The organism is Psychromonas hadalis ATCC BAA-638 (assembly GCF_000420245.1).
Classification (GTDB): domain Bacteria; phylum Pseudomonadota; class Gammaproteobacteria; order Enterobacterales; family Psychromonadaceae; genus Psychromonas; species Psychromonas hadalis.
On record NZ_ATUO01000011.1, the window covers coordinates 1 to 42,303 of the forward strand.

The window sequence follows — 42,303 nt, forward strand, 5'->3', positions numbered from 1 at the left end:
TGAGTGTTTATTCGGTATTGAATTAGTCAAGCAGAATGCCCTTGAAGCGCAAAAGTTAGAGGTAAATAGCTGCACTATTCTCTCTGAGCACTTATTTCCTTTAATCGCTGAGTATCAGCGCTTGTGGCGTATTGAGCATCGTGAGGGAAGTCTTCGTGATAGTGTTGAGCGACTGCAATATTTGCAGGGTTTATATGATAATATCTTCTGAATCACAACCATTAAGGAATCGTTACACAATAACTTGCGCTAAATTTTTTTCAAAAAGCCTGAAGGAATCGTTACAAAATAACTTGCGATAAATTGTTTCCAAAAAGCCTTAAGTGACTGGCTATTTTAAAAACAAAATCGTAAGTAATGTTGAAGCCAATTCTAAATGACGGGTTCTTTTAAAAACAAAAGCGCAAGTAATTTTGAAGCCGATCCTAAGCAGAGATAAAATAAAATGAGTAACTCTTTATTAGATGAATTAACCCAAGCTTTACAATGTCTGCCGAGTGTTGGCCCCAAGTCGGCACAACGCATGGTCTATCATCTGCTTGATAAAAACCGCCAAGGTGCATTAAAATTAAGTCATGTATTGGAAAGAGCCGTGCATGAAATTGGTCACTGTAAACAGTGTCGCACTTTTACTGAGTCTGAACTTTGTTATCTCTGTGTGAATGAAAAGCGTAATCACAATGGAAGTATCTGTGTGGTTGAAATGCCGGTAGATGTGCTGGCTATTGAGCAAACTGCGCTATTTTCAGGAACTTATTTTGTGTTGATGGGACATCTTTCACCCCTTGATGGTATCGGCCCTGATCAATTAGGGTTAAATCTATTAGAGTCACAATTATCAACGAGCAATATTAGTGAGGTTATTTTAGCGACCAACCCAACGGTAGAGGGCGAGGCAACAGCGTATTATATTGCTGAAATGGCTAAGAAATTCAACATTAAAGTGAGCCGCATTGCACATGGTGTACCTGTGGGAGGTGAGCTTGAATTTGTGGATAGCACCACATTATCACACTCATTTGCAGGCCGTTCTGAGATTTAACTTGTTGTTTTGGCGAAGCGATGCACCACTTCCGCAGTTGGGAAGTGGAACGTTAGTGCTGCCTTGGTAAAAGCTACTTACCCAGTTTTATTTTCCGTGTTGAACCCACTCTGTTTTTTTGATTAGGGCGTTTTTTAACGCTCTTCTTCCCCGTTCCTTGCGTTTTAAACTGATCCAACCCTGTGTGTCGACTTAATGCGGGTTGTGCAGGTTTTCCCCCTTTCTTAATGATTGCTTTCATCTCATCGCGTGACTCCGCGGGTACTAAACAGCTGGCGCTACGGCCAATCAATTTACGTGCAAGACCCAGTGACTTTAATACTTCACGAATTTGTGGCCAGTTTTCTGGTACATGATAACGTAAAATGGCTTTATGCAGTTTACGTTGGCGTGTGCCTTTGGTGATCAGAACATCTTCACTTTCATTATTTACTTTATGCAGTGGATTTTTCCCTGTGTGATACATAGTCGTGGCATTTGCCATCGGAGAGGGATAAAAATTTTGCACTTGATCTAACTTGAAGTTATTACTTTTTAGCCATAACGCGAGATTAACCATATCTTCATCTGTCGTGCCCGGATGCGCTGAGATAAAGTAGGGGATCAAATACTGTTTTTTATTGGCCGCTTTAGAATACTTTTCAAACATCTGTTTGAACGCTTCGTAGCTAGTCATGGTGGGTTTCATCATCTTATCAAGCGGGCCTTTTTCAGTATGCTCAGGCGCGATTTTAAGGTAACCACCTACATGATGCTCAACCAGCTCTTTCACATAACGCGGATCTTCCACTGCAATGTCATAGCGAACGCCTGATGCGATCAACACTTTTTTAATACCCGGTAGTTTACGAGCGCGACGATAAAGGTTAATGGTATGTTCATGGTCGGTATTCATATGATGACAAATATCAGGGAATACACAGCTTAAACGGCGACAGGTTTGTTCCGCTTTGGGGCTTTTACATTTAAGGCGATACATATTGGCCGTTGGCCCACCTAAATCAGAGATAACGCCTGTAAAACCGGGCACTTTATCACGAATGGTTTCTATCTCTTTGATGATAGAGTCTTCTGAGCGGCTCTGAATAACACGTCCTTCATGCTCGGTGATGGAACAGAAAGTACAGCCCCCAAAACAGCCTCGCATAATATTAATTGAAAAACGGATCATATCGTATGCGGGAATTTTAGCATCACCATAAACAGGGTGAGGTACACGTTGATATTGCAGACCAAATACTGCATCTATTTCAGGCGTGGTTAATGGATAAGCGGGGGGGTTAACCCATAATAATCGTTTTCCATGAAACTGCGCTAATGCACGCGCACAACCCGGATTGGTTTCTTGGTGTAAAACACGTGATGTGTGTGCATACAATACTTTATCTGTTTTCACTTTTTCGTAACTTGGCAGTTGAATGTAGACGTTTTCCCACGGTTTTTTCTTGTGAGATTTTGCCAAAGGAGGCAATACCATAATCGGTTGGGTGACGTCTTGCTCTGCACTGCTTTCATCGGATAATTTTTGTGTGGCGCAGGCAACATTAATATCAGCATAAGGGTTAATAATCGGGTCTATTTTACCCAGTTGATCCACTTGCTGAGAGTCTATTCCCTCCCAGTTAGGCAGTGCTTGTTTGGTTAAAATGGCGGTGCCACGGATATCGAGCATCTCTTTGACTGATTCACCTAACGAGATACGATGCGCAACTTCAAGCAACGGGCGCTCTGCATTACCAAACAGTAAAATATCTGCTTTAGAGTCTAATAATACCGAGTGGCGGACTTTGTCTGACCAGTAATCGTAATGGGCAATACGGCGCAAGCTTGCTTCAATACCACCAATAATAACGGGAACATCTTTATAAGCCTCTTTACAGCGTTGTGTATAACCAAGCACCGCTCTGTCAGGACGTTTTCCGCCCTCATTATTGGGTGTATAAGCATCATCGTGGCGCATGCGACGCTCAGCAGTATAGCGGTTGATCATGGAGTCCATGTTACCTGCAGAAACGCCAAAAAAGAGATTGGGTTTACCCAGTTGCATAAAGGCATCTTTGCTGTGCCAATCGGGTTGTGAGATAATCCCCACACGGTAACCTTGTGCTTCAAGAGTACGGCCGATGACAGCCATACCAAAGCTTGGGTGATCTACATACGCATCACCCACAACAATAATAATATCGCAACTATCCCAACCTAGTTTTCTCATCTCTTTGCGTGACATTGGTAAAAATGGCGCAGGCTTTTCGTTACGCCCTTTAAAAGAGGGGTAAGAGAAAAGAGGGCGGTCAGCTTGCAGTAGATCAAGACTCATTGTTGTTGCCTGTCAGTAGAAAATAATCGCGCAGTTTAACATAACCACACGAATTTCTTAACCGCGAAATTTTTGGGGGAATTTTAAGTAAATAGAACAGTGAATTACAAACTTTCATTGTGAAGTTTTGTTGTTTTGAAAGTTCAAAAAAAAAGTTAACCACGAAGGCACGAAGGAAAAGGAAGGGCAATATTCACCCTTTTTTATTTGCTTTTCTTCGTGAACGCTGTGCAAAGCAGTGGCTTCGTGGTTATGTATTGGGGTTTTAGCGTAGGGTCCCTTATTCAGGAATAACCAACGGATCGGCTAATCGCCCGATCAGTTGGTTGGTTTCAAGCTTCACGTTGTTCAGCATGACATCGATCACATCACCCAGTTGTAACTCTGTTTGCCCTGCAATAATTACCTTGCCCAGTTCTCGACTACAATCTATCTGCTTGGCATCTTTTGTATTTGCACATAACAAGCTACAGGGAATAAAGAAGGTCGCGCCATTCTCTTGAATACGTACACGTACACCTGCTTTGATAATATCAAAAATTTCCGCTTTATAGCGCCATTTTGATTGCACCTGATCTTTTAGGTACTGGCTATATAACAGGTTATTTACATCACGCTCAGCAAGACGTTGTGACTTACGGGCATCATTGAGTAGCGCACCAATATCATCGCTGATAGTAATATTATCTTTTTCTAACAAGATAGACTTAATTAAACGGTGATTAAGCAGATCGCCATATTTTCGGATGGGAGAGGTCCACGTAGCGTAACTTTCAACACCCATTGTGAAGTGCGGTGCAGGACTATTCTTGGTATCGGCATAAGCGAGTAGTTTACGCAGACGATGATCTAAATAACAGTTATGTAATAGGGCCGTTTGCTGACGCATTTTGGTATAACCGCTGAGCGTATTAAGTGTTTCAACATCAGATTCAATATTATATTCGGCTAATAACGTCACCGCTTTGGCGAGACGATCACTGGCAAAACCAGAATGAGTATTAAAAACACCTTGCTGTTTATGTTTACTTAAAAATTGCCCTGCGCAGATGTTGGCTGCAATCATTGACTCTTCTACAAGGCGGTTTGCGGTGCGTCGAGGCTCACATAAAATTTCATAGACTTCACCTTTGTTGTTGAGCTTTAAGGTGTAGTCGGGATTACTTTTAAACACCACGTTGTTTTCTGTACGCCATTGTAAGCGTTTTAAGCTTGCTTCACTGAGTGTTTGTAGTTGCTCCGCCAATTGGCGATTAGGTTTCCATGTATCGCTGTTTTCATCACTATTTTCAAGGTAGTTGGAAACAGCGCAATAGTTAAGACGATAATGAGATTTTATCCATGCCGCAAAAAAGGGTGTTTCTCCAATGATCTCTCCCGCTTTATTAATCTCTATTTGACAGCAAATTGTGGCGCGTTTTTCACCCTCTTTGAGTGAACAAAGACTATCGCTGAGATCGCGTGGTAGCATCGGTACATTAAAGTTAGGCAGATACAGTGTGAATGCGCGACGTTTGGCTTCTGCATCCATTTCACTCTCTTCGGGAACATAAGCACTAGGGTCGGAGATAGCAACGGTCAGCAACCAGCCATTTTCACGAGGCGCAATATGCAGTGCATCATCCATGTCTTGGGTATTGATACCATCAATAGTGAAGAACGGCAGTTTAGTGAGATCTTGACGTTCAAGTTCAGGATCGATCACTTGCCAAGGGTGGTCAAACTCAGGCGCTTTGTTAGGCAGTTTATGGGTGGCAACGGTAATTAGACGGTAAGCAAAAGGGTCGTTGGCCTCTGCCACTTTTTCAATCACTTCAACAAGAAAGCCTTTACCCTCATTCAATGCATGTTTTAGTAGTTTAACACTGACCCAATCGCCGTCTTGATAACCTTGCTCAGCGAGCTTTTGCCCTCCTTGAATTTTAAAGAAACCTTTTATCAGCGGGTTATTCGCTTTAATGGATATTTTATTGTTTTGCATGATTAACCGTGCAACAAAAATATCTGTTTCACTGTTTTTCAGTTGATGGGGCTCAACTGTGGTTTTGTCACCATTTTCGCGGATAAAAGCGCTGATACGATCGCCATGTAATACTTTTTTCATCTCATTAGGGGGGATAAAAAAACGTTTACCTTTGTCCGTTTCTAAAAAGCCGTAACCTTTGTCTGTTGCTTTTACGATACCTTGTCGTTTTGGAATATCTTGTTGGATTGTCTTTTTTAATTGGCTAAGCAACGGATTGTTCTGAAACATAAAATAAAAACCTTAAAGATGAATGCAGGTTATAAAGTGAGTCGCTAAATATAAAGACTTATTAGGCGCAATAAAAGAGGCAAATGTCTAAAAGCGCTAATTTTTCAAATAATTGTAAAAATAGCTTGGCTTTTTAGGCAAACCTGTTTAATATTCGCCTCGTTCTGCGGAGGGGTGGCAGAGCGGCCGAATGCACTGGTCTTGAAAACCAGCGAGGGTTTATAGCTCTCCGAGAGTTCAAATCTCTCCTCCTCCGCCATATTAGAAAAGGCACTAACTGTTTACAGTTAGTGCCTTTTTGCTTTTTAGGTTTAGCTATTATTTCAATGTTCAATCTTTCCTGCTCATACGGTTTTTTCAAATAAAACAACAACCACGAAACCACTGCGTTATTTTACTTTAATACAAACAAAAAAAATCCTGCAACAAAGCAGGATTTTTTAAAAGTCGGTAGTATCAATTAATAAAGCAGATAAAAGAGTGTGGATATTAAACCTGTATTAAAACTTAAATGTAAAAAAAGAGCTTGTTTTACGCTGTGATTTTTTTTGCTTTTTGCGAATTGGTTAATGTTTTTCGCTATTTTGCTCTTTTTTTTATAGAGAACTTCGTAAAGACCACTTAACTTATTCTCCAGTTGGGTGGTAGTTTGGAATAAAACAGAGTGCATAATATTGTCCTTTTATATCGTCCATACACATAACTGCCCTGTCATGTGAACCCACTTATTACTATCCGTACTTTAGTTGCTCTACTCGGCATGTACTTTGGATAACTGATAAAACAATATCATTAGTAACATTTAATTATGTTGAGTTGACGCATGCTGTGGGGGTTATTGCGTGCGTAAGTTAACGTTGCTGTGAATAAAAATGCATAAAAAAACAAATAATTACCCTTAAAAACATAATCAATTAATCTTTGAAGCTGCGCAACTTAGACAACACATCAATTAACAGGGTGATATCAAATTCATCTTCATTAATTGTTATGCCTTGCCAATTAATACTGGATATTTCTCCATTATTATCAAATTGGGTTATTTTGTTTTTCTCATAAATAACATATTTTTTAAGATCGCCTGATAAAAGATAGGGCCGACTGTTGTTATCAAATAGACTTTGTCCGCTGCTGTATTGTGATGCATCTTGCTGTACGCCTAACATTTCCTCCATCAAGGTGGGGACAATATCTACATGGCTGGTCATGCGTGATATGGTACGCGCATTTTGGCCTGGCCATAGCACTAACAAAGGCACGTGCGCATTATTAATCGCAGCTTGTGCGGAAGAAGCTTTTTCAAAAGAGGCTCCATTGCTACCTGTGATGATAACAATGCTATTTTCAAGCTGTTTGCTGGCTTTTAACGCTTCGATAAGTTGTTTTATTTTATTATCAATTGCAAGCACTTGTTGTTGGTATAAGGCCATCTTTTCACTGCGCTGTGCAAGGCTGAAGTTATTGTCATTAAGTGCTAATGCTTTTCCTGCTTGCTGAAAATATAAAAAACCAAGCCAGTTTTTCTGTGGATCTGTTTGTTTAAACCATTGCAACCAATCTTGGGTAATGGATTTATTGCTATGACTGTCAGAGTATTCACGTAAAGCGGGGATATTGAGATGACTGAAGCTACTTTGTAAATACTCAGGGTGTAAAAATCCGATGCTTGAAAATAGCCCAAACTGATAATTCTGCTCTTTTAAACGAGTGATGAAAACAGGCGGAATATAGTTAAGTGTTATCTCTGACCAATAGCGGTTTGGCAGTGCATAAAAGAGGCTGAATATTCCCTGTTTGTGGTTACTTGCGCCACTGAAATGTTGTTTGTAATTCAATCCCTGCTGAGTTAACGAATAAGTAAAAGGCATGTTTTTTTCGTTCAGTACGTCTGCGCGCAGTGCTTCTATGGTGATCAGTAATATGTTTTTGTTGGCGGTTTTTAAATCATCGCTTAAATACGTTAAGGGTTGTTTTGGATAATTTAATGTATCGCTACTTTTGCCTTGTTGTCTACTAATACGGGTTTGTAATTTGTCGTCACTTAACCAACCCTGCTTGGTTAAAAAGGTACGTGCAGTCATCGGATATGAAAGTGGGTAAAGAGATTTTTGCTGGGTAATAGGGCGGTATTGTTTGGCATCTGCCCAGATATAGGTGAGGTGAGTGATAACAAAAATGGAAAATAGAAAGATAGCGATGGGTTTGCCGATCGCTTTTGCTTGCAGTTGACGACACTTACGCCATACAAAAAAGGAGATAATAAACTCAATCACTAGAATAATCGGGATAGAGATATAGTGCAAATTGATAGAATAGATCTGCTCAACCTGCTCAGGGCGTTGCAAGAACTGCCAAATTAGTGGGTTAAGGTGGAACTCATAGAGCTTGAATATCTGTGTATCAACAATTAAGAATGTAACGGCTGTGGTGCTGATAATAATGGCTAACGCACGGTATAAACGTTGAAAGGGGATAATAAAGGCAAGTGGAAAAAGTAAAACGCCAAACACCATTGCAGAAACAAAACTAAAGTGGCCAATCAGGCTGGTAAATTGATAAGCGATGCCAAGGCCAGAGTCTGATAAACCGGCGTATTTTATATAACGCAGGCTTATTAAAGAGACCAATATTAGGTTGAAAAAAGTAAACCAGTGCGCCCAGTTAATTAAGCGGGAGACGTTATCGTGGAATTTATGACCAGTTTCAACCATAGGAGTTATTTATCTTTATTGTTAATTGAAGCGGTAAATGCTTTTACGAACTTTTCAGTAATTTTTTCACGTTGATGTAATGGCACTTGGCTATTGATAATATGCGTTAGGCTATTACCGAGTACCATGAGACTTAAATCAACAGATACGTCATTTTTATGCAGTACTTCCATCACTTCATCGAGGATTTTTTCGATTTTTTCGTTTGAATATTTAGAGATAATTGGCATGTATGTCAGTCTATATTAATGAATAAAAAACATATAATACCTCACTCCCCTCATTATACCAATCTGTTCGCCAATGAGTTTTTTGATAAAACTGATTTTATGCACCGAACTTTGGTGGCATAATCATTTTTATCTTTAAAATATGGGCGCTATTTATGAACATCTCCGCAAAAAACATTATTTTACACGCTTTGAAGTATAGCCCTGAGGGGGTATTAGAGTGTACAAAACGTGAAGGTGAATTGCCTATCTCACCCTCTATTGAGCAGTTCTTAACAAAAATTCACCGCACTTATCAAAGTAAAACCAATAAAGCGTTTGCCTCTTTCCTTAAAGAATCTGAAAAGCCTCAGGTTTTTCAACGCGCCTTAGAAAAAGAGATGTCGGGCGAATTAGATTTTGTGCGCTTCTCGCATACTGCGGTGGATTGTTTGTTAGCAGAATTACAAAAACAAGATTTTGCAGAGCAGGGTATTTTATTAGTCAGTAAATACAGTTGGACAGCCAGTGACTACCTTTTAATTGCGTTATTACAAAATAATGAATCAGTGAGCGTCAATGAAAACCTTGAGTTAACCACTAGCCAATATCTTGAAACCAGTAAAATTCAGTTAGTGACACGCATCGATTTAACGTTACTAGCACGTTCGCCAGACTCTAACCGTTACCTTTCTTTTATTAAAGGGCGTGTTGGGCGTCAAGTGTCTGATTTCTTTTTGGATTTTATGGGGGCACAGGAAGGTTTTGATGCAAAAATACAAAACCAAGTATTAATGAAAGCCGTTGAAGAGTTCTGTGAAAAAGAGGCATTACCGATTGAAAAAAAGCAAGAGGTACGTGCAGTTACGTTTGATTACTGTAAAGAGCAGTTAAAACAGGGCGAAGATATCGACCTATCAACATTGTCAGAACAACTACAAGAAACCCCCAAATTGGAAGGGAGCTTTTATGACTTTGTTAGTGAAGATTACCAACTAGAGAAAAACTTTCCCGCTGATCGTAGTGTGATGCGCAAGTTAACCAAATATGTCGGACAGGGCGGTGGCGTGAGCATTAGTTTTGACCAAAAACATTTAGGTGAGCGTATCCAATATGATGCTGACAGTGATACCTTAACCATTAAAGGCATTCCGCCTAATCTACGTGAACAACTAAAACGTGATGCAGTAGCACAAACCAGTCAGACTGAAGACGATAATAGTATTGCGCCGTTTTAACAATACCTCGTCGCCAAAATGGAAAGTAATCCATTTTGGCTGATTTTTTTGCTTGTAAGTATTTGATTTATATTGGTGTGAAATGCCATTTTAAACTTAAATTAAAATTGGCGAAAGTATTGTTTAAATAGGCTGTTTTTAATAGGAAAAATAGATGAAATTATTTGTACGTGACCTAACCGTCATTGATGCTACATATTTAGATGCCCAACGAGGTTTTGTGGGTGAGAGTTATATTGTTGATGTGACGTTAACGGGCGCATTAAATGAGCAATCAATGATCTTAGATTTTTCATTGGTTAAAAAGCAGATTAAAGCGATTATTGATGCGGAAGTGGATCATAAACTGATTGTGCCACATGCATCAGAAAGATGCGCTGTGACACTGGAGCCACAGCGTACACAGGTCAATTTTAAGCTCAATGATAATAGCTATATTCAATTAAAGTGTCCGAATGAGGCTTATTGTTTAGTGGAAAGTGAAACGGTGACGATTGAGGTCATTGAAACTTACCTTGAACATCTTATTTTATTGCAACTCCCAGACAATATCGGTGGACTTGAGATAACGTTGCGTAGTGAAAAAATTGAAACCCCTTTTTATCATTATACGCATGGCCTTAAAAAGCATGATGGTAACTGTCAGCGCATCGCTCATGGACATCGTTCTAAATTAGATATTTTTATTAATGGTGAGTTTAATCATGCGTTAGTGCAAGATTGGGCAAATCGTTGGAAAGATATCTACCTAGTGAGCCGTGATGATATTATTGATAAAGCGGATCTCTCTTTTATTATTAAAAGTAATAATGTTGAAAAATTATGCACGGCTTATCATGCGCCACAAGGATATTTTGAACTGCTTATTCCTGCACACCGTGCTGAAGTTTTACCCAAAGATACCACGGTTGAAGAGTTGGCTGAGTTTATCTGTGTGCAAACTAAAAAACGGGTTGGTACTGACAATGTTACTGTCTATGCTTACGAGGGTGTAGGTAAAGGCGCAATCGCTGAATTATAAGTGATTACGATGCAGACAAAACAAGGCAGGACTAAAGTCCTACTTCCAAGTATAAAAGAGAAATATATGCCAGAAGAGACCATCTTTAGAAAGATCATTAATAAAGAGATCCCCTCAGAGATGCTTTATCAAGATGATTATGTAACCGCTTTTCGCGATATTTCACCGCAGGCGAAAACACATATTTTAATTATTCCCAATAAATTGATTGCGACAACCAATGATATTGAGATAAAGGACGAAATATTAATAGGGAAATTGTATACGGTGGCTAAAAATCTCGCTAAGCAAGAGGGCATTGCGCAGTCGGGTTACCGTTTAATTATGAATTGTAATGATGATGGTGGCCAAGAGGTTTACCATATTCACCTGCACCTATTAGGCGGACAACCGCTTGGTAAATTAGTTACTCTATAATCTTTGGAGATTTAAATGAAAATCAAAAATAACGTTCTCTTTATCGCAATCGCAACACTGTTCCTTAGTGCCTGTTCAACTTCTGTGCAGCGTTTAGATGCACAACAAGAAGTTGACCTAAGCGGTGCTTGGAACGATACCGACTCACAATTAGTTGCGAAAGAGATGGTTGAAGACGCACTGTCTCGCGCTTGGATCTCAAATTTTGTTAAAGCAGAAGGTAAAGACCCAGCCGTGATCGTGGGTAAAATTCGTAACTTAAGCCATGAGCATATTAATACCAATACTTTCATTGCAGATATGGAGCGTGAATTAATTAATTCTGGTGAAGTACAATTTGTGGCTGCTGCTGGTGCACGTGATGAAATCCGCGAAGAGCGTGGTGATCAAGACCTCAACGCAACAGAGGAAACACGCAAAGAGATGGGCCAAGAGTATGGTGCTGATTTTATGATGCAAGGACAGATTAATACTATTATTGATGCTGATGGCACCACACAAGTGCGTTTCTATCAAGTTAATCTGGAGCTGATCAGTATTAAAGATAACCGTAAAGTTTGGGTTGGTCAGAAGAAGATTAAAAAACTGGTTAAAAACAGTAAATTACGCGAGTAATAGCTTCATCAGGACGTGTTACTTGGTCCACTGAAGTCACACATCCTATTTTTAATGACAGGCGTTTATTAGCGCCTTTTTTAATTTATTAAAATGGTCATCAATCTCGCTATGCAAAAGATAATTCCCCTCTTTTTTATCATGTTGTTAACTGCTTGTGCAGGACAACAACGAGCAACTAATAAGCTGGCTAATCAGCTTTATCAGCAAAACCCGCAACATATTCTTAAGCAGTTACAAGAAACCGATCCCCCAGAGCGAGACTATGCACAGTTCCACCTTAATGTGGGATTGTTACAACTGTTAGCAAGTGATTTTCCCGCCTCTATTGAAACCTTAACACAAGCCAAAAAAGAGATGGCAGTATTGGCTGCTACCTCAATCAGTGAAAATGCAGCCGCGGGCACGATCAATGAAACGCTACGTAGTTACAGCGGTTATCCAACGGACAGAGTGATGGTGCACAATATACTTGCGCTGAGTTATCTGTTTAATGATGATATTGATGGCGCGCGTGTTGAGATGTTACAAGCGGATGTTGCCATGAAAAAACTGGCCAATCGAAAATCATTGAATGGCCAGTTAGCGAGTACCCATCTGCTTGCGGGGATTATTTATGAGATGTTAGATGAACAATCTAATGCGTTGATCAGCTATAGACATGCCGCAAACATCATTACAGACAGAAAATTAGCCGTCCCTGTAGGGCTTCAACAGAGCCTGTTACGCATGAGTTATATGGTTGATAAAAATGGTCAATACCTTACTTATAAAAAGACTTACAGTGGTTTTCCTACGCCTGTAAAAAACAGCAATAGCCAAATCTTTGCACTCTATTTTGATGGTATTGTTAGCAATAAAAAACAGAACTCGATTATGGTGCCCAGTGGCAATAATGAGCAACTCATTCGCATCTCCATGCCTGCTTATCCAAAAATAGATTATCGACTAACCCGTGCTAAATTGAGTGATGCTAATCAGCAATTAACCACTGAACTGATTGAAAATTTAGATGTATTAGTCCGTGAAGATCTCAGTAAAGAGTATCCCTCTATTTTATTACTGACCACCACACGTGCCATTGCTAAATATGAGCTGGTGGATCAAGCAGGCAAAAAGGATTCTTTGTTTGGTATTTTAGTTAATATTGTCACCGCACTTACTGAGATAGCAGATCTACGTAGTTGGAACATGTTGCCATCAACGATTCAATTTGCCTATTTAGAAACAACATCAAATGAGATAAAAGTAGAGAGTGCAAACAATGCGCCGCAAGTTATCTCTTTGACTAAAAATTCAAAAAATTTAATATTAATATCTAGTTTAGATACGCCCGTGTTTCATTATCAACAATAGAGGTTTGTATGAATTTAAAACGTAATATCATCACTTTATTTAGCTGTTTTTTAATGGTAGCTTGTGCCAGTACAACGGACACAGAAAAACGCCCTGTATGGATAGACAATGCAAATAGTGTCTATGCTGATACTGATTATTTAACCGCAGTGGGTCAAGCCTCTAAACGCAATCGCGCCAGCAAAAATGCCACCGCTAATCTCGCTGAAATCTTTTATGTTAATGTGCAAGCAGAAACGAAAATATTAACCGAAGCCACTAAGCAAGAGAGTGCGTTAGGGGTGAGCATGGAGAGTTCTACTTCACTGCAACGTAGTATTCAAACAGATACCGAGCAAGCGATTAGCGGGGTCAAAATCAAGGAGAGCTGGCTTAGTCCATCGGGTGAATATTATACCTTAGCAGTGCTTGAAAAACGCCAAGCCGCGATGAGTCTTAATGAGATTATTATGGATCTTGATAATTCAACTGCAGAGTTGATTGATTACAGTATCAATACTGCGCCCAACAGTATCGCGTCACTGAATGCACTACGTGCTGCACGTGATGAACAGATGGCGCGTCACATGGCTAATTTACAACTTAAACAGGTCAGTGTTTCTGGTGTGCCGATAGAGATCTCCAGTAAAAAAATTGAACGCTTAATTGCTAAAAAACTGGCATCGATGGAGGTGTCTGTTGATATTGAACATAAAAAACACACTAAAACAGTGCAATCAGGATTAGCACAATTAGGGGTGAAAGTGGTTGCTAATGCGAATATTGTCGTGTCAGCAGAGATTGATATTACTGAACCAACGCTTATTAAAGGTTGGTATTGGTTACGTGGCAGTTATGAGCTTTCACTCTCTGAAAATGGCCAAGTGATCAGCCGTAAGCGTTGGCCATTAAAAGTTTCCGCGAAGCAAGAAGAGATGTTAATGCTACGTTTACAAGACCGCGTTAATGCTAATATTACCCAATATTTAACCGAGTTGGTGAGCGACTCGCCAACACTTTAACTTGTATATAACGTGATGTTATCACATCTTTTTTAATCGGTAAGTGTTGAGTTAGGAGTGAGTGTTGTTGAGTGTCAGCTCGTGCAGTATGATAGGAAGCCTAAACCAAGGGGGTAATATGTCCGCAGTAATGAAATTAAAATTAACCATGAGTGAATACCTGAAAGGCGAGTTATTAGCAGAAGATAAACATGAGTTTATTGAGGGTGAAGCTTATGCGATGGCAGGCGCAAGTGCTGATCATAATCGAATCTCAGGCGCTTTTTATACTGCATTTTTATCTCAACTTAAAGGGCGAACTTGTGAGCCTTTTATGGCAGATATGAAAGTAAAAACAGCGGATTGTTGTTTCTATCCTGATGTGATGATTGTTTGTGATGATCATCAAGATGACACTGAATATGTTAAGAACGCACCCAAATTGATTGTTGAGGTCTTATCTAAATCTACACGTTTTTATGATCACTCCACCAAACAGAAAAAATACCTTGCTATCGACTCCCTTGAATATTACATATTGGTCGAGCAGGAGTATTGTGAAGTGTGTGTATTAAGCCGTAGCGCTGGGTTCATCCCACAATATTACACTTTAGGTGATGAGATTGAGTTTCCATTAATTCCTGTTTCAATCGCTGTTAATGATATTTATGATCGTATAAATAATGATGATAAGAAAAAATATCTCGCTACTTTACTTGATGAGAGATCTCTTTAATCTGCTCATAAAGTGATCTAATCAAAGGCGTTTCAATATTGTATTGAAGCGCCTTTTTTAATAGATAACCACTAATATATTCATTTTCAGTGGGACGTTTAAAATAGATATCACGATTCATTGAGCTGTAATTTGCCGCCGTAGCTTGAATTACATTATTAATTGTTATGAGTAACATATGAGACTCAAACAGTAAGCCCTCTTTTTCCAAAACAGGCATTACCTCGTTTATCATCTGCGCTATCTGTCTCTGAAAGTGCTTTTTTGCAAGTGTACCGTTGTTAACTTTAAAAATTGCAGTGAGTGGATTTATTGCAATATTAATGAGTAGTTTTAACCACAGTTTTTGTTTGATATCTTCACACCAAAGCGTGTCATCCAAGGCGCTATTAAGTTTATTTGCCAAGATTGAAAATGATTTTCCTTGTTCATTAAAAGCGCCTAAATAGGTCGCACCTTTTCCTGTTTGGATAATATTCAATTCAGCGTTAAGCAAGCTTGCATTAGTGGTTGTTGCGCAAATAATCGGGTTATGAGGGAATATTTTAGTTACCTGCTCAGCGGTTCCCATGCCATTATGCATTAAGATAATGGCTTGTTGCTCACTAATATTGTGTCGATGTTGAAGCAGTGCTTGTTTGACCTGTGGGGCTTTCACGCAGACTAAAATAGGGTCGTCACGGTTGCTGAGTTGTGTTGAAAGTCTACAATTAAAAGATGTTCTTTTACCTTGTAAGTCTTGATAATTTAGCGTTTGAGTCTGACTGTTTTTTCGCGTAATAAGTGTTACCTGTTGACCATCACGCAGTAGGTTGGTCGCCCATAAACAGCCAATTGCACCCGCACCGATTATCTGCCACATAGCTCCCCCTAAATATCCCCTTAAAAAAAGTATCATAACATAGCGAGTACAGGCAAATTCTGGTAACTTAGCGCTTATTTCAATTTTTCATTAAGGATCATAATAATGCCTTCATTTGATGTTGTTTCAGAAGTTGATGTATCGGAACTAAAAAATGCGGTGGATAATGCCAACCGTGAACTCAAAACACGCTTTGATTTTCGTGGTGTCAAAGCCAGTTTTTCTTTTGATAAAGGGGTCGCTAAGCTCTCTGCAGAGTTTGAACCTCAGTTACGTCAACTATTAGATATTCTGCGTACTAATGTGATAAAACGTAGCATTGATGCAAGTTCAATGGATACTGAGACCGCAACACACAGTGGTCAATCGTGGTCACAAACGATTAAATTTAAAGAGGGCATTGACCAACCTACGGCAAAGAAAATCATTAAACTTATCAAAGATAAAAAGATGAAAGTACAAACCGCAATTCAAGGTGAGGAATTACGCGTTACAGCTAAAAAGCGTGATGACTTACAAGCGGTGATGACACTGATCCGTGGTGCAGAATTAGGTCAACCTTTTCAGTTTAATAACTTCCGTGATTAATAGATAACTTTCGAGATTAATAAAACATGTCAAAACGAGATTATTATGAGGTATTAGGTGTTACTAAAGATGCCTCAGAAAAAGAGATAAAAAAAGCCTATAAAAAATTGGCGATGAAATACCACCCCGATCGTAACCCTGATAACCCGGTTGCAGAGAATAACTTCCGTGAAGTGAAATCTGCTTATGAAATTGTCAATGATGCTGAAAAACGTCAACAGTATGATGATTTTGGTCACAGTGCATTTGATGAAAGTGGACAAAGTCGCCGCGGTGGGTTTGGTCAGCAAGGTGGTGGTTTTGATGATATGTTTGGTGGCATGTTTGGAGAGCGTCAGCAACAACAGCCGCGTTATCAGCCACAGCCAGAAAAAGGATCGGATATTATTGCCACCATTGAAATTAGCTTAGAAGAGGCGGTTGAAGGTTGTGTGCAAGAGATAAAACTGCCTAATAATCCACAGCTGTTAAAAGTAACGATTCCTGCTGGCATCGATACCGGCCAACGTGTACGTATTAACGGTAAAGGTAACCCAGGAACATTAGGGGGAGGTCATGGCGATCTTTTAGTGGAAGTGAGTTTGCTTGAACACGATGTTTTTCGCCGAGAAGGGCGCGACCTGTACTGCTTGATTGAAACACCGTTTACCACCGCAGCCCTTGGTGGCAGTTTAAAAGTGCCAACATTTGCGGGTTTTATTAATATTAAAATTCCACAAGGCACACAAGCGGGACGTAAATTCCGTATCAAGGGCAAAGGCATTAAATCGATGAACAACGGCTTGATAGGGGATCTTATCTACGAAGTGGTTATTACAACACCCACAGAGCTCACTGAAAAACAGCGCGGATTATTAGAACAGTTGGCTGAACTGTTTTAATGCGTTTAGATCTCATCATAATGATTGGTGGGATCTTTTTCTTTTGAACTGTCTTCCATAAACTGATCCAATTTTTCATTTCCCTGTTGCCATAATTCACTGCTTTTTTCTTTGGTCGATTGCCAAACTTCCTTTGAACTCTCTTTTCCCTCTTCCCATAATACCTTTGAGCCCTCTTTGCTATCGTGCCAAACCTCATTACTTAATGTTTTCGTCTCATCCCAAAAATCGAGTAGCGCTTGTTTCGTTGATTCTTGAGTCTCTTGCCAATCCTGATCGGTTGCATGCACAGACATTGAAAAAACCGCTAAAACAATGATCAATAATTTCATGTTATCTCCTTAGACATATTTAATAGTGATATATATTACTTGAATTATAGCGCAATTTTAACTACTGTGTATAAAAACAGTCAAAGAGTTATTGCCGATGAAATTATACATTGCTGAAAAACCTAGCCTTGCCCGTGCGATTGCCGAAGCACTGCCGAAGCCTCATCGTAAAGCAGATGGCTGTATTCATGTAGGTAATGGTGATGTGGTGAGCTGGTGTATTGGTCATCTGCTGACACAAGTTGATCCCGAAGCTTACGATCCCATCTATAAAAAATGGCAATTTGAACATCTGCCGATTATTCCTGATAAATGGAAACTAAAATCTACGCCACGTACCAGTAAACAGCTGGCGATCTTAAAAAAATTAATCAAACAGGCAGACCAATTGGTGCATGTTGGTGACCCAGATCGTGAAGGGCAGTTACTGGTAGATGAAGTGATTCACTTCAGTGGTGTGAAAGGTAAAAAGTTGCAACAAACAGAGCGTTGCCTGGTGAGCGACCTGACCACCAATGCGGTGAAACGATCATTAAAACAGCTACGCTCAAATCAAGAGTTTGTGGCGCTTTCAACCTCAGCACTCGCCAGAACCCGCGCTGATTGGTTATACGGTTTAAATCTTACCCGTGTTTATACACTGCAAGCACAAAAATCAGGCTATAAAGGGGTTATCTCCGTGGGCCGTGTGCAAACACCGCTATTAGGATTAGTCACACGCCGTGATGAGCAGATAGAAGCCTTTGTTAGTAAACCCTTTTATGAGGTGTTAGCACACCTTAAAACAGATAAAAATGAGCAATTCAGTGCAAAATGGAAACCCAGTGAAAGCTGTGTGAAATACCAAGATGAAGAGGGTAGAGTGGTTGTTAAAGGGTTAGCTGAAAATGTTGCCTCGCGTATTACAAATCAAGATGCAGTAGTTAGTGCGTTTAGTGCTAAAAATAAAAATCAGATTGCGCCTCTTCCCTATAATTTATCATCATTGCAAATTGATGCAGCCAAACGTTTTCACTATAGTGCTCAACAGGTGCTAGATTGCTGTCAGGCACTGTATGAGCGCCATAAACTGATCACCTATCCTCGTTCAGATTCCCGTTATTTGCCACGTAACCATCATTCACAAGCAAGTGCGGTAACTAACGCAATTGCGAACAATGAAAGTAGCTTAAAACCGCATGCAACGAATGCTGATCTAACCATCAAAGGACGTGCTTGGAACGATAAAAAAATTGATGCACACCATGCAATTATTCCAACTGATAGCCGTAAATTACTCAGCAGTTTAGATAGCATGTCGCAGAATATTTATCGTTTGATTGCGAGGCAATATCTCATGCAGTTTTTCCCCGACTATTGTTACGCTGAATGTATTGCAGAAGTTGAGATAAATGGCGGTTTGTTTGTCGCCAAAGCAAAAAGTAAAGTGAGTGATGGTTGGAAAGTTTTAGTGGACAGGCAGGAGAAAGATACCTATCTGCCTAATCTTAAAAAAGGGCAATTACTGTTTTGTGAAAAAGGTGAAGTGCTTGAAAAAAATACGCAACCTCCTGCTTATTTTACCGATGCAACCTTGCTTGCCGCTATGAGCAATATCACCCGTTTTGTAAAAGATCCCTCCTTAAAAGCGATACTTAAAGAGACTGATGGTTTAGGCACAGAGGCCACACGTGCAGGTATTATTGAATTGCTGTTTAAACGCCAATTTTTAAAGCGTACTGGCAAAGTGATTCAAGCCACAGAGGTCGGGCGTAAGCTGATTCAAAGCTTGCCAGAAACCTTAACGCTTCCAGATATGACCGCCCAATGGGAGATGCAGTTAAATGCGATCAGTGAGAAAAAACAGAGTTATAACGGGTTTGTTTTACCGCTACAAACCCAGCTAACCGCGATGATAGAACAGGCTATTATTGATGGTCCGCAAGCATTAAAAGATTTACCAGCAACAGCGAGCCCATTTAAAAAGTCTTACCGTAAAAAATCAACGGTTAAAAAGACAAGTTACAGTAAAACTAAAAAACCTTAGCGATGAAGTGTTGTATCAAAATCGGTGAGCGTGACAACCTCACCAGAAATCATATTATCGATACGAATGTTGCCAATGCGCACTCTAACCAGTCTTAATGTGGCAAAGCCTACCGCGGCGGTCATTTTTCTTATCTGACGATTTTTACCTTCACAGAGCGTGATAGAGATCCAGCTAGTTGGGCCATGTCTTGGATCGCGTATTTTACGGCCACGAGTGGGCAGTTGTGGTTCACCGTCGAGCTTGACGCTTTTACAAGGCTGGGTGAGATATTTTGTACCATTAACAGTAATCTCCACACCCTCTTGAAGCTGTGACATGGCAGCCTCCGTGATTGCGCCATCCACTTGCACGTAATACTCTTTTTCTATGCCTTTACTTCTCACTTGGTAACTCATCATGCCATCGGTCGTGAGTAACAATAATCCTTCGGAGTCGTGATCTAATCGCCCAATCGCCATGATTTTATCAGGAAAGTTAAATAGCTCACCGAGCAGATGTTTCTTTTTTCGGGGCTCTTGTACAAATTGACTTAAAAAACCATAGGGCTTAAATATTTTGAAGTGCTGGCTTGATTCGGTTAGCGCTGTTAAATTCGTGGTTGGCATTAAACATGGCCTTAATCATAAAATCTGAGTGGTAACGTATTATACGGTGAGTTTAGGCTAGATGCACTGAATGTAACGGTACCGTTATTTTAGCCACTAATTTATAGTTTCTAACTTGCTATTGGGCAAAGCGACTTAACTTTCTTTTAGTCTCAATCACCTCGTGTTATTTAAGTCGCAGTGACGTCGTTTTTCGCTATTACTGTCACTTATCACTAAAACTTAGAAACAAAGTCCGACCTATCACTGGGTACAAATTTACACACAAAAATAGCGGTGCCTACCTGCATGTGGGTTTGTTTTATCTCTGCCATCACTTTTTCGATAACCGCATCATAGTCACCAAATACTTGTGTACTCATGCCATTCGTTTCTACTTTAATGTCACTGTGCTGGTGCAGGCGTTCAATAAAATCCCAAATTGCGTCTTCATATTTTTCATCGGCAAGTGGGTAAAGGCTGATATCGAGAGAGAGTTGCATATTATTTTGCATAACGTTTCCTGTTTGATTAACGGTGAGGTCATTGTACTGCCCTGTCTATACCCATGATACTTCAAGGTGCAAAGTCAGCAAGGAAAATCGTGCCAAGGTGCTAGGCATAAAATTGAACCTTTCGAGAGATTAATAAAAACACATTAATCCTCTATCGGTATAATTAACATGAAAACGTTAATTATTTAATAGACATTCTAAGTCGATATTTTATAACAACGCAGATTGGTACGAGTTGCCTTGCCCTTCGGGGCGCAAGCTCGCCTTTTGTTAAACCATGGCAGCCCAGCGTTGCAACAATCATAAAGGGAATAACCATTCGCCCATGTTGCGTCTTGCTCTGGTTACCGAGCTTGTGCCTGACAAAGCACCTTGAGGTAACATGGGTATACAAGTAACAAAGTGACTTTACACTTAGTTAAAAAATAAATTAAATGTAAATTACACTCTTTAGGTTTGAAGTTTGAGCTATATCAAGTTATTGTTCTGCTTCCTTTGGATGTCGTTTATAAAACGATGCGTTTTTTTGCTGTTAATACAAAAATAAACGTTTGGGAACTTGGTCAAAAGCCAAGGCTGCCCCCGCAACGGTAGAGCCATTTATAGTAATATAAATGTTCAAGCCCGGATACCAAACCATTGGAAGATACTTGCACTTGATGTAAGTACCGTGGTGTTGCGGAGGGCTTCACCGGCTGGTTTTACTTTGTTAAAGTGATTTCTATAAAAAATTATCTTTATTAATGTTAACCATCTCCTCCACAACTTCGCCTGTTATCTTTTATTCAGACGGAGATTTTTCTGTGTTTCAAATTACAAAAAACAAACAATTTAAACAATTTTTTAAACCGCTATTATTAGCTTCCTGTTGTGCACTCTCTTTTTCAGCCAATGCACATTTTCAAATGCTCTATACCCCGGATCTTCTTCATGCAAAAGGGGGAGAAATAAGCTTTAAAATGCCATTTACTCATCCAGCTGCCAGTGGTCATGTGATGGCAGTGGATAAACCCCAAGCCTTTTATGTGATTAGAAAGGGTAAAAAAACCGATTTAATGCATACTATTTCAGACATTGAATGGCAAAGCTCCGTGGACAAAGGCCATGCTTATCAAGCGGATGTAAAACTACGTGGGTTGGGTGATTATGTGTTTATTGTGCAACCTTCTCCCTATTTTGAAGTACAAGAAGATATTTATATCCAACAGATCACCAAAACCATTGTTAACGTGGGTAACTTACCAACCGATTGGAATAATGATTTAGGCTTAACCGCTGAGATTGTGCCGTTAACCAAACCCTACGCAATTTATGAAGGTGGCATTTTTAGTGCCGTAGTAAAATCAAAAGGTCAACCTGTGCCCTTTGCTGCTGTTGAAGTTGAATTCATCAACTACCTACCCGATATGCAAAAAAATCATTTTGCTAAAACGCCGATCATGACACCTCCGTCAGAGATATTTGTTACGCAAACTATTTATGCAGATGCTAATGGTACGTTCCATTTTTCACTGCTGAAAGCAGGGCAGTGGGGATTTGCAGCGTTAAGCATCGGTGCGCAAAAAACCTATAAAGGTAAAGAGCTTTCACAAGATGCAGTAATTTGGGTAGAAGCGACAAAGCTTCCATAGCAAAAAAGGCCGGACTAAAGTCCCACTTCCCTTGGATGTCAGTAAATCGGAAGTGAGGCTTTAGCCTTGCGGTTTTTAATTTTTGTTCAGCCTTGTCTGTTTTACGATCACCTAAACAAGGCAGGGCTAAAGTCCCACTTCCAAGTGTAAAGTAGTTCAGTCTAATGAGCGGGTAAGCGCTGCGAACCCTTTTTTAGCCTTACGATTTTAGGAAAAGGAATATTCATGCATATTGTAGATGGCGCTTTATCCGCGCCAGTTTTAGTCAGTGGCGCAGTGTTAGCCATTGTTGGTGTTTTCATTGGCCTGAAAAAAATGGATTACGATCAGTTGCCTTTGGTCGGCGTGTTAGCGTCGGTTTTTTTCATCGCTTCTTACATCCATTTGCCATTGGGGTTTTCCAGTGTGCATCTGATCATGAATGGTTTGCTTGGCATTTTACTCGGCTGGGTTGCTTTTCCCGCTTTGTTGGTGGCATTACTATTACAAGTGGTCTTTTTTGGCTTTGGTGGCTTATTAGTTCTCGGGGTGAATACACTCAATATTGCCTTGCCTGCGGTGATTGTCTATTACCTCTGTTATCGAGGCGTACGCCATGAAAGTGCCAAGGTTGCTGCTATTTGGGGAGCAATAGGTGGTGCGAGTGCGATTGTGCTTACCTCTATTATGGTGGCCTTTTCATTGGCATTGTCGGGAGAATCTTTTGTATTAGCCGCTAAAGCGGTACTGCCTGCACATATCCCTATTATGGTGGTGGAAGCGTTTGTCTCTTATGCTGCTGTGTATTTAATTCATACGGTTAAACCAGAATTTATTACCAAGGAATCGATCTAATGAAAGTGATTTTATCACTGTTTATATTGCTTATTGTGAGCCTGAATTTATCTGCTCATAATGTCGTGGGTGGTGTTTATGTTAATGGGGCTGATATTGAGGGCGAAGCGGGATTTTCTAATGGGGCGATGGCAAAAGTGGGCACATTGGTCAAGGTGTTTGATCAATCTGGTATCCCATTAGGAGAAGTAAAAACGGATGATGAAGGATTTTTTATCTTCACCGCCAAAAAACGTATCACCCATGTTTTTGAAATTAATATGGGGGCTGGGCACACGCTTAAAATGTTACTGCCTGCTGATGAATTACCTGAGTCTTTAGGCGAGGTCATTGTCACTCAGCCTAAAACAACGGTTAAACACAGTGAAAATAGCCGTGGCCTGACATTAATGCAGTTAGAAAAAGCGATTGCTAAACAAATAAAACCACTGCGTAGAGAGATTCGCGCTTTGAAAGAGAAAGCGGGACTGCGCGATATTATTGGCGGTATTGGTTATATCTTTGGTTTGTTGGGTATGGTTGCACTGTTGCGTGAACGTAGACTAAAGCGATGTGCACAAAGTTTAAAGGTTAATACATAGTGTCAAAACTTGAACACAGTTTGACCTCGTGGTCAGGGCAAGCGTTAAAGCATCAACCGTCACTGATTGATGGCATTGATGCACGTGTACGCATTGTTTGTGCTGGGTTATTTGCCTTAGTGGTGGTTTCTAGCGTGGCGTTTTTACCTGCTTTACTGGGATTGTTGTTGGCCTTTTTTTTAGTGAAAATGGCCAAATTAAACATTAAACGTACTCTGCGCAGAGTGGTTGCGATGGACTTGTTTATGTTAACGCTTATCTGTATTTTGCCTTTTACGACCCCTGGCGATCCTATGTTTACTCTGTTTGGATTGGCGGCAAGTTGGCAAGGGTTAGCACACGCACTGCTTATTACCATCAAAGCGAATGCGGTGTTATTGGTGCTGTTTTCATTGGTGGCAACCATGAGTGCTTCCACATTGGGTCATGCGTTAGCGCACCTAAAAATGCCGAATAAGTTAGTGCATCTGTTACTGTTTATGGTGCGTTATTTAGATGTGATCAGCCTTGAGTATAAAAAGATGCGCCGCGCAATGCAGGCACGTGCCTTTGTTTTAGGTTGTGATCGCCATACGTGGCAAAGCATCGGTTATCTGTTTGGCATGCTGCTTATTCGCTCTGTTGAGCGCGCTGAACGTATTTTAGGTGCGATGAAATGTCGCGGTTTTTGCGGGCGTCTTTACCTTAATGATGAGATGAAAATAACACTCTCAGATCGCTTTTTTGGTCTGATTTTTTTCTGTTTTTTAATACTGTTAATAGGATTAAATATTGATGCCACATAGAGATGAAGCACTTATTAAAATAGAAAACTTACACTACGCTTATCCTAGGCGTGATGCAGTATTAAAAGAGATAAATTTTAGTTTATATGCCGGTGAGCGAGTGGTGATCAACGGGGATAATGGTGCAGGAAAAACCACCTTATTACACTTGATTGTGGGTCTTAAAAAAGCCAAACAGGGTGATATTATTGCATTGGGTGAGGTTTGTAAAACCGAGAAACAGTTTAATAAATTACGCGCGAAAGTGGGGTTACTGTTTCAAGATCCTGATGATCAACTGTTTTGTCCGACAGTATTAGAAGATGTGATGTTTGGGCCTCTTAATTTGGGGTTTTCTAAACAACAAGCGATTGAAAAATCTTTAGCGACCCTGAACAGTTTAGGATTGCAAGGCTTTGAATCACGCATTACCCATCAGCTTTCTGGTGGAGAAAAACGCATGGTGACCTTAGCAAGCGTATTAGTGATGGAGCCAGACGTGTTGATGTTAGACGAGCCGACTAATGCGTTAGATGAAAAAGCCAAACAGCGTTTATTACATGTTTTACAAGCACTGCCACAGGCGATGATTATTATCTCACACGATAAAGTGTTTACGGAGCAGTTGGTAACACGCAATCTCTATTTACAAAACGGTCATTTAGTCGCGTCTCAACAAAAGCGTATTGCGGTCGCATAACAGGAGAGAATAACATGGTAGATAGACACAGTGATTTTCCTTTTAGCGCCGTACAAGGGCAACCTTTATTTAAGCTCGCGCTGTTATTAGCCACGGTTAATCCGTTGATTGGTGGTGTGCTTATCTCAGGACCACGTGGTTGTGGAAAATCCACACTGGCACGTGGGCTTGCTGATTTGTTGCCGATTGAAGCAGGCATAGAAAGCGAATTTGTGACCTTGCCTCTGGGTGCAAGTGAAGAGATGCTTATTGGCACATTAGATATGGACCACCTGCTGAACAATAAAAAAATGGTTTTTAGCGCGGGGTTATTAAAAAAAGCACACGGGGGGGTTTTGTACGTGGATGAAGTAAATCTGTTACCTGATCATCTTGTTGATCAACTGCTTGATGTTGCAAGTTCAGGGGTTAATTTCATCGAACGAGATGGCATCAGTCATCGTCATGAGGCACGTTTTACTTTAATTGGTACCATGAATCCCGATGAAGGTGAACTGCGCCCACAACTGCAAGACCGTTTTGGATTAATGGTTGAACTGGACAATGTTTACACGATTGATGAGCGTATTAATATCGTTAAAACGCGTCAAGCTTTTGAAGATGATCACGCTATTTTTTGTGATAACTATCAAGTTGAACAGGTGGTCTTGCAACAACAGATTTGTGATGCACGAAAAATATTAGCTGATGTGCGCTGTGATGATCGTTGTTTAACGGAGATAGCAACGCGTTGTATGCAAGCAAATGTAGAAGGGTTACGTGCCGATATTATGATGCATCGAGCCAGTATCACCCACGCTGCTTGGTGTGGTCGCGGCGCCGTCACTTTGGATGATATCAAACAAGTTGCACCATTAGTCTTATTACATCGTCAACAAACAATACCTGAAAGTAATCCACCTAGTCCGCCAAATAGTGGTGGTTTTTCGCGTCCGCAACAGCAGGGTGATAAAAACCCTGAAGAAAGTGGTAATAACAAAAACAGTCATAATGAAAATAATAATGAACAAACGAGCAGTGGTGAATGGGGAGCGATGTCCGAGTTACAAGCTGAATCACAGCAAAGTACAGCAAGCTTAAGCGTCACATTACCTCCGTTTGATAGCGCATTGCGTTTAAATACGAGTAAAACAGGCGCTAAAAAAAGCCCTGAAAACAGCACTAAACCTGATTGGTTTTCAACACTAACCAACAGTTTAGGGCAGTGGCCTCCCACGCAGTTTGTGTTTAAGAAAAGTGCCCGTAGTGAAAAAAAATTGCATCTCATCTTACTTGATACTTCTGCATCGACATTAACCAACAGTTTGTCATCGATTGCAAAATCAGTGGTGGCAAAAATCAGTCAAAACAGTTATCTGCAACGCGATAAAATTAGCTTATTAGGTTTTGGCAATGATGTGGTTGAAACCTTTATTAACCGTGCACGTGCGCCCAAAAAGATAGAAAATCAGCTGGATAATATCGGCGCATTAGGCGGTACTCCATTGCGCTTAGCGTTAAAAACCGCGCTTAAAAATATCCAACAATTACGCCAGCAACTGCCTGATTTCCAGCTCTGTTGTTACCTTATTACCGATGGCCGATGCCGCGCTAATATTGAGGATCTAAAACTTAATATTCCCACCTTGTTAATTGATATTGAAAAAGCACAGATAAAACGGGGTCGTGGCAAAGTCTTAGCAAGCCAATTAGATGCTGGTTATTTTGCTGTGCAAGGTTAGTTAAAGGTGAGTAAAAAATGAACATGAAAAAAGTAAGTTGTCCCGCACTGTTTTTAGCTGCCCCTGCATCAGGTCAAGGAAAAACCACTATCACGGCGGCTCTCGCTCGCTATTTTACATTGCAGGGAAAAGTGGTGCGGGTATTTAAAACAGGGCCTGATTACCTTGACCCACAAATTTTAGCGCAAGCATCCGGTTTTCATGTTGAGCAATTAGATATGTGGATGGCAGGGGAGCGCTACTGTCAGAAAAAGCTTTATGAAGCGGCACTTGAAGCGGATCTTATTCTCGTTGAAGGCGCAATGGGTTTGTTTGATGGCGAGCCATCGAGTGCCGATTTGGCTGCCCGTTTTAATATTCCGATTGCTATTGTGATGGACGTAAAAGGCATGGCGCAAACGGCAGCTGCCATTGCCATTGGTCTTGCAAATTATCGTAATGATTATTGCTGTTACGGATTAATTGCTAACAATTGCAGTACCGACAGACATGCACAACTCATCAGAGAAGCATTAGCAAACAAATTACCCTTGCTCGCTTGCCTTAAAAAAGATGAAAATATCGCTCTGCCAGAGCGTCATTTAGGCTTAGTGCAAGCCAGTGAAGTGTTTGATGAGTTAGAGAATAAATTCACACTGGGTTGTGAGTGGTTAGCGCAGGGCGTCACACGTGCAGATGCAAATAGCCCACTGTTAACACTGCCAGATCCTGTTGATTTTTATGATGCTGAATTAGCAACTGTGATGCCTTTATTAACAGGAAAAACCATTGCCATTGCCCGTGATAAAGCCTTTAGTTTTATCTATCAAGCGAACATACGTCTGCTTGAACAGATGGGCGCAACACTGCGCTATTTTTCACCGCTGAGTGATAAACAGCTGCCAGAGGCCGATGCTTTGTGGTTGCCCGGTGGTTATCCGGAATTATATGCGTTGCAGTTAGCAAAAAACCAAACACTGCAAACAGAGATAAAACAGTTTTATGCAGCCCATAAACCTATTTTGGCAGAGTGTGGTGGTTTTTTATATTGTTTAAATGAGCTGATAGATTTAGACAATGATCATCATCAGATGCTCGGTTTACTTGATGGCGTTGGCAGTATGTCAGGGAAACGTGGCTGTCAGGGCATGCAAAAAGCGATATTGCCAGAAGGTGATATTCACGGACATGCACATCATCGTTCACGCGCTATTATGCAGATGGATGCGATGGGTTATGGGCAACGTCAGCGTCATCCTGCACCGGGTGAGCCGATTTACCGTGATAAAAAACTCACTGGCAGTTATTTGCATCTGTTTTTTCCCTCCAATCCCACTTTGATTGCTGAGCTGTTTACAGGGCAGTTGCAAGCGATTGATCATGATAAATTAAGTGCTTGGCAAGAAAAGGCGAAAACAAACTAATTATGTGGCCCGAATCGAGCGAAAACAGTCAACCATTACGCAATGGGTTAACCACAGGAAGCTGTGCAACGGCATGTTGCGTGGCGGCGGTGCGTGCGTTATTGGCCAATAAACAACCTCAAACGGTTGAAATAACTTTGCCTCGGGGCGAAAAAGTAGATCTTAATATCGTTGATTATCAGCACATTGAAGATGGTATTCGCACCGCTATTATCAAAGATGCAGGAGATGATCCGGATGCAACACATGGTGCAACCATCTTTGTAGAGTTACGTTTAACCAAGCAAAAGGGCATTAACTTTAAAGCGGCACAAGGCGTGGGTACGGTCACTCGGGATGGATTGGTATTAGCGATTGGTGAGCCAGCAATTAACCCCGTGCCACGCAAAATGATAACCGATCATCTTAACCATTATGCGTTTACTTATCAGTACCAAGGTGGCTTTGAGGTATCGGTGGGTGTGGAAAATGGCGAGTTGATTGCCAAACATACCATGAATGGCCGTTTAGGCATTATCGGTGGACTGTCTATTTTAGGCACAACGGGCATCGTGCGTCCTTACTCTTGTTCCGCTTATATCGCCTCTATTCATCAAGGTATTGATGTGGCGCGCGCCAATGGTATTACCCATATTAGCGCTTCTACGGGTATTGCCAGTGAACGTGCCATTAAAGATTTTTATCAGATGAATGAGATCGCACAGATTGAGATGGGCGATTTTGTCGGTGCGATGCTTAAATATCTGCGTCGCCCTAAAGATGAAAATCAGATTAAAAAATTGAGCATCAGTGCTGGGTTTGGCAAGCTCACCAAGTTGGCCAATGGTCATCTGGATCTTAATAGTCGCCAGTCTAGTATTGATTTTAAACAGCTTGCCAAGATTGCAAAATCATTAGGTGCAAGTGAACAGTTACAAGATGAGATTGTGCATGCTAATACCAGTATTGAAGTGCTTAATAAAACCCAACTAGCAGGGCTAGATATCGCCACCATCATCTGTATTGATGCGTTAAAAGTGGCAAAAAATATCGTTCATCCCAGTATCGAAATCGAAGTATGGGCGGTAGATAGAAAAGGGCTATTTGTGGCAAATAGCAGAGGAGATCCTGTTTACACACGAGGAAAAGAGATGAAAATATTAGTCATCGGTGGTACGGCAGATGGTCGTCATCTGGCAACACAACTGTTTGAATTAGGTTTTGATACCACCTACAGCATTGCAGGTATTGTGCGCAAAGCAAAATTACCTTGCCCTGTGGTCAGTGGCGGCTTTAGCCAATTTGGTGGATTAGCGCAATACGTTACCGATAACCAGATAACCCATCTTGTGGATGTAACACATCCTTTTGCAATAAAAATGAGCAATAAAATTGCCTTAGTAAGTAAACAACTATCAATTCCTTCAATACGTTTTCATCGTTTAGCATGGCAAAAAACAGCGCGCGATCATTGGACTGAGGTGGAGCATTGGTCTGAACTTATTAAAAAAGTCGAGCAACATCAATCGTTGTTTATTACCGCAGGGCAGATAACCCAACCCGTGATAGATGCGTTAGCCTCGCAATCCACACGGTTATTATTGCGCACTGCCATGCCCGTTAAAATTGACCTGCCCAGTAACGTGACATGGATAAAAGCGATTGGCCCATTTCAGTTGGAAAATGAAAAAAGCTTAATTAAGCAATATCAGATAGATGCCATTATCAGCAAAAATAGCGGCGGTGATTCGACCTACGCAAAAATTGAGGCTGCAGCTGAATTAGCAATTGCTGTTTATCAATTTAAACGCCCTGAATTGCAGGCAACAACTTATCAGTTTGATGAGATGTCACAGTGTGTGGATTTATTACAAAGGATGCAGAAACAGATGCGAGAAAGCGATGAAATTTAGCTATATCCATGATCCTAAAAAAATTGAGCGTGAAAGTTTTCGCCAGATTCGCGCGTTAACCAAACTTGATCACCTGTCACTTGAAGCGCAACAAGTGGTGATGCGCATTGTACACAGTGTCGGTTTTCCCGCTATTGCTGAGCAAGTTCATTTTAGTGCTAACGCGTGTTCGTCTGGCATTGAAGCGCTTATGTCAGGCGCGCCAATTTTATGCGATGTTGAGATGGTGAAGCAAGGCATTACTAAACGTATGATCAAAACCTCGCCGCTGTGTTTTCTTAATCATCAAGGTGTGGCAGAGCGCGCTAAACAGACGGGTGAAACGCGCACAATGGCCGCCTTACAATCTTGGTTGCCTCATCTTGCGGGCAGTATTGTGGTGATTGGCAATGCACCCACTGCACTGTTTCGATTATTGGAAATGATAAGTCAAGGCGCACCAAAACCTGCGTTGATTATTGGCATGCCTGTGGGGTTTGTTGGTGCGGCGGAATCTAAACAAGCCCTTTGGGAATATCATAAAACAATGGGCATTGAGTGTATTACCTTACTCGGGCGTGAGGGTGGCAGTGCGGTTTCTAGTGCAACGTGTAATGCGTTACTGCGCTGTATAAATAGTGAGATCTACTGATGAAAATAAGTGTCATAGGATTGGGTGTTGCCGAAAATGCCTCATTAACCGTGCAAGCGTTACAGGCACTACAAAATGCGGATTTAGTGATTGGCTCTGCACGTCAACTGTTAACATTAGATGCTATTTTAACCGCTCAAAAAGCAGCCTTGTTACCTAAACTCACGCAGCTTAAAACATTAATAAAAAGCGCAGAAAATGTGGTTGTTTTAGGATCGGGCGATCCCCTTTATTATGGCATTGGCAGTTGGTTAACAAAGCAATTTACCGATATCAGTATTGCCTTTTTTCCTGCGCTTTCAAGCATTACTCAAGCTTGTCATTGTCTTGCAATAGCACAACAAGATGTGAAAGTTGTGAGTTTACATGGTCGTCCACTGCTCAAATTGAAAGTCTGCTTAAAAGCCCAGCAAACGCTGTTGATACTGACGGATAAACACAGTCAGCCACAACAGCTGGCAGCACTCTGCTTAGAAACGGGGTTTACAGAGGCAAAAATTACCGTTTGTGAACGCCTTGGTTATGCAGAGCAAAAACTATCAACCTTTAACGTGAATGAGCTGATAAACAACAGAATCACCTTTGATACCTTGCATGTTAGCTTTCTGTTTTGTGGAAAAAATAGCGGTTATCTGCCTGAGTTTGCAGGCATTAAAGACAGCTATTTTGAAACCGGTGAATTAGGTGAAAAAGGGCTGATCAGCAAACGAGAGGTGCGTTTGGCTATTTTGTCTCTGTTACAACTTCAAAAAGAGGATCTGCTTTGGGATATCGGTGCAGGTTGTGGCGCCGTTTCCGTAGAGCTGGCTTATTGGCAACCACAAGCAACGGTTTATGCCATTGAACATCATCAAGCGCGTTTTGATTGTTTGTTACAAAACCAACAAAAATTTGGTGTGCTGAGCAACTTAAAACCCATTTTAGGGCGCGCGCCTGCGGTGCTCAGTCAATTACCGCAAGCCAATAAAATATTTATTGGTGGCAGTGATGGCGAGTTAGCTAATTTACTTTCTTCATTATGGGGAAACCTTGCAGAGGGTGGTCAAATAGTGGCCTCTGCGGTGATGGAAAAGAGTAAATCACAACTGTTAGATTTCTATCAGCAACGATTAGAGCTGGGTGATTGTGACTTAGAAACATTGCAGATTGCCATCAATAAAGGGTCAAGCCTTGCGCGACAACTGATCTATCGACCTGCATTGCCGGTGAGCCTATTTAGTTTTATTAAAAGAGAGAAAAAATGAACGCTTTATTTACCGGTGTCGGCGTTGGCCCGGGCGATCCTGAACTGTTAACGTTAAAAGCCTACCGCGCCATTCAAGATGCGGATGTCATTTGTTATTTAGAAAATGAATCGGGTCAATCGCAAGCGTTGGATATCGCCATTGAAGCGTTGGAAAACTCGATAAAAAAACAGCAACATTTAGGCATCCGTTTTAGCATGTCACGCACTCGAGTTGCGGCCAATGAAGCTTATGACAAAGCGATGTTGGAAATTGAAGATTTTCTTAAACGAGATAAAAAAGTGGTGTTTCTGTGTGAAGGTGATCCGCTGTTTTTTGGATCATTCACCTATCTTCTTGAGCGTTTACCGAGTTGCTATCCATCACAAGTGATTCCGGGCATTCCTGCTTTTATTGCTGCCACGGCAGAACTCCAGTTACCGTTGACTGTTTTAAAACAATCTTTTGCAGTAGTAACAGGCCGTCATAGTGATGAAAAAATCAAAGTTGCACTGCTCAGTCATGATGCGATCGTTATTATGAAAGCGGGTATTGAAAGACCACGTTTATTGGCACTGTTAAAAGAAACAGATCGCTTTGAGGATGCAAATTATCTTGAATATATCAGCCGTGAAAATCAAAAAATAGTCACTGATCTGAGCCTGCTTGAAGATGAAGTCGGTCCCTACTTTTCACTGTTTATTGTTACCCGAAAAAAAATAGATACTCGTCAGGGGGTCAGTAGATGATCCGCATTATCTGTTTAACAGAGGTGGGGTTGCTGTTAGCGAAGCGTTTACAAAATAGCTTAGCGAATAGCGAAATCTGTTTTAAACCCACTCCCTTTACCACTCAAGTGCAGCGCTATTTTGAGCAGGGTGATCGGCTCATTTTTATCTGTGCAACAGGCATTGTGATACGTAGTTTAGCGCCAGTTCTCAAAAATAAACACAGCGACCCTGCGGTACTGGTGCTAGATGAATTAGGTCAGTTTGTTATCCCATTGCTTTCAGGTCATGAGGGTGGGGCAAATGAATTTGCTAAACAGGTGAGTGAATTTTTGAATAATCAATTGGTGATAACCACAGCAAACTCTTATTTAAAGCCTGTTTACGTGCTGGGAATGGGCTGTGAGCGAGGCTGTCCAGAGGCCGTTTTACAACACTTGCTCGATGAATGCTTGCACAAAGCAGGGCTGACTATTAACGATATTAGCGCGATTTGCAGTATCGATATTAAAGATGATGAATTGGGACTTATCTCATTGGCGAGCAATTTAGAAAAACCTTATCTCACTTTTAATAAACAGCAGTTAGCAGAGATGGAAGATAGGTTATCGACCAAATCGGATTACATCTTTAAAACCGTCGGCGTGTATGGCGTTGCAGAGTCTGCTGCCCTCTATCAAGCAGAGCAGATAACCCATAATGGCAGTGAATTATTATTAAACAAACATAAAAACAAGCAGGCGACGTGTGCAATTGCCCGAAGCTACAAATAATCACTTGAGTCGTCGTAATTTAAGCATATTACGGCGTTGAAAAATGCTCATTTAGGCAAGCTAAACTGCGCTTTTTCGCCTTGTACTAAGCGTAAATAACTTAGCCTCAAGCAATTATTTCAAATGAAATTAAAAGATTAATAGGAACAATATGAGTAGTAAAAAACAACTTTTTGTGGTCGGCATGGGGCCAGGCGATGCGGATTTAGTGACACCCAAAGCACTAAAAGCGGTACAGAAGAGTAGCGATTTAGTGGCTTATGGCTTGTATTTAGACCTACTTGGTAGCCCTTGTGATAACAAAGTACATCATGATTTACCACTAGGTGAAGAGATAGCGCGGGCGCGTTTAGCCTTGGATTTAGCCGCCAGCGGTAAAACCACCGCGCTTATATCAAGCGGTGATATCGGTATCTATGCGATGGCGACCTTGGTTTTTGAACTGCTCGACAGACAGTTACAAGGACTTGAAAATCACCCTGAATGGTTGGATGTTGATATTGAAGTTATTGCGGGCATCTCCGCGATGCAAGCGGGTGCAAGTCGAGTGGGGGCGATGTTAGGCCATGATTTTTGTACCGTGAGTTTGTCGGATTTATTAACGCCGTGGGAAACTATCAACAAACGTATTCACAGCGCAGGTGAGGGAGATTTTGTGATCTCTTTTTATAACCCTGTTTCAAAAAAACGTGATTGGCAACTCAACCATGCACGGGATGTATTACTGCAATATCGTCCTGCCTCTACGCCGGTTTTATTAGGTCGTCAACTTACCCGCGAAGATGAATCAATTCGTATTATCCGCCTTGATGAATTGGATGCAAAAGATGTTGATATGTTTACCTTAGTGAGTGTCGGTAACAGTGAGTCACGCCATATTATCAACGGCAACAAACACTGGGTATACACCCCGCGTGGTTATAAGAAAAAACTATAAACAGGGCAGGACTAAAGTCCCGCTTCCGAATAATGTTTTTATGGAAGTGAGGCGTTAGCCAGTGTTTTGGAGGTGAGGCTTTAGCCTTGCGTGTTTTGACTTTGACTTTAAATATGGAAAATTTATGACCGTTTATTTTATTGGGGCTGGGCCGGGTGATCCTGAATTGATGACCCTCAAAGGGGCGCGTTTATTGAAACAATGTCCTGTGGTGTTATATGCCGGATCGCTCATTCCTCGTGCATTATTGCAAGAGGTTGAAGAGAGTGCAGAGCTGATTGTTGATACCGCGAAAATCAATCTTGATGAGATGGAAGCTTATTTTGTAGAGGCGCATAAAGCGGGCAAAGATGTTGCACGTTTGCAGTGTGGTGATCCCGCATTATATGGCGCAATCGCAGAGCAGATCCGTCGTCTTGAAAAACATGGGATTGATTACCAAGTGATCCCTGGGGTTAGCGCCGTGGCTGCATCAGCGGCTTATTTAGGCAAAGAGTTAACGCTTTCAGGGGTTTCTCAAACGGTTATTATGACCCGTTATGAGGGGAAAACACCTTTTCCTGAACGTGAGCGTTTGCCACAATTGGCACAAAGTGGTGCAACACTGGCTATCCACTTAGGTGTTAGCAAAATTCGCAAAATCGTTGCGGAGCTGATTCCCCATTACGGTGAAGATTGCCCTGTTGCGGTGTGTTACCGCACCTCATGGCCAGACCAAGATAAAGTGATAGGCACGTTAGCTGATATTAGCGAAAAAGTAGAAGCGAAGGGTTTTAAATTGACGGCACTGATTTTAGTGGGGCATGTTTTAGACTCTGATCATTTTCAAGACTCTTACCTTTATCAAAAAGATAAACCCAATATTTTTCGTCGTCGTAAAAATACACTTTCACTTGATCAATTAGAGGCTCAAAATGTCAGCAAATAGTATGTTATTAAACAAGATCCCAACCACCGTTGTTACCGGTTTCCTTGGCAGTGGTAAAACGACTTTACTTGCCAATCTGTTAAAGAAGGCCAAAGGTAAACGCATTGCGGTGATCATGAATGAGTTTGGTGAACTGGACATTGACTCTGAACTATTACGCAGTTGCCCCTTTGGTGATGATAGCGATTGTGAAGATGAATCTGCGGTGTTGGTTGGCGGTGAAGACGGTATCTATGAACTGGCAAACGGTTGTATCTGCTGCACGGTGGAAGAAGAGTTTTTACCGGTGATGAAAAAACTGATTGAGCGCCGTGACCAAATCGATCATATCTTAATTGAAACATCAGGGCTTGCGCTACCGAAACCACTGGTGCAAGCGTTTAACTGGCCGGGTATTAAAGAGTATTGCACCGTGGATGCGGTGATCACTGTGGTCGATGGCGTGGCAATTGCAGCTGGACGCTTTGCCGCTGACGAAGAGAAAGTAAAAGCGCAACGCGCTGCAGATGAAAGTTTAGATCACGATCCTAGCTTGCAAGAGTTATTAGACGATCAGCTAAATTCGGCGGATTTAGTGGTGGTGAGTAAGAGCGATTTACTCAGTGAAGATGAAAAAATGAGGGTTAACAAGGTGATAGAAAAACGTTTACCAAACAGTGTTAAAATAGCTTATGTTAATCATGGTGATGTGCCACTGGAAGTCTTGATTGGCATTAATGCCCAATCTGAAAAAGGCATTGATGCGATTCATAATCATCATGATCACCACCATGTTCACGGTGCACACCACGATCATGCCCATGATCATTTCGATTCTGTTGTGATCAGTATTGGCACTGTCGATAGCGACAAACTAACGCAGTGTGTTGAGCAATTGCTGCGTGAATTTAACCTCTTTCGTATCAAAGGTTTCGCCTCGATTAAAAACAAACCGATGCGCCAAGTATTGCAAGCGGTAGGTAAACGTTTAGAAACGCATTTTGACCGTTTATGGGCAGCAGATGAAACCCCTAAAACAGAGTTGGTCTTGATTGGTAAACATCTTGATGAAAAAGCCATTATAACCATTTTAAAAAACGCAGAGGTGTAACTTTTCATGCATCTATTAGCAGCACAGCCAGGCGGGTTTGTTGAACAGGAAGGTATCGTTGATTTAGCGCAATCGCCCGCACCTTTAGTCGTTTTTAGTGCTGCCGATAGTCAATTAACGGCACTTGTTTCGGGTTACAAAATTGCTTGCCAAGAAACTAAATTGGTTGAAACACGGTTAGTCAATTGGACGAATTTACTTAAACCCGCCGCCTTTGATCTCTATGAAGATAAAGTCTTGCAACAAGCTAAAGTGGTGGTGGTGTCGTTATTAGGTGGCAAGGCTTACTGGTCTTATGGTGTTGAACGCTTAATAAAATGGTCACAAGCACAACCTGATCGCACCCTTATTTTAGTGCCGGGCGATGATCATGTTGATCCTGAGCTGATTGAACTTTCAACGGTTTCTGAGCAAATTCAACATTGTGTTTGGTCTTATCTGCGTGGAGGCGGTATAACTAATAGCGCGCAACTTTTTGCTTTTTTAAATCAGCATTTTTTTGATGCTAACGTGGGTTACCTTAATGCACAGTTTTTAGCCGTTGCGCAGTTTTATAATGAGCAACATATTGAGTGGCAAGCAGGACAAGATGTGGTGGCGCTGATTTTTTATCGCAGTCATCTGCAATCAGCAAACTGCGTGATGTTTGATCAGTTAATCGCCCTTATTGCAGAGAGTGGCTTAAATCCGTTACCGATTGTGATTAGCTCCTTAAAAGATCAACAAGCGTTAACCATCGTTAACCAACTGTTGTTAAAACACCATTGTCGGCTGATTTTAAATTGCACTGGGTTTGCTTCAAACAAAGTTGATAGCCCCGATTTAAGTTCACAACCGAACCATTTCAAGCGTCTATTTAGTGTTGATGTTCCTATTTTGCAACTGGTACTTTCCAGTAGTACCTTGCAAGATTGGCAGACCTATAAACAGGGATTACGTAGCCGTGATATCGCGATGCAGGTGGTATTGCCTGAGATGGATGGAAAGATATTAACCCGCGCGATTAGTTTTAAAAGCGAAGCGTTTTATGATGACAAAACAGAGATTGCCTTGGTGCAATATCAGCTTCATGTTGAGCGTGCTTTGTTTGTCATTGAACTGGCGAAAAAATATATTCAGTTATCTAATAAAGCCAATAAAGATAAACGTATTGCACTGATTCTCGCCAATTATCCCACTAAAGATGGGCGTATTGGTAATGGCGTGGGATTAGATACACCCAACTCCACGATCAACATTCTTAATAAATTAAAAGCCGCCGATTATCCTGTTGTTGCTGTGCCAGAAAATGGCAATGCGTTGATTGAGCAACTGTTGCAATCGGTGACCAATAACCCCAATACTTTACATCATCTTCCTTGTTGGCAGAGTTTATCCTTAGCAGATTATAAAAAAGCATTTTCAGCACTGCCAGAAGTCAGTCAAAGTGCGATCATAAAACGTTGGGGTGAGCCCGAAGAGGATATTAAATGCCGTCAGGGGCGATTAATGATCGCGGGAATTCGTTTGGGTGAAACCTTTGTGGGTATTCAACCTGCGCGCGGTTTTAATATTGATTTACTGGCTAATTATCACGATCCTGATCTGGTGCCACCGCATAATTATTTAGCCTTCTATTTTTGGTTACGTTTTACCTATCAAGTCGATGCCATCATGCATGTTGGCAAACATGGCAATTTAGAGTGGTTACCCGGTAAAGGGTTAGCACTTTCTAGTGAATGTTGGCCTGATGCGGTATTGGGTCCAATGCCTCATTTTTATCCGTTTATTGTTAACGACCCCGGTGAAGGTGCGCAGGCGAAAAGACGCAGTCAAGCGGTGATCATTGATCACTTAATGCCACCCATGACCCGCGCTGAAACCTATGGTGAATTAGCGGAGCTTGAGGGGCTGGTGGATGAATATTATCAAGCACTCGGATTAGATAAACGCCGTGAAGAGTGGTTGCGTAAACAGATAGTAGAAAAAGTACAAAGCACTCATGTTTTAGATGAACTTAATGAGATTGCACGTAACGATGATAACCAACTGCTTGAACAGTTAGATACCTATTTATGTGATATTAAAGAGGCGCAAATTCGCCACGGTTTACATATTTTAGGGCAGTTACCTGCGCCACATAAAGTCGCTAATACCTTAGTGGCACTGCTACGTTTGCCGCGCGGTGAAGGGGCGATAAACCAAGGCATTTTAGATGTTTTAGTCAGTGACTTTAAACTGCAAAATTTTGACCCTTTATGTGCCACTGTTTCCCCATGGTTAGGCAACAAACCCGCGGTGTTAAAAAATATCACGACAACCCTGTGGCGCACATCGGCGGATACACGCGAACGATTAGAGTTGTTAGCGCTGCATTGGATGCAATATTACCTCATTGAAAAACAGGATTTAGCGGGTTTAAAGGATTATCCCGCCACTCAAGCACTGTTTATTTATGCCAAAAATACCATTCAAAAAGCGTTGCAACAGAGTGTCAAAAATGAACTTAATGCCATTATTGAGGGACTTGATGGCAAGTTTATAGAAGCAGGACCAAGCGGTGCGCCAACACGTGGGCGTTTAGATACACTGCCGACGGGGCGTAACTTTTATTCTGTTGATAACCGCGCGATCCCCTCTAAAGCCGCTTGGGCTTTAGGGGAAATATCAGCGCAAGCATTGATTCATCGCCATCTGCAAGAGCAGGGTGACTACCCCAAACAGTTAGGTTTATCGGTATGGGGGACGGCCACCATGCGCACAGGAGGAGATGATATTGCACAAGCATTTGCATTAATGGGCATCAAACCTATTTGGGCGCAGGGCAGTAATCGTGTGATTGATTTTGAAATTATTTCCTGTTTGTTATTAGGTCGCCCAAGAGTCGATGTGACGTTACGCGTTTCAGGCTTTTTCCGTGATGCGTTTCCGAATGTCATGGCGTTGTTTGATGCTGCTGTGGTCGCTATCAGTGAGCTTGATGAACCGGGCAATGGCAATATTATCAAGCAAAATATTGCGCAACGACAAGCACAGTTGATAGCCGATGGAATGCCAATTAGCGAAGCTAAACGCCAAGCGAGTTACCGTGTGTTTGGATCAAAACCCGGGGCTTATGGTGCAGGATTACAAGGGTTAATTGACGAGCGTTGTTGGGAGCAAAAAAGTGATTTAGCCGAGGCTTACCTTAATTGGGGCGGTTATGCCTATGGCAACAGTACACAAGATGGCGTACAAGCCAAAAATGCTTTTTTACATCAGCTCAGTCATATCGACGTGGTGGTGCAAAATCAAGACAATCGTGAACATGACTTGCTTGATTCTGATGATTATTATCAGTTTCAAGGTGGCATGAGTAATGCAGCCCAAGTTTATTCTGGCAAAGCGCCCACCATTTATCATAGCGACCACAGTAACCCCAGCAAACCGATTATTCGCACGTTAAAAGAGGAGTTGAATCGGGTTATTCGTTCTCGTGTTTTAAATCCTAAATGGATAGAAGCGATGCGTGAACATGGTTACAAAGGGGCATTTGAAATGGGGGCTACGGTAGACTACCTGTTTGCTTATGATGCCACGACCGATCTGATTGCCGATTATCAATATCAGCAGGTCACCGATACCCTGTTATTAGAGGCAAGCAATAAACAGTTTTTACAGGATAATAATCCACAAGTATTGGAAGAGATGGCGGAGCGGTTAATGGAAGCGATACAACGTGGTTTATGGCAAGACGCGGGGGATTATCAGCAAAAATTACAAGATATTCTGTTGGAATGTGATGAGCTACAAGAGAGAAAATAGATGAAAAGTAAACATAGTTACAGCAACGTTGAAAAGGATGCGCTATATCGCGTGATTGCAGAGCGTCGTGATATGCGTCATTTTGTCAATGCGCCATTAGAAAAGGGCTTATTAGCGCGTTTATTAACTGTTGCGAATCAAGCGCCCAGTGTCGGGTTAATGCAACCGTGGCGATTTATTCGTATCACTGATCAGGATTTAAAAATCGCCATTAAAGAGAGGGTGGAAACAGAGCGTAAACTCACTGCTGATCTGCTTGATAGCCGTAAAAGTGAGTTTTTAAAACTCAAAGTTGAGGGGATTTTAGAGTGTGCAGAACTGTTAGTGGTTGCGCTACCTGATGGACGAGAAAAACACCTTTTTGGACGTCGCACTATGCCCGATATGGACTTAGCCTCGGTTTCCTGTGCGATTCAAAATATGTGGTTAGCAGCACGTGCAGAAGGTATCGGTTTGGGGTGGGTCTCACTGTTTGATCCAAAGCAGTTGGCAACCCTGTTAAATATGCCAGAAGATAGCCGTCCCATTGCTATTTTATGTATTGGTCATGTTGAAAAATTCTATGAAAAACCGATGCTGGTGGAACAAAATTGGATTAAACCGATTGAAGTTGAACAGTTTCTGTTTGAGAACAGTTGGCCTAAAAAAAATCATTCATAAAAAATAAGATGAAATAGGGGTCAAGACTTCAGTCTTGTGCTTTTTTTAGATCATTTAAAAGAGAAAATTAAATGTTAGAGAGTAAAAAAGGGATCATGATTTGTGGTCATGGTAGTCGCGATAAAGATGCAGAAGTCGAGTTTTCATTAGTGGCAGCGGGGCTTAAAAAACGCTTTCCTGAGCTAGCAATTGAATATGGTTTTTTAGAGTATTCTGCGCCTAATATTCACATGGGCTTAAATCGCCTTATTGAGCAGGGTGTCAATCATATCTACGCAGTGCCGGGTATGCTATTTGCCGCCACTCATGCTAAAAATGATATCCCGTCAGTGTTAACTACTTTTGAAGAAAAAAATGCAGGCTTAAAAGTAACCTACGGGAAAGAGTTAGGATTACAACAAGCGATGATTGAAGCGTTTCAAACACGTATTTATGAATCATTAGGGTTAGATGCAACGAATTCACCCGATGAATTGTACGATACTATGTTGGTGGTCGTTGGCCGGGGTACGTCAGACAGTGAAGCCAATGCAGAAGCGGCTAAACTGACGCGCATTGTCAGCGAAAACATGGGATTTGGTTGGGCTGATACCGTGTATTCGGGGGTGACTTATCCTTCGGTGGGTATTGGTCTTGAAAAGCTACTAAAGCTTGGTTACAAACGCATTGTGGTTGCACCCTATTTTCTTTTCACAGGACGTTTAATTAAACGTATTTACGCTTATATTGATAAAGTTGCCACAGAAAACCCAAGTGTAGAATTTATCAAAACACCTTACCTACGTGACCATGAAAAAGTGATTGATGCGTTTGAGTTTCGTGTGCGTGAAATCATGGAAGATAAAATAAGCATTGAAGAGGATTTAATGAGTACCTTTAAACGCCGTTTAGCCGCGGGTGAGATAGATGTTCATCATCATCATGCTGAATATCAAGATCCTGAGGTTCACACGCATACTCACAGTCATGATGATCACGAACATGAGCACAGTCATTGCCACGATGAGAGTCATCAACATTCACATGAAAATAGTCACTCACATGATCATCATCACGGTGAAAGCCATAGCCACGGTATCTACAAACATATCAGTCACCCATTAGGGCCAAGAACCATGATAGGTGAGGGGATCTGTCACTGTTTCATGAGCCAATTCCCACAATCGCTACTTGATGAAGAGAGCGAACGCATCAAAAATGGCGTACAAGGTGAAGCGTTAGCGCATAAAGATTAATAAATACTATTCATTTTTATCGGAGCAGGGACTTCAGCTTCGCCTAAGTAACCAAGCAGGACTAAAGCTACTTTATTCGGACGTGATGCTTCGCCTTGGTAA

38 protein-coding genes, 1 tRNA gene and 1 riboswitch are annotated in these 42,303 nt (G+C 41.3%); of the genes, 31 read left to right on the forward strand and 8 right to left on the reverse strand.

The window, feature by feature from the left end; genetic code table 11:
* Both G322_RS23660 and recR read left to right on the forward strand, forming a co-directional pair.
* The coding region (locus tag G322_RS23660; RefSeq protein ID WP_033421983.1) for a hypothetical protein at nucleotides 1-211 on the forward strand (211 nt) is incomplete at its 5' end.
* A 234-nt stretch (nucleotides 212-445) separates the two neighbouring features.
* A complete protein-coding gene (gene recR / locus G322_RS0102580; protein WP_022940252.1) occupies nucleotides 446-1,042 on the forward strand; it encodes a recombination mediator RecR in 597 nt (198 codons plus the stop codon).
* 73 nt (nucleotides 1,043-1,115) lie between these two features.
* Here the strand turns inward: recR and G322_RS0102585 are convergent, their stop codons facing one another.
* Together G322_RS0102585 and G322_RS0102590 are read right to left on the reverse strand one after the other, a co-directional pair.
* On the reverse strand, nucleotides 1,116-3,359 hold the full coding sequence (locus G322_RS0102585) for a YgiQ family radical SAM protein (RefSeq protein WP_022940253.1): 2,244 nt from the start codon (nucleotides 3,357-3,359) through the stop codon (nucleotides 1,116-1,118).
* A 280-nt stretch (nucleotides 3,360-3,639) separates the two neighbouring features.
* A complete protein-coding gene (locus G322_RS0102590; protein ID WP_022940254.1) occupies nucleotides 3,640-5,613 on the reverse strand; it encodes an exoribonuclease II in 1,974 nt (657 codons plus the stop codon).
* A 168-nt stretch (nucleotides 5,614-5,781) separates the two neighbouring features.
* Between G322_RS0102590 and G322_RS0102595 the strand changes: the two genes are divergently transcribed.
* A tRNA-Ser gene (locus tag G322_RS0102595) sits at nucleotides 5,782-5,872 on the forward strand.
* 655 nt (nucleotides 5,873-6,527) lie between these two features.
* On the opposite strand, the gene G322_RS0102605 is transcribed toward G322_RS0102595, so the two are convergent.
* Together G322_RS0102605 and G322_RS0102610 are read right to left on the reverse strand one after the other, a co-directional pair.
* On the reverse strand, nucleotides 6,528-8,324 hold the full coding sequence (locus G322_RS0102605; protein ID WP_022940256.1) for a DUF3413 domain-containing protein: 1,797 nt from the start codon (nucleotides 8,322-8,324) through the stop codon (nucleotides 6,528-6,530).
* 5 nt (nucleotides 8,325-8,329) lie between these two features.
* Complete coding sequence (locus tag G322_RS0102610) at nucleotides 8,330-8,554, reverse strand: YejL family protein (protein ID WP_022940257.1); 225 nt, start codon at nucleotides 8,552-8,554, stop codon at nucleotides 8,330-8,332.
* Nucleotides 8,555-8,709: 155 nt separating this feature from the next.
* On the opposite strand from G322_RS0102610, the gene yejK reads away from it, so the two are divergent.
* The 7 genes from yejK to G322_RS0102645 all read left to right on the forward strand — a co-directional run bounded on the left by yejK (nucleotide 8,710) and on the right by G322_RS0102645 (nucleotide 14,896).
* A complete protein-coding gene (yejK, locus tag G322_RS0102615; RefSeq protein ID WP_022940258.1) occupies nucleotides 8,710-9,771 on the forward strand; it encodes a nucleoid-associated protein YejK in 1,062 nt (353 codons plus the stop codon).
* Nucleotides 9,772-9,925: 154 nt separating this feature from the next.
* Nucleotides 9,926-10,792: a 6-carboxytetrahydropterin synthase gene (locus tag G322_RS0102620; RefSeq protein WP_022940259.1), complete on the forward strand. Its 867-nt coding sequence runs from the start codon at nucleotides 9,926-9,928 to the stop codon at nucleotides 10,790-10,792.
* Between the two features lie 66 nt (nucleotides 10,793-10,858).
* Nucleotides 10,859-11,209: an HIT domain-containing protein gene (locus G322_RS0102625; protein ID WP_022940260.1), complete on the forward strand. Its 351-nt coding sequence runs from the start codon at nucleotides 10,859-10,861 to the stop codon at nucleotides 11,207-11,209.
* A 15-nt stretch (nucleotides 11,210-11,224) separates the two neighbouring features.
* Entirely contained in the window at nucleotides 11,225-11,824 is a 600-nt protein-coding gene (locus G322_RS0102630; RefSeq protein WP_022940261.1) for a penicillin-binding protein activator LpoB, read from the forward strand.
* Between the two features lie 111 nt (nucleotides 11,825-11,935).
* Nucleotides 11,936-13,180, forward strand: a complete 1,245-nt coding sequence (locus G322_RS0102635) for a COG3014 family protein (protein ID WP_028866370.1) — start codon at nucleotides 11,936-11,938, stop codon at nucleotides 13,178-13,180.
* Nucleotides 13,181-13,188: 8 nt separating this feature from the next.
* Nucleotides 13,189-14,181 (forward strand): LPP20 family lipoprotein, encoded by a 993-nt coding sequence (locus G322_RS0102640; RefSeq protein ID WP_022940263.1) that lies wholly within the window; start codon nucleotides 13,189-13,191, stop codon nucleotides 14,179-14,181.
* A 118-nt stretch (nucleotides 14,182-14,299) separates the two neighbouring features.
* Entirely contained in the window at nucleotides 14,300-14,896 is a 597-nt protein-coding gene (locus G322_RS0102645; RefSeq protein WP_022940264.1) for a Uma2 family endonuclease, read from the forward strand.
* Here G322_RS0102645 and G322_RS0102650 read toward each other — a convergent pair.
* Nucleotides 14,868-15,758, reverse strand: coding sequence for a ketopantoate reductase family protein (locus tag G322_RS0102650; RefSeq protein WP_022940265.1), 891 nt, complete (start codon nucleotides 15,756-15,758; stop codon nucleotides 14,868-14,870). The two genes, G322_RS0102645 and G322_RS0102650, sit on opposite strands and share 29 nt — an antisense overlap.
* 105 nt (nucleotides 15,759-15,863) lie before the next feature.
* On the opposite strand from G322_RS0102650, the gene G322_RS0102655 reads away from it, so the two are divergent.
* On the forward strand, nucleotides 15,864-16,346 hold the full coding sequence (locus G322_RS0102655; protein ID WP_022940266.1) for a YajQ family cyclic di-GMP-binding protein: 483 nt from the start codon (nucleotides 15,864-15,866) through the stop codon (nucleotides 16,344-16,346).
* 26 nt (nucleotides 16,347-16,372) lie between these two features.
* Nucleotides 16,373-17,227, forward strand: a complete 855-nt coding sequence (locus G322_RS0102660; RefSeq protein ID WP_022940267.1) for a DnaJ C-terminal domain-containing protein — start codon at nucleotides 16,373-16,375, stop codon at nucleotides 17,225-17,227.
* A 5-nt stretch (nucleotides 17,228-17,232) separates the two neighbouring features.
* Here the strand turns inward: G322_RS0102660 and G322_RS22125 are convergent, their stop codons facing one another.
* The gene (locus tag G322_RS22125; protein WP_022940268.1) at nucleotides 17,233-17,559 is read right to left on the reverse strand and encodes a hypothetical protein; all 327 of its coding nucleotides are present in this window, start codon (nucleotides 17,557-17,559) and stop codon (nucleotides 17,233-17,235) included.
* Nucleotides 17,560-17,656: 97 nt separating this feature from the next.
* On the opposite strand from G322_RS22125, the gene G322_RS0102670 reads away from it, so the two are divergent.
* Nucleotides 17,657-19,585, forward strand: a complete 1,929-nt coding sequence (locus G322_RS0102670; protein ID WP_022940269.1) for a DNA topoisomerase III — start codon at nucleotides 17,657-17,659, stop codon at nucleotides 19,583-19,585.
* Here the strand turns inward: G322_RS0102670 and G322_RS0102675 are convergent.
* Both G322_RS0102675 and G322_RS0102680 read right to left on the reverse strand, forming a co-directional pair.
* Nucleotides 19,582-20,193 (reverse strand): pseudouridine synthase, encoded by a 612-nt coding sequence (locus G322_RS0102675; protein ID WP_022940270.1) that lies wholly within the window; start codon nucleotides 20,191-20,193, stop codon nucleotides 19,582-19,584. The genes G322_RS0102670 and G322_RS0102675 overlap by 4 nt on opposite strands.
* Before the next feature lie 215 nt (nucleotides 20,194-20,408).
* Nucleotides 20,409-20,687, reverse strand: a complete 279-nt coding sequence (locus tag G322_RS0102680; RefSeq protein WP_022940271.1) for a YkoF family thiamine/hydroxymethylpyrimidine-binding protein — start codon at nucleotides 20,685-20,687, stop codon at nucleotides 20,409-20,411.
* Between the two features lie 501 nt (nucleotides 20,688-21,188).
* A riboswitch (cobalamin riboswitch) is annotated at nucleotides 21,189-21,341 on the forward strand.
* Between the two features lie 149 nt (nucleotides 21,342-21,490).
* Here G322_RS0102680 and G322_RS0102685 point away from each other — a divergent pair.
* The 18 genes from G322_RS0102685 (at nucleotide 21,491) to G322_RS0102770 (ending at nucleotide 42,201) form a co-directional block, all read left to right on the forward strand.
* Nucleotides 21,491-22,318: a DUF4198 domain-containing protein gene (locus G322_RS0102685; protein WP_022940272.1), complete on the forward strand. Its 828-nt coding sequence runs from the start codon at nucleotides 21,491-21,493 to the stop codon at nucleotides 22,316-22,318.
* A 225-nt stretch (nucleotides 22,319-22,543) separates the two neighbouring features.
* Nucleotides 22,544-23,152, forward strand: coding sequence for a cobalt transporter CbiM (gene cbiM / locus G322_RS0102690; protein ID WP_022940273.1), 609 nt, complete (start codon nucleotides 22,544-22,546; stop codon nucleotides 23,150-23,152).
* A complete protein-coding gene (locus tag G322_RS0102695; RefSeq protein ID WP_022940274.1) occupies nucleotides 23,152-23,733 on the forward strand; it encodes a hypothetical protein in 582 nt (193 codons plus the stop codon). The genes cbiM and G322_RS0102695 overlap by 1 nt, the downstream gene beginning before the upstream one ends.
* Complete coding sequence (gene cbiQ, locus G322_RS0102700) at nucleotides 23,733-24,518, forward strand: cobalt ECF transporter T component CbiQ (RefSeq protein WP_022940275.1); 786 nt, start codon at nucleotides 23,733-23,735, stop codon at nucleotides 24,516-24,518. The genes G322_RS0102695 and cbiQ overlap by 1 nt, the downstream gene beginning before the upstream one ends.
* Complete coding sequence (locus tag G322_RS19780; protein ID WP_022940276.1) at nucleotides 24,508-25,197, forward strand: energy-coupling factor ABC transporter ATP-binding protein; 690 nt, start codon at nucleotides 24,508-24,510, stop codon at nucleotides 25,195-25,197. Before cbiQ ends, G322_RS19780 begins: the two co-directional genes overlap by 11 nt.
* Before the next feature lie 14 nt (nucleotides 25,198-25,211).
* Nucleotides 25,212-26,918: an AAA family ATPase gene (locus tag G322_RS0102710; RefSeq protein WP_022940277.1), complete on the forward strand. Its 1,707-nt coding sequence runs from the start codon at nucleotides 25,212-25,214 to the stop codon at nucleotides 26,916-26,918.
* A 17-nt stretch (nucleotides 26,919-26,935) separates the two neighbouring features.
* A complete protein-coding gene (locus G322_RS19785; protein ID WP_022940278.1) occupies nucleotides 26,936-28,321 on the forward strand; it encodes a cobyrinic acid a,c-diamide synthase CobB in 1,386 nt (461 codons plus the stop codon).
* 2 nt (nucleotides 28,322-28,323) lie between these two features.
* Nucleotides 28,324-30,213 carry a cobalt-precorrin-5B (C(1))-methyltransferase gene (locus G322_RS22575; protein ID WP_022940279.1) on the forward strand — a complete coding sequence of 630 codons (1,890 nt, stop codon included), beginning with the start codon at nucleotides 28,324-28,326 and terminating at the stop codon, nucleotides 30,211-30,213.
* Complete coding sequence (locus G322_RS0102725) at nucleotides 30,203-30,844, forward strand: precorrin-8X methylmutase (RefSeq protein WP_022940280.1); 642 nt, start codon at nucleotides 30,203-30,205, stop codon at nucleotides 30,842-30,844. The genes G322_RS22575 and G322_RS0102725 overlap by 11 nt, the downstream gene beginning before the upstream one ends.
* The gene (locus G322_RS0102730; RefSeq protein WP_022940281.1) at nucleotides 30,844-32,088 is read left to right on the forward strand and encodes a bifunctional cobalt-precorrin-7 (C(5))-methyltransferase/cobalt-precorrin-6B (C(15))-methyltransferase; all 1,245 of its coding nucleotides are present in this window, start codon (nucleotides 30,844-30,846) and stop codon (nucleotides 32,086-32,088) included. Before G322_RS0102725 ends, G322_RS0102730 begins: the two co-directional genes overlap by 1 nt.
* Nucleotides 32,085-32,816: a precorrin-2 C(20)-methyltransferase gene (gene cobI, locus G322_RS19795; RefSeq protein ID WP_022940282.1), complete on the forward strand. Its 732-nt coding sequence runs from the start codon at nucleotides 32,085-32,087 to the stop codon at nucleotides 32,814-32,816. The genes G322_RS0102730 and cobI overlap by 4 nt, the downstream gene beginning before the upstream one ends.
* Complete coding sequence (locus G322_RS0102740) at nucleotides 32,813-33,568, forward strand: cobalt-precorrin 5A hydrolase (RefSeq protein WP_022940283.1); 756 nt, start codon at nucleotides 32,813-32,815, stop codon at nucleotides 33,566-33,568. Before cobI ends, G322_RS0102740 begins: the two co-directional genes overlap by 4 nt.
* Before the next feature lie 151 nt (nucleotides 33,569-33,719).
* Nucleotides 33,720-34,505: a precorrin-3B C(17)-methyltransferase gene (cobJ, locus tag G322_RS0102745; RefSeq protein WP_022940284.1), complete on the forward strand. Its 786-nt coding sequence runs from the start codon at nucleotides 33,720-33,722 to the stop codon at nucleotides 34,503-34,505.
* A gap of 124 nt (nucleotides 34,506-34,629) precedes the next feature.
* Entirely contained in the window at nucleotides 34,630-35,433 is an 804-nt protein-coding gene (cobM, locus tag G322_RS0102750) for a precorrin-4 C(11)-methyltransferase (RefSeq protein ID WP_022940285.1), read from the forward strand.
* On the forward strand, nucleotides 35,420-36,523 hold the full coding sequence (gene cobW / locus G322_RS0102755; RefSeq protein WP_022940286.1) for a cobalamin biosynthesis protein CobW: 1,104 nt from the start codon (nucleotides 35,420-35,422) through the stop codon (nucleotides 36,521-36,523). The genes cobM and cobW overlap by 14 nt, the downstream gene beginning before the upstream one ends.
* Nucleotides 36,524-36,529: 6 nt before the next feature.
* Complete coding sequence (gene cobN, locus G322_RS0102760; protein ID WP_022940287.1) at nucleotides 36,530-40,306, forward strand: cobaltochelatase subunit CobN; 3,777 nt, start codon at nucleotides 36,530-36,532, stop codon at nucleotides 40,304-40,306.
* The gene (gene bluB, locus G322_RS0102765) at nucleotides 40,307-40,966 is read left to right on the forward strand and encodes a 5,6-dimethylbenzimidazole synthase (protein WP_022940288.1); all 660 of its coding nucleotides are present in this window, start codon (nucleotides 40,307-40,309) and stop codon (nucleotides 40,964-40,966) included. It begins immediately after the preceding gene.
* A gap of 71 nt (nucleotides 40,967-41,037) precedes the next feature.
* A complete protein-coding gene (locus G322_RS0102770; protein ID WP_022940289.1) occupies nucleotides 41,038-42,201 on the forward strand; it encodes a sirohydrochlorin chelatase in 1,164 nt (387 codons plus the stop codon).
* Nucleotides 42,202-42,303 lie beyond the last annotated feature (102 nt).

Bases quoted from the DNA above. Each gene is read 5' to 3' on its own strand.
- recR (WP_022940252.1), top strand. From the start codon at position 446: ATGAGTAACTCTTTATTAGATGAATTAACCCAAGCTTTACAATGTCTG.
- G322_RS0102730 (WP_022940281.1), top strand. From the start codon at position 30,844: ATGAAAATAAGTGTCATAGGATTGGGTGTTGCCGAAAATGCCTCATTA.
- G322_RS0102725 (WP_022940280.1), top strand. From the start codon at position 30,203: ATGAAATTTAGCTATATCCATGATCCTAAAAAAATTGAGCGTGAAAGT.
- cobM (WP_022940285.1), top strand. From the start codon at position 34,630: ATGACCGTTTATTTTATTGGGGCTGGGCCGGGTGATCCTGAATTGATG.
- G322_RS0102645 (WP_022940264.1), top strand. From the start codon at position 14,300: ATGTCCGCAGTAATGAAATTAAAATTAACCATGAGTGAATACCTGAAA.
- G322_RS0102695 (WP_022940274.1), top strand. From the start codon at position 23,152: ATGAAAGTGATTTTATCACTGTTTATATTGCTTATTGTGAGCCTGAAT.
- G322_RS22575 (WP_022940279.1), top strand. From the start codon at position 28,324: ATGTGGCCCGAATCGAGCGAAAACAGTCAACCATTACGCAATGGGTTA.
- G322_RS0102620 (WP_022940259.1), top strand. From the start codon at position 9,926: ATGAAATTATTTGTACGTGACCTAACCGTCATTGATGCTACATATTTA.
- G322_RS0102650 (WP_022940265.1), bottom strand. From the start codon at position 15,758: ATGTGGCAGATAATCGGTGCGGGTGCAATTGGCTGTTTATGGGCGACC.
- G322_RS0102610 (WP_022940257.1), bottom strand. From the start codon at position 8,554: ATGCCAATTATCTCTAAATATTCAAACGAAAAAATCGAAAAAATCCTC.
- G322_RS0102630 (WP_022940261.1), top strand. From the start codon at position 11,225: ATGAAAATCAAAAATAACGTTCTCTTTATCGCAATCGCAACACTGTTC.
- G322_RS0102640 (WP_022940263.1), top strand. From the start codon at position 13,189: ATGAATTTAAAACGTAATATCATCACTTTATTTAGCTGTTTTTTAATG.
- G322_RS0102585 (WP_022940253.1), bottom strand. From the start codon at position 3,359: ATGAGTCTTGATCTACTGCAAGCTGACCGCCCTCTTTTCTCTTACCCC.
- G322_RS19785 (WP_022940278.1), top strand. From the start codon at position 26,936: ATGAACATGAAAAAAGTAAGTTGTCCCGCACTGTTTTTAGCTGCCCCT.
- yejK (WP_022940258.1), top strand. From the start codon at position 8,710: ATGAACATCTCCGCAAAAAACATTATTTTACACGCTTTGAAGTATAGC.
- G322_RS0102660 (WP_022940267.1), top strand. From the start codon at position 16,373: ATGTCAAAACGAGATTATTATGAGGTATTAGGTGTTACTAAAGATGCC.
- cbiM (WP_022940273.1), top strand. From the start codon at position 22,544: ATGCATATTGTAGATGGCGCTTTATCCGCGCCAGTTTTAGTCAGTGGC.
- cobN (WP_022940287.1), top strand. From the start codon at position 36,530: ATGCATCTATTAGCAGCACAGCCAGGCGGGTTTGTTGAACAGGAAGGT.
- cobJ (WP_022940284.1), top strand. From the start codon at position 33,720: ATGAGTAGTAAAAAACAACTTTTTGTGGTCGGCATGGGGCCAGGCGAT.
- G322_RS0102680 (WP_022940271.1), bottom strand. From the start codon at position 20,687: ATGCAAAATAATATGCAACTCTCTCTCGATATCAGCCTTTACCCACTT.
- G322_RS0102675 (WP_022940270.1), bottom strand. From the start codon at position 20,193: ATGCCAACCACGAATTTAACAGCGCTAACCGAATCAAGCCAGCACTTC.
- G322_RS0102590 (WP_022940254.1), bottom strand. From the start codon at position 5,613: ATGTTTCAGAACAATCCGTTGCTTAGCCAATTAAAAAAGACAATCCAA.
- G322_RS0102670 (WP_022940269.1), top strand. From the start codon at position 17,657: ATGAAATTATACATTGCTGAAAAACCTAGCCTTGCCCGTGCGATTGCC.
- G322_RS22125 (WP_022940268.1), bottom strand. From the start codon at position 17,559: ATGAAATTATTGATCATTGTTTTAGCGGTTTTTTCAATGTCTGTGCAT.
- bluB (WP_022940288.1), top strand. From the start codon at position 40,307: ATGAAAAGTAAACATAGTTACAGCAACGTTGAAAAGGATGCGCTATAT.
- G322_RS0102710 (WP_022940277.1), top strand. From the start codon at position 25,212: ATGGTAGATAGACACAGTGATTTTCCTTTTAGCGCCGTACAAGGGCAA.
- G322_RS19780 (WP_022940276.1), top strand. From the start codon at position 24,508: ATGCCACATAGAGATGAAGCACTTATTAAAATAGAAAACTTACACTAC.
- G322_RS0102655 (WP_022940266.1), top strand. From the start codon at position 15,864: ATGCCTTCATTTGATGTTGTTTCAGAAGTTGATGTATCGGAACTAAAA.
- G322_RS0102740 (WP_022940283.1), top strand. From the start codon at position 32,813: ATGATCCGCATTATCTGTTTAACAGAGGTGGGGTTGCTGTTAGCGAAG.
- G322_RS0102770 (WP_022940289.1), top strand. From the start codon at position 41,038: ATGTTAGAGAGTAAAAAAGGGATCATGATTTGTGGTCATGGTAGTCGC.
- G322_RS0102605 (WP_022940256.1), bottom strand. From the start codon at position 8,324: ATGGTTGAAACTGGTCATAAATTCCACGATAACGTCTCCCGCTTAATT.
- cobI (WP_022940282.1), top strand. From the start codon at position 32,085: ATGAACGCTTTATTTACCGGTGTCGGCGTTGGCCCGGGCGATCCTGAA.
- G322_RS0102625 (WP_022940260.1), top strand. From the start codon at position 10,859: ATGCCAGAAGAGACCATCTTTAGAAAGATCATTAATAAAGAGATCCCC.
- cobW (WP_022940286.1), top strand. From the start codon at position 35,420: ATGTCAGCAAATAGTATGTTATTAAACAAGATCCCAACCACCGTTGTT.
- G322_RS0102635 (WP_028866370.1), top strand. From the start codon at position 11,936: ATGCAAAAGATAATTCCCCTCTTTTTTATCATGTTGTTAACTGCTTGT.